A 57,671-nucleotide genomic window follows, 5' to 3' on the forward strand; every position below is an offset into this window, starting at 1 on the left:
CCTACTGCCCGCTCACCACGGCCGCCGACACCGTCCGCCTCGACCCGCTGGTCCGGGTCGACGTCGACCAGCTGGTCGACACGGCCGCCCGGGTACGCGCCGGCCAGGCGCCGGCCGACGCCGCACAGGCGCTCGCCGCCGGCCGGCACGACCTGCTCCCCGGCTGGTACGACGACTGGGTGCTGGCCGACCGGGAGCGACTACGCCAGCTCAGGCTGCACATGCTGGAACAGGTGGCGGGCCACCACCTGGCCGCCGGACGCCACGGTGAGGCGCTGGAGGCGGCGCTGGAGGCGCTGGCCGCCGAGCCGCTGCGCGAGACACCGCACCGGCTGGTGGTCCGCATCCATCTCGCCGAGGGCAACGCCTTCGAGGCGGTGCACGCCTTCTACGTCTACCGCGACCTGCTGCTGCGGGAACTACGGCTGGAACCGTCGCCGGCGATGAACGCGCTGCTCGCCGAGGTTCTCGAACCGATCCGGCGAGCGAGCCGACCGACGAACGGACCTCGCCGGCACCTGGTCGACCGGGCCACGTTCCAGTCCGGCTGACCGCGCGTCACCGCACCGGTCCCGGACATTGACGGACAGGTGACTGGGCTGCGGACAGGGTTGCCACGACAGCGGTCCGAGATCCGGCGTCGCCGGGCCGGGCCACCGGTGAGAGGGGTCCGATGAGCCGTCTAGTGATCGTCAACAGGATCATCCCGGGCGCGGAGAGTCGCGTGGCGCAGATCTTCGCCGAATCCGACGCGACTGAGCTGCCCGGCCTGACCGGGGTACGCCACCGGTCTCTGTACTGCCTGCACGACCTGTGCGTACACCTCATGGAGACCGACGACGTCGGTACGGACGCCCTCGCGGCGGCCCGCAACCACCCGCTCTACCTACAGGTCAACGAACGGCTCTCGGCGCACACCTCGCCGTACCTGCCGACCTGGAGCTCGCCGCGCGACGCGATCGCCAACTGCTTCTACAGCTGGGACGACGCGAGCGTTCCGGCACCGCGCGTGGCCGGTTGACGGGCGACGCCGTGGCCACCCGAGCACCGCACGTCCTGATCATCGGCGCGGGCACCGGCGGCCTCTGCCTGGCGCACGGGCTGCGCCGGGCCGGGATCAGCGTTGCCGTCTACGAACGACACCGCGGCAGAGGCGACGGGCTGCTCGGCTACCGGGTGGGCATCGGCCCCACCGGCAGCCGGGCACTGCGCGACTGCCTGCCGCCCGAGCTGTTCGAGATCTACCTGGCCACCTGCGCCCGCTCGCCCCGCTACTTCAACGTGCTCAACCAGAAGATGCGTCACACGGCGTCCTTCCCGCTGCGGCCGGACACCCACCCGGTCGACTCGGAACGGTCGGTGGCCCGGATGACACTGCGTCAGGTGCTGCTGACCGACATCGCGGACCTCGTGCACTTCGACCGCACCTTCACCCGGTACGAGCAGCACGACGACGGGTCGGTCACCGCTCACTTCGCCGACGGCGGCACCGCCACCGGTGACCTGCTCGTGGCGGCGGACGGCACGCACTCCGCGGTTCGCCGCCAGTATCTGCCGCACGCGGTCATCCGGGACGCCGGCACCGTCAACATCGCCACCCGGGTGCCACTCACCGACCACACCCGGGCGCTGCTGCCGGAGACCGTGCAGCGGGGCATCTCACTGATCTTCGGTACCGGTGGGGTGATGGGCGTGCTGCACGTGATGGAGTTCAAATGGGACCGTGACGGTCGAGTCAAGCCGGACACCGCACCCGCCGCCGCGGCGTTGCTCGCCGACTGGTCGGGTCTGCGCCACGACCCCACCCGCGACAACATCAACCTCGTCGTCTGGAGCACCGCCCGCCGGTTCCCACCGGACGTCATGCGCCGCCGCGGTGCGAACCTGATCCAGGTGGCCCTGGACCTGACCGCCAACTGGCACCCGCACCTGCGGGAACTGCTCAGCCTGGCCGACCCCGACAGCGCGCTGCCGATCAAGGTGTCCACCTCGGAGCCGGTACCCCCGTGGAAGAGCAGCACCGTCACCCTCCTCGGTGACGCGATCCACACCATGACGCCAGGCCGGGGCGTCGGCGCCAACACCGCGCTGCGGGACGCCAACCTGCTGCGGCGGCAGCTGATCCTCGCCGTCTCCGGCGAGAAGACCCTGGTGCAGGCGGTGGCCGACTACGAGGCGGCGATGGTGCCGTACGGCTTCGCCCGGGTGGCCGACTCGCTGGGCCGCAGCGGCACCAACGGCGACGACCGCATGTACCAGCCGGTGTTCGGCCGGCTCGCGCTGCTCGGCGCCCGGGGCTACTTCCGGGTCACCAGCCGGGTTCCCCGGCTGCGGCGAAAGTTCGTCGACGACTTCTACACCTACCGAGGTGAACAGGACTGATCCGACGCACCCACGACCCCGGCGCCGATTACTGCGCCGGGGTCGTGGCGTGTCTGTCCGGTCCATCCACACCGTCCGTCCCGCGTCGGACACCAGCCGTAGCTCCCGCGTGACCCGTACGGACTGTTACCTGGCCCGTCTGTTGCCCCGGCCGCGCGTGTGCGAAGCTGCGGCGAGTTTTTCTCGCGACGATTCAGATGTGAAATCCAGGGAGGTTTACCGTGGGCGACTCCTTCGGGAACTGGCTGATACTGCTCGTGGCTCTACTGGCGGGCCTGGCGGTGGGCTGGGTGCTGCTGCGCGGCCGGCGGGACGAACCCCCGGCGTCGACGACCGGGACGGCGAGCGAGGCGACCACCGAAGCGGCCCCGGCGGCCACCACTGGAACCGAGCAGCCGGCCACCGAGGCGCAGCCACCGACCACCGAGCCCACGCCGGCGAGCGTCGAAACCGCCGGGACAGACGCCACCGGGACCGAGACTGCCGACGCACCCGCCGACGCCGCGCCCGCGTCCGTCCTCGACGGACCGGTCGAGGACGCGACCACGACGCCGCGTCCGGCGGTCGCCACCCCGCCGGTACGACCCAGCGCCGCCACCGAGCCCACCACGGCGACCGAACCCGCCCTGGTCGTCGCGGAACCGGCCGGCGACCCGGAGCCGGTCGCCGCTGCGGAGCCGATCGCCACCCCGGAACCGGTCGCCACCCCGGAACCGGTGACCACCCCGGAGCCGGTGACCGCCCCGGAGCCGGTCGCCGCTGCGGTGGCCGCGGAGGGTGGCGCGGACGACTTCCGGCGCATCCAGGGCGTCGGGCCGAAGATGGCCGCCGCACTGCACGGCGCGGGCATCCGCACCTACCGGCAGCTGGCGGAGCTTGACGAGGCCGCGCTGCGGGACACCGTCAAGAGCGCCGGGCTGCGCGCCACCGCCAGCCTCGTCACCTGGCCCCAGCAGGCGAAGGTGTTGGCCGCCCAGGCCGACGACAACGCCTGACGATCTCGGCCGCTGTCGCGGGTGCTCGGTCGAGCACTCGCGGCAGCAGCCCACCGCCATTTTGGTGCGCACCGCAGTGGCCCTGGCCGATTTCCGGCGCAGCCTCCGCCGGCCGCCCGAGGCACCCTCGCCGTGGCCGGTGCGTGCGGCATCGCGGTGGGCTGCCTCGCGCACGCCGCGTTGCCGCGTGGCTGGCTGTCAGCCCTGTCGAGCTGACGGCGTAGACGGATCACGGCCGGCGGTCGCCGGGGTGCGCCACCCCGGGCGATGGCACAACCGGATCAGCTCGACAGGAGCCGCAGGAGGTCAAGTAGGCATCCGGGGTTCGCCGCTGTCCGGTCCCACGATGGGCGGCCGCATGCCGGCCTCCGTTAGCCGCTCGGCCCGGTTGGGTACAAGGCCTGACACCTTGCAACTCAACCCGTACCTGTGGAGGAAGCCATGCGTGGCACGTCGATATTCGGAGTCCTCGTCGTGATCTGGCTCGTCATCGGCGCCATCGCCGCCGGACAGCGCGGCTACTACAGCGACGAGGAGACCAACTGTGCCGAGATCGGCACCATCCTGGTGACCATCGCCGCCGGGCCGCTGAACTACGTGGGCGCCAACCCGAAGGTCGACTGCGAACTGCCCCAGCCCTCCCAGTGACGTTTCAGAGCCGTCCGGCCCCGCCTTCCTCCTGAGCGGAGGAGGCGGGGCCGGACGTACCCGTCGGTCGCCTCAGCGGAAGCAGTGCGCCACCGGCACCTTGCTTCCCTCGCAGTTGGTGGGGTTGTTCTCGATGACGACGCTCTCATCGTCGATCTTGACCTGGGCCCGCTCGGCCTGGATTCCACCGGCCTTCACGGTGGACTGGTTCCCGATCACCCGGCTCCGGTAGAGCGAGGTGGAGCCGGCCGTCACGAACAGTCCGGCCCCCTGGGAGCGCTTGCCGACCGCGTCGTTGCCCTCGACATCGCTGCCACGCACGAGCAGGTTCGATTTCTCGCTGTGGATGCCGCCACCGTTGCCCCGCGTGGTGTTACCGCTGATCACGCTGTCGTCCAGCGGCAACAGCCCCTGGAAGGTGGAGATGCCGCCGCCGGAGACGCTGGCGGCGTTGTCCCGGACGGTCAACTGCCGCGCGATGAGCACCGCGTCGGAGTTTGCCAGGCCACCGCCGACCTCGGCACTGTTGTGCGCCACGAGACTGTCGAAGACCTTGGTGCGGGCCGAGAAGCTGGCCACTCCCCCGCCCTGGGCGGCGTTGTTCTGCACGAAGGTCGAGGAGTGGACCTCCCCCGCGGCCCGGAAGTTGGCGAGGCCACCGCCGTAGCTGACCGCGCTGTTGTGCCGGAACTCGGTACGGTGCATGGTCATCACGCCCCCGTTGAGCAAGCCCCCGCCCTTGCCCTGGGCGCCGACGGCCCGGTTGCCGATCAGCTTGCTGTCGTTGATCAACAGGTTGCCGTCGTTGAAGATGGCGCCACCGCCGCCCTCCGTCGACCGCGAGGTGCTGCCGAGCACGGTGACGCCCTCGACGACCGCCGAGGCACCGTGCACGATGTGGATGCTGCCGCCTTCCGCCGCCGACCGGCCGTTGCGCAGGGTGACGTCCTTCAGGGTCAGCTCCCCACCGTCACGGACGGTGAAGAAGCGGAACTCGTCGGCGTGCACACCACGCACGATGGTCGCGCCGGAGCCCTCGATGGTGATGCCGTGGTAGATCACCGGGAGGCCGGCCTTGTCGTCGGCCGGGTTGCGCGGCGGCGCCTCGGCGTCGCCGGGGTTCTCGGCGGCGTCGGCGGCCTCCCGCGCGTCGCGGATCCCGCCGTCGTACTCGTCGGCCTGCTGGAAGGCGTGGGTCAGCGGGTAGGTGCAGTTCTCCGCCAGCCGCAGCGTGGCACCGCCCTCGGCATTGGCCCGAACCAGCGCGGCAATGAGCTGCGCGGAGTCACAGGGCACCGGCAGCACCTGGTGCTGCGGCGGGCGACCGTTGCGTCCGGCGGGCCGGTCGACGGCGCCGTCGCCGTCGTGCCGCCACTCGGGACGCTGCCGGTCCGGCTTCCGGTCGTCCGGCGCCTCGTCGACACCGGGCACGTCGTCCTGCAACATCGTGGCGGGCCAGGCCGGGCTCGGCGCCGCCGGATCACGGTCGGCAGCCGAGGCGGTGACGGCGCTCAGGCCCACCGCTCCGGCCACCAGGCTGCCCGCCACCAGACCACCGGTCAGCAACCAGCGGGATCGCCGTCCGGGTCGCGTCGACCCGGGGCTCCCTCGGTACGTGGACATCAGGTTCCTGCCTCTCGTGCATGCGAAACACGGCCGCACCGAAACGGGCGCGGAGTGGCTGACGTCGCCTCAGCCACCAGAGGCCACCGTACGGTGACGGAAGGAACAAATCAGGCATACATGAATAAGTAAGCCATTCGCCTTCATGTACCGAGAAAGAGGTCGGGCACTACCCGCCGACGTGGATACCGGGCCGGCGACTCGGGTCGGGCTCGGACTTCCGCAGGATCTCCCGGACCACCGGCGGAGTGTCCCCCCGGCCCAGGATCAGATAGCGCAACAGGTGCGCGATCGGGTTCCCCTCCGACCACTCGAAGTGCGCGTGCGGGCGTACCCCCGTCGCGTCCCGCAACGCCAGCAGGATCGCGGCGATCGCGTTGGGGGCCGCCGGACTGCTGGCCCGCAGCACCCGGTAGCCGCCCACATCGACACCACGCACCCGCAGCACATGGCGGAACCCGGACGGGTCGACCACATCGATCTCCAGGAAGAGCACGTCGGTCGCTCCCGGCACCGGATTCAAGCCACGCTGGGCCCGCTCCTTGATGGTGTACTCCTTGACCGCCCCGCTGTGCCGCTTGTTGGCGATCACGTGCAGCCGGCCGTCATGAGCCACCGAGTCGGCGATGAACCGCCGTGCCGCCTCGTCGAACTCGACCCGCTCCGCCCGCAGTTCGGTGGTACGGCTGACCCGGGACACCAGCGAGACGGCGATGATGCCGAGGATGAACAGCCCGGAGATGGCGATCCCGTCCGGTTTGGCGATCACGTTCTCCACCAGCGCGTACAGCAGGACCAGGGTGAGCACGGTGAAACCGACGGCGACGCCACGCTGCCGGCGGCCGGCTGCGGCGATCGCCACCGCCACCGCGGCGGAGACCATCATCGCCAGGATCCCGGTGGCGTACGCCCCCGCCTGCGCGTCGACGTCTGCGCGGAACACGACGGTCAGCACGATGCAGACCAGCGTGTAGACGATCACCACGGGTCGAACCGCCCGCGCCCACTCCGGCGCCATGCCGTAGGACGGCAGGTACCGGGGCACGATGTTGATCAGCCCGGCCATCGCCGACGCACCGGCGAACCAGAGGATGAGGACGCTGCTCACGTCGTAGCCGGTACCGAACGCCTCCCCGACGCGCTCGTGGGCGAGATAGGCAAGCGCCCGCCCATTGGCCGCACCCCCGGGAGCGAACTCCTCAGGTGGGATGAGCACCGTGGTGACGAAGGTGGTCGAGAGCAGGTAGACAGACATGATCAACGCGGCGAGGGTGAGCAACCGCCGGGTATTGCGGATCCGCGCGGCCAACCGGGCCTGCGCGTCCGGCCCTTCCCCGGCGACCAGCGGCATCATGCTCACCCCGGTCTCGAAGCCGGACAGGCCCAGCACCAGCAGCGGAAACGCCAGCGCCGCGGTCAGTGCCACCTGACCCGGCCCACCGCCCGCCGTCAGCGCCGCCGTCCAGTCGGTCAGCGGGCGCGGATCATCGGCGAGTTCGACCAGTGACACCCCGACGATCACCGCGTTCAGCGCCAGGAACACCGCGACGAGCGGGACGGCCACCGCCACCGCCTCGCGGAAGCCGAGCAGGAACACCCCACCGAGGATGAGCAGCAGCACCACGGTGACGGCGACCGCGACGGTGGTCCCGCCGAACGCCTCCGGCAGGTACGGGTTCTGCAACATGTGCACCGTCGCGTCAGCCGAGGAGAGGGTGATCGTGACGATCCAGGAGGTGGCGACGAAACCGAGCAGGACCAGCACGAATATCTTCCCGCGCCAGAACGGCAACAACCGCTCCAGCATCGCCACCGAACCCTGGCCGTGCGGGCTGTCCCCGGCCACCCGGCGGTACATCGGCAGCATCCCGAACAGGGTCAACGCCACGATCAGCAACGTCGCCACCGGGGACAGCGCCCCCGCCGCCAGTGCCGCGATGCCCGGCAGATAGGACAGGGTGGAGAAGTAGTCGACGCCGGTCAGGCACATCACCCGCCACCAGGAGTGCGAGCGGGCCTGCCCCTCGGCGGTCTCCGGGCCGACCGGCTGCACCCGGTGGACCAACAGCCACCGACGCAGCCGACTCTCCGGCCGCACCGGACCCGTCGGGACCGCCACCTGTTCGGGCACGGTGACCGCTCGACCCGCCCGCTCCCCCTTGCGGGTCGGATCCCGCGCCGCTCGCAGCGCGGGCTCGGGCGCCCCGGACGCCGGACGACGCCGTTCCCGACCTCGCCGCGCTCTGGTCCCGTCCCCCATGTCCCCGCCCTCGCCGCTGCCGCACAGACCCGTCGCTGGTGGCCGTGGCCACCCCGCCTCGTGCTCAGCCACCGCCCGGTGCCGTCAACGCCCGGGCCAGGGCAGCGGGGTCGACCACGGTGACCGTCATCCCGGGATGCCGCAGCCAGCCACCGGGCAGCAGGGCGGGCACCGGTCGCACGAAACGGATGCAGAGACCCGCAGCCGTGGTGCTGCCGAAGGTGACCCCGCGGTCGGCACCGGAGAGGTGCGGACCGATCACCCGCCACCAGCGGTACGGACCGCCGGGCTCCACGCCGGCGACGTTCTCTCGCCAGGTGCGCAGACGCCACGGCCCGAACCCGACCGCCAGGTCGTCGGCGTCGACGCGTACCCAGGCCGTCGAGGGCCGGACGCCGAGCAGGGCCAGCGCGGGGCGGAACGGCGGGTCGAACCGGAAGCCGAAGAGTTGCGCGGTCATCCCCGGCCTCCCCGGCCGGGACGATCTCCCGGCCGCGCGGGACGGTACGGGGTGGCGGGCCGCGGTCGAGGCCGGCTGGCGGGGCGGCGCCGGGGCACTACGGTCATGCCGGCGGCGTACCCAGCGAGGGCCGGCCGACACCCCCCGGGCCGGCCGGCCCACTGTTCCCCCCGTGCTCTCGTCCGGGCGATCTCGCCCGGACGGTGCGGATGTCCCCGCGCTCCGCCCCCGTGGCGGAGCGCGGGGACCCCCCGTCCCGGCTACTGCAGGAACGCCCCAAGGGGCGACAGCAGCAACCGACCGAGTGCGGCGGCCGTGTCGTCGAGCCGCCTGCGCTCGCCCTCGTGTCGGTGCGGGTCGTGCCGGCACCGCCAGATTCGCTGCGCGTTACGCCATGCGACATCGCGGGTGTAACCGATCAGTTCACCCTGGTACCAGTCGTCGATGTCACCGTTGAGCATGTCGATGAGCAGTTGCCACTGCTCGAGATAGCCCCGGCGCAGCCCGGGGATCTTGTCGGCGAAGATCTTGTTGATCTCCAGGTAGTCACGGTGCTGGTCGCTGCCGTCGACCGGCTCGGACTCGAGGTGGTCGAACGTGGTGACCAACGCGAACGGTAGGTCGAAGTTGATGTGCGCGTTGACGCCGGCCGCCGCGGAGGGCAGCGGGCGGGCATCCGGGCCCCGCATCCGCTCGAACAGGCACGCCCAGGCCCTCGGCAGGCTGGGGCTGGAATCGCTCCACATCCGCAACGCGTCGAAATAGCGGGCCGCGAACTCCACATCCAGCCGGGACAGGAAGACCGGATCGACGAACCGGTCGGCATAGAGCCCGTCCAGCACGCTGGTGGTGATGGTGAGATACAGCTTGTTGAAGTCGGCCAGTGGGCAACTGTCCAGCAGCGGAGGCAGGCGGACCAGCATGTCCTGCAGCTTGGTCAGATGATCGACTACGGCGGGCACGTCGGTCGGGTGATCGGCGAGCAGGTCGACGATGTCCCGGTGCACAGGCCCCCAGACCAGTTCGCTCATGCCGCCTCCACGCTGCTCGCCGACGCCGTCGTTCCGTGCCGACGCCGCAGCCAGCCTTTCAGGCGGGACGCCGGCGGACATCAGTAGAACTACGTATCCGGGACCTAACCGCGACTACGTAGGAAGATGGCGCTGGCCTGCACCCGGGTACGCACCTGCAGCTTGTCGAAGATGTGCGAGACGTGGACACCGATCGTCCGCTCGCTGATGAACAGCCGCTGGCCGATCTCCTTGTTGGTCAGCCCCTCGGCCACCGCGGCCAGCACCTCGCGCTCCCGGGTGGTCAGCGCGGAGATCTCCTCACCGCCCGGCCCCGCCGACGTCGCCGACCCCACCGGGGCGCGTTCCTCCAGTGCGACCCGCGCCCGGCCGGCGAGCGCGCGGATCTCGTCGGCCAACGGCACCGCGCCGAGCCCCTGCGCCATCTGGTGCGCCTGGCGGAGCAGCTTGCCGGCGGTCGCGGTCCTCCGGCGGCTGGCCAGCAACGCCTCGGCCTGACGCAGCCGGGAGTACGCCGCCGGGTACGGATGATTGCGGTGATCCCACTCCGCGGCCGCCCGCGCCCACAGCTCCGGGTCCGCCCGGTCGAGACGGCTCACCTCGGCCGCACAGAGGGCCAGGTACCCGTCGACCACATAGCGCACCGGCCGAGCCGCTCGCTCGCTCCGGCCGGCGACCCGGTCGGCGATCTCGCGCAGCCGGCGCACAGCGCTCTCGTCGACCGCGACGGTGCGGCTGGCATGCGCTTCGGCCTCGGCGCGCAGACCGTGCCAGACCAGCACGGCGAGAATGACCAGGTCGTCGGAGCGGGTCTCGGTCAGCCCCCGCTGCACGGCGTGCCGGGCGACGTCGTGCTGCCCCCGCCACATGGCCAGCCCGGCGCGCAGGGTGAGCAGCGGGATGACGTGCCGGGCCCCACCGCCGGCCAGGATCGTCGCCACCGCGTCGAGGTCCCGGTCGGCCGCCTCGATGTCGCCGTAGCCGACCGAGAGCCGACAGCGGGCCAGCAGCAGCTCGACCGCGTCGGCGCCGGACGGACGGTGCCGCAGTGCCGCCGCGACGACCTTCTCCGCCTCGGCCCACTGCCCCACCCGGAACAGGCCGTTGGTGGCGATGGCCAGTAGCCGGGTCTCGTAGGAGCGGCCCAGTCCCAGCTCGGCCACCCGCTCGGCGCCCCGGCGGGCCACCACCACACCCTCCTCGAGGATGTTCAGCGGCCCGGTGAGCAGCTCGGCCAGGTGCAGATAGGCCAGGGCCACGTCCTCCGGGCGGCCGGCACGTTCGGCGGTGGCCAGCGCACGACGCAACACGGCCAGGCCCGCGTCCGGATCCTGCCGGTACGCCTCGGAGAAGCCCAGCGCCGCGCTGGCCAGGACCACCTCCGTGGTGGCGCCGTCCACCTGCTCGGCCAGCGCCAGCGCTTCCCGCGCCCGCTGGCCGGCGTCGGCGTACCGGCCGAGCTGCAGCAGCAGCTCCGCCAGCCGGGCAGCGGCGGTGGCCCGCTGCCCGGGGGTGCAGTCGACGACGTCGAGCGCCTGCTGGTACTCCACCTCGGCCAACGCCGACCGGCCGGCGGCGGCCAGGTAACGGGCCCGCCGGATGTGCAACTCGCACGCCGGGATGTCGGTGTCGGCGCCAGCCAGCTCCTCCAGCAGCGCCAGCGCCCGGGCGTACTCACCACAGTGGTGGGCGGCCTCAGCCGCGTGCCCCAGCAGTGCGGTCCGGTCGGCCCCGGGCAGCCCCTCGGCCAGCTCCACCGCCACCGACCAGTGCCGGTGCGCCTCGACGTAGCCGTACAGCCGCTCCGCCTCCTCGGCGGCGGCCACCGCCGCCGGCAACGCCCGCTCCGGTTGTCCGGCCAGCCCCCAGTGGTGAGCCAGCCGGGCCTGGTGCAGCTCCGCGGGCGCCGAGGTCAGCGCCTCGGCGTAGCGGCGGTGCAGCACCGCCCGCTCGGCGGGGAGCAGCTCGTCCTCCAGCACCTCGGCGACGAGCCGGTGGCGCAGCCGGTAGCCGTCGTTCGTACCGACCAGCAGCCGGTGCGAGACCGCCGCCCGGACCGCCTCGAGCAGCTCCTGTTCGGGCAGTTCGACCACCCGGGCGAGCAGCCAGTGCTCGACCGGTTCCACCCCGGCAGCGACCGCGTGCACAGCCCGGTGGGCCGGCTGGGGCAGGGCGTCCACCCGGGCCAGGAAGACCTCGCGCAGGGTGTCGGAGAGCCCGTCACGCCCGTCACGCAGATCCCGGGAGAGCTCCTCGATGACGAAGGGGTTGCCGCCGCTGCGCCGCCACAACTGCTCGGCCGCCTCAGTGGCGAGCGGATGGCGCATCACCGCCGCGGCGAGCTCCTCGGTGCCCGCCCGGTCCAGCGGCGCGAGGTCGAGCACGCGCACCGAGCGCAGCCGGCGCAGCTCGGTGAGCACCCGGCGCAACGGATGCGCCCCCTGCAGGGACTCCGACCGCACCGCCGCCAGCACTGACAGCTGGAGGTCACCCAGGCCGGCCAGCAGGTAGAGCAGCAACTGGCGGGTCGTCCGGTCGACCCACTGCAGATCGTCGAGGACGAGCACGAGCGGGCGACCGCCGGCGATCACACTCAGCCCACGGGAGACCCGCTCCAGCAACGCCCCCGCGCCGTCCGGACCGGCCCCCTCCTCGGCGAACACGGCGAGCAGGGCGCGGACCGACGCCGCAGCCGTCGGGGCGAGACCGGCGTCGAGGCGACGCAGCGCCTGCCGCAGCGGGTGCAACGGTGAGGCATCGCCGATGTCCAGACAGGAGCCGTTGAGCACCAGGGCGCCGCCGTCGCTGAGCCGCTCACCGACCTCGCGCAGCAACCGGGTCTTGCCCACGCCGCTCTCGCCGGTCAGGAACACCGCCGCCGTGTGTCCGGGCGCCACGTCGTCGAGCAGCGCGGCGCGCACCGTCGCCACCAGGTCGGCCCGACCGACGAGCGGTGTGGTGTCCACATCGCTGGCCATGCCCGCAGCCTAGTCACAGGCAACGTTCCCCCTCTACCGCCACCGCACGCCTCTCCTACTCATCGCGTCGACATTGCGACCAAAGGTTGCGTTCGGCCGACATACGTCGTTCTGCCGATCCGCCGTCAGACCAGGGGTGAAACGCTCCGGACACAGTCAGCACGCACGGGGGGTGAGGCGGGTGGGATCTCCATGCCCATGTCTGTTGTCGCAGCTCCCGACCCCGTCAGGCGGCCGGTCTGGCCCGTGGCGGAGGAGAGGCGGACCGTCACCGTCCTCTTCGTCGACATCGTCGGGTCGACCCGGCTGGTCGACCGGCTAGACCCCGAGGACGTCCGCGCCCTGCAACGGGCCTACTTCGAAGCGGTCGCCCAGGTGCTGCGACGGTGGGACGGCGTGGTGGAGAAGTACGTCGGCGATGCCGTGATGGCCCTGTTCGGCGCGCGCTGCGGCGACGGGTGGGAGGCGTACAAGGCGGTGCGGGCCGGGTTGGAGATCCAGGACGCGCTGGATCGGCGTCCACTGCCCTGCGCACCGGACCTGCGGGTCCGCGTCGGGGTAGCCACCGGCGAGGCCCTGGTCGACCTACCGGTCAGCCAGCAAGGCGGGCACGGCATGGCCAGCGGCGCGGTCATCACGCTCGCCGCCCGGCTGCAGGAGTACGCCCCGCCCGGCGGCGTCGCGGTCTGCGGCACCACCCGGCGGGCCGTCGCCGGGCTGATCGCGCAGCGCCGGGCGCCAGCGGTGACGGTGACCGGCAAGACGTTGCCCGTCGAGGTCTGGCACGCCACCGGCACCCTGCGGCCCCGACCACCGCAGCACGACGGACCGCTGCTCGGGCGGCGGCGCGATCTGGCCGTCGCCCGGGAACGGCTCGCCGAGGCGATACGCGACCGCGGCGTACGGCGCCTGCTGATCGTCGGTCCGGCGGGCAGCGGACGCAGCCGGCTGCTGCGGGAACTGGCCCGGACCACGCCCACCGTGGACGCCGTGCCGGTGCGGTGGTGCCGGGCCGCCTGCCCGCCCTGCCCGGACGGGCCGCTGGAGCCCGCCGCGGACCTGGTTCGTGGGCTCGTCGGTGCCCGGGTCACCGACGACCCCGACCTGGTACGCCGCCGGTTGGCCGCCGATCTGGACGCTCTGGTGCCAGCCGATCTGCTGGCACCGGCGCTGGACACCGTGGATGACCTGTCCGGCGCGGCCGGCGCGGCGGCGGGTGCCCGCGCGATGACGCACTGGCAGGCGGTGCTGCTGAGCCTGGCGCGGCGGCAGCCGGTGGTGCTGGCCGTGGACGACCTCGACCGCGCGGCACCGGCGCTCCGCCGCCACCTGGACACCCTGGTCGACCTGGCCGACGTGAGCGGGCTGCCGCTGGTGCTGGTCGCGACCGGCACCCAGGACACCGGCGGTCCCACCCGGGCGGCCGTGCGGGTGCCGCTGAGTCCACTGGACCCGATGACCACCGGTCGGCTGCTGCGCCGGTTGCTGCGCCGGGCCGGCCGGCCCGCCGGACTGGCCGCGCGGCTGATCCCGCTGGTCGGTGGCGTACCCGGGCACGCGGTGGCGTACGTGCACTCGCTCGACGGGGGCGACCCGGCCCAGCTGCCCGTGCCGGAGAGCATCCGTCGGGTCGTCGAGGCCCGGCTGGACCGCCTGGACGGTAACCGCCGCGCGGCCCTGATGGCCGTCGCCGCGCTCCCGCCGGGCTGCACCGTGCAGGAACTGGCCATGGTCCTCGGTTGGCCGGCCGCACGGGCAGCGGCGGAGCTGGCCGCGCTGACCGGTTCGGGGCTGCTCGTGCCGCTCCCGCCCGGCGGGTACGACGTCCGGGATCCGCTGGTGCGACACGTCGCCGCTGCCCGGCTGCCCCGGGCCGCGCGGGCCGTCCTCACCCGCCGGGCCGGCGCCGGGACCTCGGCGACCGGGGCGCGGCCTGGCCGACTGATCCGGACCTGCGCGTCGGGCGCGACGCCGGATGCCGACGCGGATCGCCGGCCCCGCCGCAACCCGGGCTGCCGGCCACGGCACGCCGGGTCAGCGGTCAGTCAGGAACGCCAGGACCCGGTCCCAGGTCAGCTCGGCGGCGATCGGGTCGTGGTCGGCGACGGTCGGGTCGGTGAAGAGGTGCCCTGCCCCCGGGTAGCGGTAAACGGCGAGATCGGCACCGGCGGCGGTCATCTCCCGCTGCCACTGGTCGACCTCCTCGGGTGGGTCGTAGGCGTCGGGATCGGCCAGGTGCAGCTGGATCGGCAATCCACGGCGGACGGTGTCCGGGCAAGCGCCGGTGCCGTGCAACAGCAGCAGGCCGGCGGTGTCGGGGCGGTCGGCCAGCAGCGCGCCAGCCACCCCGGCGCCCATCGAGAACCCGGCGAGCACGGTCTCGGGCGGCAACCCGTCGAGCGCCGCGCGAGCGCGGTCGAGAACGTCCTGCTGGCCGATCCGGTTCAGCAGCGCGAACCCCTCCTCGACGGTGTCGACGCCGGGCAGGCCGTAAAGGTCGGGCACATGCACCCGGTGCCCGGCGGCGCGCAGCCGGTCGGCGGCGGCCAGCACGGCCGGTCGCAGCCCGTAGACGGAATGGAAGAGCACGACGTGTCGCATCGGGACATCGTGCCGGACGCCGCCGACAGCACCGGACCGGCGCGCGCGGATCCGAGCGGGTCGGTCGGGTCAGTCGTGGTCGCCGGCGGCCGCGCCGCCCCGATCCGCCGAACCCGGTTCGCCGCGTTCGGGCGCAGCAGCCGGGCGCAGGACGCGGCTCTGCCCACGAAACTCCGCGACCACCTCCCCGCCCTCGCGGCTCACCGTGACGTCGTAGATGCCGCTGCGGCCGTACCGGGTGCGCTCGGTGGCCCGGGCGACGAGTACGTCGCCCTGCCGGGCCGGGCGGACGAAAGTGATGTCGGCGCCGGCGGCGACAGTGGCCGGGCCGTGACTGTTGCAGGCCAACGCGAAGGCGGTGTCAGCCAGCAGGAACACGAAGCCGCCGTGCGCGATGCGGTGACCGTTGACCATGCTGTCGGTGATCCTCATCCGGGCCACCGCGGCACCACCGGCGGCGCTGACCAGCTCGATGCCCAGCCGGTTGGACGCGACGTCGACGTCGAACATCTCGTGCGCGGCGGTGCGCTGCGGGTCCACCTGACTCCCGGGGCAGTCTCGACAGGGCGTCGCACCCTCGGACGGACATCATGTCACCGCCGCAGCGAACGCCGGGGGTGGATCGGCGTCCCGATCCACCCCCGGCCCGATCATCGCTCTGCAATCTTCTCGCAATTGCAAGACTTTGGCAACAAGGCTGGACAGGGAGGCCGGTCGGTAACTAGCTTGTTCGGCATGACTCCTTACATAACCGATGCGGCCGCCTGGCAGGAGAGCTGGGACCGGCAGCAGGAGGCGTACCTGCCGGATCGGGAGCACCGGTTCACCGCGATGCTCGACGCGGTCGACGCAGTCCGCGAGAGCGCGCCGCTGCGCCTGCTCGACCTGGCCGGTGGCACCGGCACGATCTCACTGCGCGCGCTGCGCCGGTTCCCCGACGCCGAGCTGACCCTGGTCGACCTCGACCCTGCCCTGCTGGCCCTCGCCGTCGCCTCGCTCGGTGACCGGGCCACCATCGTCACCGCGGATCTCAAGCAGCCCGACTGGCACACCACCCTGCCGCACCGCGGCTACGACGCGGTGCTCACCGCCACCGCGTTGCACTGGCTGCCCGCCGACCGGCTGAGCACCCTCTACGCCGAACTCCGCGACCTGCTCCGGCCCGGCGGCCTGCTGGTCAACGCCGATTACATGCCCGAGGACACCCTGCCGGAGCTGACCAAGCGCCTGCTCGCCCGCGCCGAACAACGCCGAGCCGCGCGGTACGCCGCCGGCGCCACCCTGTCCTGGTCACAGTGGTGGGACCAAGCGGCACAGGATCCGACCCTGCGCCCGCTGGTCGAGCAACGACACGTCATCTACCCCTCGGGCCACAGTCCGGAGTGGAATCCCCCGGCCTCCTGGCACCTGAACGCCCTCACCGAAGCCGGCTTCCGCGAGGTGGGCACGTTGTGGCGCGGCGGCGCGGACGCCGCGGTGGTCGCCCTGCGCTGACCCCGGCCGTGGGGTTGAGGCGGGTGCGCTGGACGCTAGGGTGTTGCGGTGGTCGAGTTCCACCATCTCGCCGGGCGGGTCTGGGTCTGTCCAGGCGACTCCGACCCCGAACTGGTGCAGGCCGGTGTCGCGGTGATCGCCGACGAGCGGGGCAGCATCCTGGTCGACGCCGGGCAGAGCCCGTCGCACGCCCGCGAGCTCCAGGCCGCGTTGCGCACCGCCGGCCTACCGCCGCCCCGCTGGTTGGTCTACACCCACCACCACTGGGACCACGTCTGGGGCGCCTGCGCCTGGCCGGACGTGGAGATCGTGGGGCACGCCTCGGGCGCGGACCTGCTGCGCGCCGAGGCGGCCCGGCCGTGGAGTGTCCGCCACCTGCGCGAGGAGGTGCTGCGCAACCGGCGGCTCGGACCGAGCTTCCGGGCCCGGGCACTCGCCGTCGACTCCTGGGCGGAGCTGACGGTGCTGCCGCCCACCCGCGTCTTCACCGACGAGGTGGAGCTGCCCACCGGCGTGCGGGTACGCCACGTCGGCGGCCGGCACGCGCCGGACTCGGCCGTGGTGCTGGTGCCCGACTCGGGCGTGATGCTGCTCGGCGACAGCTGGTATCCCCCGCCCATACACCTGCGGACCGCCGACGACGGGCCGGACCTGGCGCTGGTCGGCCGGCTCCTGCACGACGAGATCGAGTGGTACGTCTCCAGTCACAGCCCACCGCTGACCCTCACCGAGGCACGCGCGGCGATCGCCGGCTGAGCCGGCGAAGGGCCGGATCAGCGGGCGCGACGCTCGGGGTGGGCCCGGTTCCAGGCCCGCATCCGTTCCGGGTAGCCGACCTTGGCGGCCTCGTACAGCGGGATGGCGTGCTTACGGGCCATGGCACCGGCGGCCCGCGGCGTGCCGGTACGGCGACGGATCCACTCGCCGTCGTGCGCGATGGCCATCACCGTGGTGTCGGTGGCGGTGGTCTCCGGTTCGAGATAGAACTCCACCCCCTGCCGGCTGGTGGCGAACTGCTCCAGCGCGGCGAGGTCCGCGGGGGTCGCCTCGCGGTCGAGTTTCGTCGGGGTGCCCTGCGCGGCTCGCTGCCGCCGGCTGAACCAGCCCATGCCCGGCTCCTCTCCTCGGCGTGTCTCCCAGTGCAGCACCATCACCTGGCAGGTCCCTGTGAGCCCGACGCGAGACGCCTGGACGGGTACGCTGCCCTGATGATCGACTTGGTGGTGCGGGAGAACGCCGCCTGGTGCGACCTGATCTGTCGGACCCACGGCCAACCCGGTTCGGTCGACGCCGACGCCTGGTCGGTGCCGCGCCGATCCCCGACGTGGTATCCCGACGCGGTGACCCTACGGCGCGGCGTCGGCGCCGAACTGCTCGGCCGGATCGACGCCGGACCGGGAGCCTCGGTCAAGGACAGCTTCGCCGACCTGGATCTCGCCGGGCACGGCCTCCGGGTACTGTTCGAGGCGCAGTGGCTGCACCGGCCGCCGGCCGAGCCGGACGGCGGCCCGGCACTGATCACGGTCGCCACCGTCGGGGAGCTGACCGTCTGGGCGCAGGCCCACGGCGGCGGGCCGGTGTTCCGCCCGGCCCTGCTGGCTGACCCCCGGGTGCGGATCCTCGGCCTGCCGGACGGCCACGGCGGATGGGCCGGCGGTGCGGTGCTGCACGACGCCGGCCGGGTGATGGGTGTCAGCAACGTCTTCGCCGACAGCGCGTCAGCGGAGCAGGTCTGGGCCGGGGTGTGCGCGGCCGGCGCGGGCCGGCACCTCGTCGGCTACGAGCACGGCGCCGACCTCGCGGTGGCCCGGCGTCAGGGATTCCGGCCCGTCGGTCCGCTACGCGTCTGGGTTCGCTGAGCCCGCCCGCGCCGGCACCCCCGTGCCGCCGGCGGCGGGCGGACGAGCCGCACGGACCAGGAACAGAGTCGGCAGCAGGAGCAGCGGTACGACCAGCAGCGCCCGCAGCGTGCCCACCTGGTCGCCGAGCAGGCCCAGCAGCGGTGGCCCGGCCAGGAACGCGGTGTAGCCGATCACCGCGACCACGCTGACCCGTACGTGGGCGTGTTCCTCCTCGTCGGCGGCGGCGCTCATGCCCACCGGGAAACCGAGCGAGGCACCGATGCCCCACAGCGCGACGCCGACCACCGCGACCGGGCCGGAGCCGGCGAGCACCGCCAGGCCGGCACCGACGACGGCGAGCAGGATGGTCGTGGTCAGCACCGGCCCCCGGCCCCACCGGTCCAGCGCCACCGTGCCGAGGGTGCGGCCCAGCGTCATGCCGACCACGAAGACACCGAAGACCGCCGCGCCGGCCGCCTCGCTGAAGCCGTAGCCGTCGATGAAGGCCACCGCGAGCCAGTCGTTGGCGCTGCCCTCGGCGAACGCCGCCGCCAGCACCAGCAGGCCGATGAGCAGGGTGCGGGGTTCCCGCCAGGCGGTCAGCAGCCGGCCCCGGCGCGCGGCGGCGCTGCCGGCGGCCTCCGGCGCGGCGGGCAGGAATGCGCGCGCCCCGAGCAGGGTGCCGCCGAGCACCACCGCCGCCAGCACGCCGAGATGTGCGCCCACCGGCAGCCCCAACCGGGCGGCGCCCGCGCCGAGGCCGGCGCCCGCCACCGAGCCGAGACTCCAGGCGGCATGGAACCGGGGCATCACGGTCCAGCCGAGCCGACGTTCGACGGCGGCGCCCTCGATGTTCATCGCGACGTCGCAACTGCCGGAGCCGTAACCGAGGGCGAACAGGCCCAACGCCACCCCCGGCAACGAACCGGCGACCCCGGCCGACAGCCCGGCGACGGTCAGCCCGAGCGCGACCAGCAGGGTGGACAGCGCCACCGCGCGGGTCGCACCGAGCCGCTGGGTGACCAGCCCCGCGGTGGGCATGGCGAGGATCGCACCGACGGACATGGCGAGCAGGAGCAGACCGAGGCGGCCGGGGCTGAGCTCCAGGCCGTCGCGGATCGCGGGCACCCGGGAGAACCAGGTGGCCACAGCCAGCCCGTTGAGCGCGAACACCACGGCGACGCCGTTGCGGGCGGCCAGCACCCCCGGCGCTGGACCCAGGCTGGTCGACGGGGTGGTGGGGGCGGTGACGGCGGGATCCACGTACGTTCCGGTCCTCTCTTCGGGCACTGACACGATCACACACCTGGGAGCGCTACCACCACAATCCATCTCGGGCCTTACCGTCCATCGCCGGGGGCGGCATGATGCGGATGGGCACCCGCCACTCCGGCGAGTGCCAGCTGACGGGGAGAGAATCATGACGACGGCACGCCGGCCGGCAACCCTGGACGACGTCGCCCGCGCCGCCGGGGTGTCCCGCTCCACGGCGTCACGGGTCATCGCGGGTACGGGCTTCGCCTCCGTGACCGCGCGGCAGCGGGTACGGACAGCGGCTGACCTGCTCGGCTACGTGCCGAATCCGGCGGCCCGGGCTCTGGTGCACGGCACCGGGGTACGGCTGCTGGTGGCGGTGGCGGGCCCCGGCCCGGCCGTCCTCGACGACCCCTACGTCGACCAGGCGGTGGCCGCGGTGGCACGGGCCTGCGCGCCGCACGATCTGGGGGTCGCGGTGCAGTGGCTGCCGCTGGACGCGCCGGAGCGGCTGACCCAGCTGACCGACGACCGGGGCGTGGCTGGCCTGGTCCTGCTCAACACGACCGCGGCACTGCTGGGCCTGGTGCCACGGCGACTGCACGGCCGGGCGGTGTCGATCGGCATCGGCTCGGCCACGGTGCCGTCGGTGGACATCGACAACGGCGGCGGCACCGCGGCCATCGTCCGTCACCTGTACGCCACCGGACGTCGACGGATCGCGATGGTGACCGGCCCGCGCTGGCTGGCCTGCGCCAACCGCTCGCGGCAGGCGTACCGGGGGCTGCTGGGCGACGCCGGCCTGCCGGCTCGGGAGGTGGTCGGAGACTTCAGCGCGGCCCGGGGGGACGCCGCCGCCCGGGAGGTGCTGCGACGCTGGCCGGACACCGACGCGATCGTCGGGGTCAGCGACGCGACCGCGCTGGGAGTGATCGGCCGGCTGCGCGCCGACGGCATCCGGGTGCCCGAGGACGTCGCGGTGACCGGATTCGACGACATCCCACTGGCCTCGACGGTGGCGCTGACCACCGCCAGCCATCCGGTACGTCAGATCATCACCGCGGCCGCGACCATGGTGCTGGAGCGACGTCCGGCACCGGCGACGACCGTCTTCCCGTCAGCGCTGGTCCTTCGCGAGAGCGCTTGACGCGTCGGCGAACACCTCAGCCGGTGAGGGCGCGTAGCAGGTCGCGGACGGCGGCGGCGAGGTCGGCGCGGCTCGCGGCGGTGCCGGGCGGCGGGGCGCCGAGCGAGCCGGCACCGACGAGTCGGTCGTCCGTGAGCGCTTCGGCCACTGGCACGACCCGATCCCGGCGCTGCTCGCCGCCACCGGACCCGACGCCGTGCTCCGCAACGACCTGCACCAGCTGGCCACCCCGCTGCCCAGCTATGTGCACGGCCGGGTGGCGCTGCTCGGCGACGCGGCGCACGCCATGACCCCCCACCTCGGACAGGGCGCCTGCCAGGCGATCGAGGACGCCGTCACCCTCGGCGCACTCGCCGGTCCCGGGGGCGACGTCCCGGCGGCGCTGCGCGCGTACGACCGGCTGCGGCGGCCCCGAAGCCAGGCCATGGCCCGGGCGGCGGCCCGCACCGCCCGCTACGGCCAGGAACTGCGCCACCCGGCGGCGATCGCGATACGCAACGCGGTACTGCGGATGACGCCGAGCCGGACCGCGTTGCGCGCGATGGCCCGCCACGCCGACTGGCACCCGCCGCAGCCGGTCTGATCAGGCACGCCCGTGACGTCCAGACGCCTACCCGCCACGGCCCACGCGCCCGGTCGGGCGATTCAGCCGGCCGCGGCCAGCGCGGTGAGACGGGAGTGCTCCGGCGAGCCGAGGAATCGGGTCAGCACCTCCACCGTGCCGGGTGTGTAGGGGCGCCCGTCGAGGATCTCGGCGGGCGGAAGGAAGAGCAGGGCGGCACCCTCGCCGAGGACCACGTCCCGCTGCCCGGCCCGCGTCGCGGCGCAGAAGTAGTGCTTGACCCGGCCCTGTTCGGGCACCTCCTGGCGGGCGAACGCCCGCAGCCCGTCCGTCGCCACCCGCAGCCCGGTCTCCTCGTACAGCTCGCGCACGGCGGTCTGCGCGGGGGTCTCCCCCGGTTCCCCGTGCCCGCCTGGGAGTCCCCACACGTCCGGGTGGTAACGGGCGTGGGAGTCGCGTAGCTGCATCAGCAGCCGTCCGCGCCGGTCGACCAACAGCACGCAGGAAACCGGCACCATGTCGGGCAGCCTATCCGCCGCCTCTGCCGCGCCCCCGATGGAAATCCTGGTCAACCTTTCAGAATATCGATTTCCGCGGTTGTCGACCTCGGCCGAATGTGACTGGCCACCGGTAAGATCGGCGACTTGCATGTGACTGATCGCTGACTGATGGCTCCGGCGGTAAGAGCACACACTGGGCCCATGAATACGGGGTTCGGGCGCATCAGGGCACTCCGCGGCGCGGTGTGTCTTGCGCTAGTGGCGGCCCTTTCCGGCTGCATGCAGTTCAATGCCGGCCTGACCGTCAACGCCGACGACACGGTCAGCGGCCAGCTCCTGCTGACCGCGGCGCGCAACGTGCTGACCGCGAACAACAGGCCGGTCGAGACCGGCTTCGCCGAGCTGAGGCAGAACATCCCGGCGCTACCGGCCGGCCCGGAGACCAAGTACGAGGATGCCACGCACTTCGGTTCACTGATCAACTACCGGAACGTGCCGCTCGACCAATTCGACAGCGAAAGCCTGAGTATCGTCCGCGATGGCGATCGCTACGTGTTCACCCTCCCGCTGGATCCAAAGAGGTACGGCGGGAAAGTGGCCGAGCAGGATCCGGAAAATCAAGCACGATTCATGTTGCTGATGTCGTTCGAGATCGCCGTGACCTTCCCGGGCCGCGTCCTCGACGCAAGCACCGGCGGTCAGGTGAACGACCGGACGGTCACCTGGCGAGTCAAGCCCAACGAGCAGAAGCCCGTCGAACTGCGGGCCGTCGCCGAGGCCCCACCCCGGCCGTCCGCAGCCGCCGGAGCGGACACCGGCGGTGGGTTTCCGTGGCTGCTGGTCGTCGGCGGCACGGTGGCCCTGCTGCTCGTCGCGGTGCTGGTCGTACTCCTGCTGCGCCGGCCGCGCACCAGCACGGCGGGCGACCCGGCCCCGGACAGCGCCTCAGCCCAAGGCGGCCGGCCGACGCCCGCAACGCCGGCCGGCGGCACCACGCCGGCCACCACGAATCCCGGCCCGCCGGGTGTCGGCTGACCAGCCGACTGGCGTCGCCCGCCCGGGGCGGACGACACCTCACCACACCACACCTCGCACCACGCGAAATCGAAGGGAGATCGGCCATGAACGATCTCTTCAGCTGGGCGGCCCTGGGCAGTCTCACCGGCGCGAGCGCCGCGACGCTGCTCACCACCAACGTCATCGGCGGACTGATCGGCCCGAGCGCCGACAAGGCCCGCAAGTGGATCGCGCTGGGCATCGCGCTCGCGCTGTCGTACCTCACCGCGGGCTTCGCCACGGACGCGGGCGCCGAAAAGTGGATCATCGCCTTCTTCAACGGGCTGGTCATCTTCTCCGCCGCGCTCGGCGTCAACCAGCTGCCGCCCGGCAACCGGCAGGCGACGCCGATCCAGTTGGCTCAGGGCAACGAGCCCCGATTCATCCGATCCTGGGCCTGAGAGGACCACCGTCATGGTCTTCGGGATCATCAGCGCCGCCGTCCACGTCGCCGCGGGCGCCGTGCTCGGCCAGCTCGCCGGCGGCACCGTCGGGCTACTCGTCGGCGCGGGGATCGGCCTGCTCGTCGGCGCCGTCTTCGGCTGGGCCATCACCTCGGCCCAGGTCTACGCGGCCGACTTCCGCGGCGTCTTCCTCTTCGTCGTGGACCACACCTGGAGCCTGCTGAACACCATCGTCGGCGCGGCCTACCTCGCGCTGCACCTGGTCTTCGGTCACTCGCTGGACCGGGCCACCTCCCGGCACAGCTGCCGGGTCAGCGTGCTCGAGGGGGTCTCGCCCCGCTACGCCACCACCCTCGGCACCGTCTGCGCCGGCTCCAGCGCAAGCATCCAGCGGCACGAGGACGTGCACATCTTCCAGGCCCGTCTGCTCGGTCCGCTCTACATTCCGCTGGTCGTGGCCAACTACGTGCTGTTCACCATCGCGCCGGTCTGGCTGCTGTACCACGACCACGCGGGCGCACCGATCAACCGGTTCACCCGATACTTCGAGATCGGCGTCTACCCGCACGTGTGGAACGAGGCCATCGCGTACCGGATCCAGGGGACGCCGCCGCGATGACCGGTCACGGTCCGATCGAGGCGGCCACCGCCGAGCTGGCGGCGTGGCTGGCCGGGGCGGCGGGTGACGCCGTCCCGGTCGGCCCGCCCCGGCCCGACGCCGATCCGGGCCGGCTGACCCTGTGGCCGCTCGAACTCCGGCCGGCCCGGCAGACCCGGGGCAGCGGCGGTCCGGAGCCGTACCGGCTCGTGGTGCGCTACCTGCTCGCCGCCGGCGGGCCGGACGCCCTCGCGGCGCTGGACCGGGTCCTCGTCGCGGCCACCGCCGCGAGCGGGCGCACGCTCGCGCTGGAGGCCGGTGATCCGGCGCTGTGGGCGGCCTTCGGGGCACCGCCCCGGCCGTCGCTGCTGATCGACGTACCCGTGCAGGTGACCCACCCGAGCCAGCCGGCCGCACCGGTGCTGCACCCGCTGCGACTGCGGCAGCTGGACATGCTGACCCTGGACGGTCGCGTGGTCGGCCCAGCCGAGCAGCCGCTCGCGGCGATGCGCGTCGAGGTCATCGGCCAGCCGTACGCGACACAGACCGACCCGGCGGGCCGCTTCCGGGTCGTCGGCGTGCCCCACGACCCGGAGCACCCCGGGCCTGTCCGGCTTCGACTCACCGGTCGGGGACAGGTGCTCACCGCCGAGGTCGACCCCGCCGACCCCGACATCGTCATCGTCTGCACGCCACCGACCCGCTGATCCGCTGACCGACCCGTACGGGAGGACCGATGCCCACCTACTTCTCACCCGGCATCTACGTCGAGGAGGTGCCAAGTGGTGCCCGGCCGATCGGACCGGTCGGCACCAGCACCGCCGCCTTCGTCGGCGTCGCGCCGGACCGCACCGCCCATCTCGGCGAGGCCCTCGCCGTGAACAACTGGACCGACTTCCTGCGGCTGTACGCCGACGGCGACCAGTTGGAGAGCACCCCGTTGGCCCGGGCCGTCTTCGGATTCCTCGACAACGGCGGCACCCGCTGCTGGGTGGTCAACGTCGGCGAGGGCGGTTCGATCTCCGGCACCGGACGCCAACGTGGCGGGTTGAGCCTGCTCGAAGCGGTCGACGAGATCTCCATCCTGGCCGCGCCCGGCTTCCACGACCCGGTCTCCCACGAGGCCCTGCTGAGCATGGCCGAGCGCACCCGCACGATGGTCGCCATCTGCGACCCGGCGCCGGACATCGACGACGTCTCCACCCTGACCCGGGTCGCCACGCCCGGCTCGGGCCGGCCGCCGAAGCCGAGCGACGCCGACGCCGACGCGGCTCCCGCCGCCGGCGGCGGATCGGGCTCGGGCTCCGGCAGCGGCCCGGTGTCGCACCGGCCCCGGCAGTCCGACTTCGGCGCCCTGTACTACCCCTGGCTGCGGGTCCGTGACCCGTTGAGCGGGGAACTGGTCCTCACCCCGCCGAGCGGGCACCTCGCCGGCATCTGGGCCCGCACGGACGCCCTGCGGGGAGTGCACAAGGCACCCGCCAACGAGCCGGTACGCGGCGCGGTCGACCTGGGCCACCTGGTCACCCGCGCCGAGCACGACGTGCTCAACCCCAAGGGCGTCAACGTCATCCGCTACTTCCCCGGCGAGGGAATACGGGTCTGGGGCGCGCGTACCCTCGCCGCCGAGGCCAGCGAGTGGCGTTACCTCAACGTCCGGCGGCTCTCCATCGCCATCGAGCAGGCCATCGCCAACGGCACCCGGTGGATGGTGTTCGAGCCGAACGACTACACGCTGTGGCGTTCGATCCGCCGTGACGTCGGCGCCTTCCTCACCCGGGTGTGGCGCGACGGCGCGCTGCTGGGGCGTACACCCGAGGAGGCGTTCTTCGTCAAGTGCGACGAGGAGACCAACCCGGCCGACGTACGCGACGCCGGGATGGTGGTCGCCCACATCGGCATCGCCGTGGTCAAACCCGCGGAGTTCGTGGTGTTCAAGCTGAGCCAGTGGGCCGGCGGCACCGAGACCGAGACGATTGGAGGCTGACATGCCGACCACGGCCACTCCGCAGCCGGGCGCCCCGGTCGACCCGTACCGGGCGTACAACTTCAAGCTGCTGGTCAACGGTGTGACGAACGGCCATTTCACCGAGGTCAGCGGACTGGAGGTGAACATCCCCGCGGTGCCGTACCGGGAGCAGGGCAACGACCGCATCCGGATGGTCCCCGGCCAGGTCGAGTACGGGCCGGTCACCCTGCACTTCGGCCTCACCGCGTCGCGGGAGCTGTGGGACTGGGTACACGCGGTCGCCCGGGGCACGGTCAACCGTCGCAACGTCTCGGTGGTGCTGCTCGACGCCGCCGGCACGGCCGAGGTGCTGCGCTGGAACCTGATCAACGCCTGGCCGACCAACTGGCGGGGCGCCCATCTGAACACGCTCGGACAGGAGATCGCCATCGCGGCACTGACGCTGCGCTACGAGAGCCTGGAACTGGAGGCCGGTGGTGCCGCGCCGACGCCCGCGTAGCTGGCTGGCCGGCCGGCTCCGGTCCGCGGCGCGCGCCGCGGACCGCTTCGCCGGTGCCCTCGACACCTCCCCCACCCCTACTCCCGACCCGCCACTCGCCGGTGTTGGCTCGGATCGACGGCCCGGCCAGCCACCGGAGCACTGGCTGCAGGTGGTCGCGGCGCACGCCCCCGGCCTGCTGCGCGACCTCACCGTGGACCTGCCGTCCGCCCCGGCGGCCCCGGACTGGCCGGACAGCGGTGGGCCAGACGGCGGTGAAGCCAACGGTGGCGGAACTGACGGCGGGGGGACGGGCGGCGGCGGGACGGGCGGCGGGGGCCCGGACCGGGGCCGTCCCGGCGGCCGGTCGGGCGCCGGCGACCATCCGGGTTCGCGTCACACGCCCAGGTCCCCGGCCGGGGCAGCAGATCCGGCCGAGGACCGGGCCGGCACACCCGCCGCCACGTCCTTTGCGCTGCTTCAACCGACGCAACACCCGCTGTCCGGACACCGGATGCCGGGCGACACGTGGAGTGAAGCAGCGCAACGGGATGGCGCGGGAGTACCTCGGCCCGGATCGGGGACGGCCGGCGCTGCCATGCCGGAACAGACCTCCCACCGGCCGACCCGGCTGGGCGGTCGGCCCCCGCAGTTGGCGACGCGAGGTCCGGCGGGTGAGGCCGAAACAGCTGATGCCGGTGACCGGTTGCCCCCGACCGGTTTCGGGACGGTCGCGCCGGTCGATGCCCGGTCCGGGCCGACGAACACGTCGGCGAGGTCGGCTCGGTCCCCGGCGCGAGCCCACCTGAGCCTGGCACCGCAGCCGCGCCCGGCGGATCCGGACACCACGAAACCACGCTCAGGCGCGGCCGGGCCGGGCCTGCCCGCCACCGGCGCGAGCCCGCACCCCGGCGCAGGCCCACACTCTGCGGCGGGCCCGCGCCCGGACGGATCGGCTCGGCTCGACGCCGGACAGCTGCGGCCCGCGAGGGAATCGGCGCACCGGCCGGCGACGACCGGGTCGCCGCAGGGCAACCCCGTTGCTCGGCACGTCGGCGACCATCACCTGAGGGCTGGGGACGCTGCCCCGGGCCGGGGCGGCGGGAGCGGAAGCCCCTTCCCGGCCCGCGGTCAACTACCGCCCGGCGACGGGCTCTGGCCAGGTAGCGGACCCACGGCCGGCGACGGGCGGTGGACGCGCAGCGGACCACCCGCCAGGCTCCCCGCCCGTGACGGGCGCCGGCCCGACGACAGCCCCCCGACCGACGACAGTCGCCGCGCCGGGACGGGGCGACCGTCCTGGCCGGAACTGGAGACGCAAACCTCGCACGGTGGACGGGGTCACCCCGATCCGTGGCCGCCCCTTCCCGACGACCGGGCACTGTGGTCGCCACCCGACCCGGGTCGGCCGGACGCCGAACGTCTGCGCCGGCTCGACAGCGAGCAGGCGGGTGGCTGATGGAACGCGTCGCCTTCCTCATCGACACCACCGGCGAGCGGATCGACTGCCTGCTCAACCCCGAGACCGTCCAGGTGACCCGGCTCGCCGGGATCCGGCCCCGAGGCAGCGCCGGCAGCCAGCTCACCGGCGCCGGGCTGGCCGACGACCCGCTGGTCTTCACCGGCGGTGGCCGCACCGAACTCATCCTCGACCTGCTCTTCGACACCGACTTCGCCGAGGGCCAGGTCCGCCCCGCCGACGTGCGGGCCCTGACCCGCCCACTGTGGATGCTGGCGGAGAACTCGGCGGTCGAGCACGGGTGGCTGCGGCCGCCACTGGTCCGGCTGGTCTGGGGCAAGACATGGAACGTACCCGGCGTGATCGTCGCCGTCGCGGAGCGCTTCGACGCCTTCACCGCCACCGGATCGCCGCGCCGCTCCTGGCTGCGGCTCAAGCTGGTCCGGGTGGCGGAGGACGTCAATCGGGCCCAGGAGGGCTTCGCCGAGGAGTTGTCCGCCGCACAGACCCCGGCCGTCGCGCCCGGCACGGCCGTGGTGGCCGCCGGCGACGGCACCGCCGCAGCCGACTCCTCGGGCGTACGCTTCGACCTGCTCGCCCACGACGCGTTGGGCTCCCCGCTGCGCTGGCGGCTGCTGGCCGAGCACAACCGGATCACCGACCCGCTCGCCGTGCCCGCCGGCACCGCCCTGGCCGTACCACCGCTTCCCGGCACCGCGCCGGCCATGCCCGCGCTCGCCGTGCCACCGCTCTCCGGCATCGTCGGCGGGAGCGGGTCGTGACCGCCGCCGCGCCCCGGGCGCTGACCGTGCTGCTCGACGCAGCGCCGCTACCCGACACGTTGCGCGGCCGGGTCAGCTCGCTGCGGGTGGCCGCCCGGCTGAACCGGCCCACCCAGTGCGAGGTGGCGCTGAGCGCCGACCCGGGCACCGCCGCGCTGACCGGGCCGGTCCGGGTCGGCGCGAGCCTCGACGTGCACCTCGACGGGCACCCGGAGGCGTTGTTCACCGGCGAGGTCACCGCCGTCGAGGTCGAGTACGCCGCCGACGGCGCCGCCACCGTACGGGTGCGCGGGTACGACGCGCTGCACCGACTGCGCAAGCGGCAGCGGCTGCGGGTCTTCGAGTCGGTCACCGCCGCCGATCTGGCCCGGGAACTCTGCGCCGACCTCGGGCTGCACGTCGACGCGCAGGTCGACGGGCCGCAACTGGACCGGCTGCCGCACCACCGACCCAGCGACCTGGACCTGCTGCTGGAGGTGACCGGCCGGGCCGGGCTGTACCTGAGCGTCGACGGTGCGGTACTGCGCCTGGTCACCCTGGACGGTCACGGCGAACCGATCCCGCTCGAACTGGGCCGCGACGTGCACGGCCTGCGGCTGTCGGTCAACGCCGACACCGCCGTCGAGGAGAGCGCGGCGCTGGGCTGGCACCCGCAGCGGGCCGAACCGATCGCCCAGAGCGCCGACACCCCCCGATGCGGGCGGGACACGGCGGTCCAGCCGAGCCCGGCCGACGTCGGCGCGGATGGCCCCCGTACCGCATTGGACCAACCGGGACGCAGCGACGACGAGATCGCCGCGCTGGCCCAGGCCCGGCTCGACGCCCGGGCCGCCGCGCTGGTCACCGCCGAGGGAACGGCCGAGGGGGATCCCGCGCTGCGGCCCGGCCGCCGGATCCGGCTGACCGGCGTCGCCGAGGCGGTGGCCGGCACGTACGTGTTGACCGAGGTGGTGCACACCGTCGACGCCAACGGCCACCTGAGCCGCTTCTCCACCGTGCCGCCACCGGTACCGCCCGCCGGGCTACCCACCCCGGCGGTGGTCACCCTCGGCACCGTCACCGACGTCACCGACCCCGACGGGTTGGGTCGGGTACGGGTGCACCTGCCGGCGTACGGCGGGGCGGACGCCGGTTGGCTGGCGGTGCTGTGCCCGGGAGCGGGCCGGGGCAAGGGACTGGTGGCGCTGCCCGATCCGCAGGACAGCGTGCTGGTGGCGCTGCCCGGTGGCGAACCCGCCTCCGGTGTGGTGCTCGGCTCGCTGTTCGGCACCGTCGAGCCGTACGACACCGGGGTGGACGACGGGCGGGCCCGACGCTGGTCACTCCGGACCGCGGGGGGCCAGCAGGTGGTGGTCGACGACGTGGCGCGCAGCCTGCGGTTGAGCACCGACGCCGGCAGTTGGCTGGAGCTGACTCCGCAACTGGCCACCCTGCACGCCGCCACCGACATGGTGCTCTCTGCCCCGGGCCGGGCGATGGTCATCCGGGCCCGCAGCGTCGACTTCCTGCACGCCGAGACGGTCGAGGATCCGGAGACCGCCGCAGAGCGGGCCCGCGTCCTGGCCCGCGCCCATCACGAAGGAGGCGGTTGATGCGCTGGATCCATCGCGACTCGGTGATCAGGTGCAGCCACGACGGCCGGGTCCGCAACCAGGCGTCCCAGCGGTGGGTCAGCGTGGCCGGCGTACCGGTGCTGGTGGCCGACGACCCGAAGGGTCGGGAGATCGTCGCCTGCCCGAACTACGGCACCACGGTCAAGCCGTGCACCGGGACCGAGCCGGTGCGCGCCGGCTACAGCGACTGGGTACGCGTCGGTGGTCAACGGGTGGTGCTGTCCCACCTGTCGGGGTTCACCAACGGCAGCCCACCCGGCCAGTTCACCTACCGGGTGCGCGATCCCCGGCAGCGCTTCGTGGGGGCCGACCGGTGAGGGCGATCCGGTTCCTCGGTGCCGGCTTCGACCCGGGCCAGGGCGGCGGGTTGGGGTTGACCGCGGCCGGCGGGCTGGCCATGACCGACGGCGACGAGACGGTACGCCAGGCGCTGTTCCTGCTGCTGTCCACCACCCCGGGTGAACGACTGATGCGGCCCGGGTACGGCTCACGCCTGCACCGGCTCGTCTTCGCACCGAACGACGACACCACCGCCGGGCTGGCCATCCACTACGTACGCGCGGCCATCGCCCGCTGGGAGCCGCGCATCGACGTGCTCGATGTCGACGCCGGTCCCGACCCGGACGACCCGTGGCGTCTGGTGATCCGGCTGGACTACCGGATCCGGGCCAGCCTCACCCCCGGTCAACTGGTCTTCTCCGTCGACCTGCTGCCCGCAGACGACGAGCCGCCCGCCGGGCCGACACCCGATCCCGACGCCGAGGAGGCGCGATGACGCTGCCCGTGCCGCACCTGGACGACCGGACGTTCCTCGACCTGGTGACCGAGGCCCGGGACCGGATCCGGCAGTCCTGCCCCGGCTGGACCGACCTGTCCGCGCACGATCCCGGTGTCGCGCTGCTGGAGGCGTTCGCCCACCTCACCGAGGTGATGATCTATCGGTTGAACCAGCTGCCGGAGAAGGCGTACGTCTCCTTCCTCAACCTGCTCGGGGTGACCCGGCACCCGCCGGCGGCGGCCTGGGCGGACGTCCGGTTCACCCGCACCAGCGCCGACGACACCCCGCTGCGGATCCCGGCCGGCACCCGGGTGGCCGCGGCCCGGGGTGCCGACCCACGGCCGGTCGTCTTCGTCACCTGCGAGCCGGCGCTGCTGGCCGCCGGGCAACGTGAGGTGACCGTCCGGATGCACCACTGCGAGCCGGTCGAGGCGGAGCTGCTGGGCGTGGGCACCGGGCAGCCGGGGCAGGTGCTGCGCGCCGAACGGGCGCCGCTGGCGCGTACCGCCGAAGCGCTGGACCTGCTGCTCGGCGTCGAGGTGCCGGCCGGGTCGGTGGAGCTGGGGGCGGCGGCCCGGGAACACGACGGGCGCACCTTCGAGATCTGGCGCGCGGTGGACAGCTTCGCCGGTCTCGGCCCGCAGGACAAGGCGTACCTGGTGGACCGGTGCTCGGGCACGGTGACCTTCGCCCCGGCGCTGGACCTGCGGGCGCCGTCCGACGGTACGCCCGACGGGTCGCCGGCCGTCGCGGACGGACCGGTCGCGGCGGTGCCGCCCGCCGGGCGGCAGGTGCGGCTGTGGTACCGCGCCGGCGGCGGCCCCACCGGCAACGTGGCGGCGGGCACCTTGACCAGCCTGCGTGACGCGCTGCCCGGGGTGAAGGTGGTCAACCCGCGGCCCGCGGCCGGCGGCCGGGAGCTGGAGGCCATGGAGTCGGTGCTGCTGCGGGGGCCGTACGCGTTCTTCGCCCAGCAGCGCGCGGTGACCGCCCGGGACTTCGAGGTGCTGGCCACCGCCTCCGGCGGGGTGAGCCGGGCCCGTGCCTTCACCCGGGCCGCCGTCTACAGCTTCGCCCGGCCCGGCGAGGTGGAGGTGGTGCTGGTGCCGTACGTGCCGGCCGACGCCCGGCCCGGCGGCCAACTGCCGGTGGCGGTGCTGCGCGAACACGAGGTGCAGGAGGCTCGGCTGCGGGTCGAGGCGGACCTGGAGCGCCGCCGCTCGCTGGGCACCACCTGCCGGGCCTCGTGGGCACGGTACAAGGCGGTGTCGATCCGGGCCCGGGTGGTGGTCCGCCGGGAGGAGGACGTCGAGGCGGTACGCCGGCGCATCCACGACCGGCTGCACCAGACACTCAGCCCACTGCCGACCGCGCTCAACCCGGCCGGCTGGGCGTTCGGCGAGCCCCTGCGGGCGTCCAACGTGTACCGGCTGCTGGAGCATGCCGAACCGGGGGTGCGCTACGTCGAGTCCGTGCGGTTCGTGGTGGACGAGGCGCCGGACAACCAGGTGCGTACGCTCGCCGCCGACGAGTACCAGCCCCGGACCTGGTACGCCGGCAGCGGTGCGGTGCTGTTCCGGTCGACCAACGCGGGGGCCGGTTGGGAGCCGGCGGGACGCTTCGATGGGGAGACCGTGCAGCGGGTCGCGCCCGCACCCGCTCCGGTCCGGCCGGGCATCGTGCCCCGCCCCGGCTCGGTGGCGGTGGCCACCGTACGCGCCGGTGGCGGTTCCCGGGTACATCTGAGCACCGATCTGGGTGAGTCCTGGTCGTTGCTGACGGACCTGGACTCGCGGATCAGCGACCTGGCGTGGATCGACCGGGACGGCGCGGGTGCGCTGCTGGTCGCCACCGACACCGGCCTGTACGAGGTCTCCCTGCTGCCCGGCGCGGTGCCGTTGCAGATCCTGGTCGACCCGGCCGACGCCGACCGGGGCTTCTACGCGGTACGGGCGTTCGTCTCCGAGCGCGGCGCCCCCGGCGTGGCGGTGGCGGCCCAGGCCGGTTTCGGGGTGTACCTGTCCGGCAACGCCGGCCGCCCCGGCAGCTTCAGCCACGTCGGCCTGGCCAACGTCGACAACCGGGTCCTCACCGTGCAGTACGACGGCCCGGCCACCCTGCTGTGGAGCGGCGCCGGTGAGCCCGATCCGAAGAAGCCCGGACAGGGCTGCTTCCGGGCCCGGCTCTTCGAATCCGATGTGAAGTGGCAGGCGGTGCAGGCGGGCTGGGTCGGCGGCACCTGCCGCAACCTCGCCTTCAGCGGCACCCTCGCGTTGGCCGCCACGCAGAGCGGCGGAGTGCTGCGGCTGGACACCCTGGCGGCGCAGCCGCAGTGGGCGTCGGTGTCGGTCAACTGCGGGCTGCCGCTGCGCGACCGCACCCGGTTCGTGCCGGTGGACGCGGTCGCCGCCACCGCCGGGGCGGAGCGGCTGGTGCTGGCCAGCGGCGAGCGCGGCGTGTACCGCAGCGCCGACGCGGTGGACTGGTCGGCCAGCGCCAACCAGGCCACCGCCGATGTGGTGACCGTTCCCGACACCTGGCTGCTCTGCTCCGGCGAGCACGACATCGAGGTGGTGCGGCAGGATGCGTCGACCGGGCATTGAGCGGCTGCTGCCGGCGGCCTACCAGCGGGCCTGCGTGCCGGGCAGCGTGCTGTGGGCGCTGCTGGACGTGATGGAGGCGCTGCACGCCCCGGACGAGGCGGTGCTGGCCGAGGTCGACGCGCTGTTCGCGCCCTACCAGGCGCCCGGCCCGATGGTGGCCTACCTGGCCCGGTGGGTGGCGATGGACCACGTGGTCGCCGTACCCCGGCGGGACGCGCCACTGCCGCTGCCGCTGAGCCGGCTACGCGATCTGGTGGCGCACGGCGCGCTGCTGGCGTCCTGGCGGGGCACCCCGTACGGGCTGCGCACCGCCCTGGAGTTGGCGACCGGGGTCACCGGTTTCGTCCTCGACGAGCCGGCCGAGCAGCCGTTCCACGTGGTGGTCCGGGTACCCGCGACCGCCGCCGACCAGTTGGCCCTGGTCAGCCGCATCGTCGAGGCGGAGAAGCCGGTCGCCGTCACCGCCGAGATCACCATCGAGGATTCCCCAGCGGAGCGCGCGGTCGGCCGGGCCAGCGTCCCGTCCCCGCCCGTCGGCCCCACCCCCGTCGTCCCCACCTCCGCCGATCCCGCTCCCGAGGAGCCGTCATGACCACCGAATGGACCGTCGTCGCCGCCGCCGAACAGTTCACCCTGGACGCCCGCAACACCGGTGAGCTGACCTTCACCGTCTCCAACCCGGGTGTCGCGCCGGACACGGTGGTGTTCGACGTGGCACCCGGCGAGGGCACCCAACGGTCGTGGTTCACCGTCACCGAGCCACAGCGGGTGGTGCCCGGGCAGGGCTCCGTGTCGTTCCTGGTCCGGCTGGGCGTACCGCCGGGCACACCGTCGCGACGCTACGACATGACCGGGTTCGCGTACTCGGCGAACACCGCCCCCGAGGAGAGCTCCCGCTCCAGCGGCCGGGTCACCTACGAGGTGCGGGCGGTGGCGCCGCCGAAGCGGACGCCCTGGCCGTGGATTGCCGCGGCGGCAGCGCTGGTGCTGGTGGTCTCGGCGGTGGTGGTGTTCCTGGTCGCCCGCGACGACGAGCCGCCGCCGCAGTTGCGGGTGGTGACCTTCGAGGCGGAGAGCCTGGTGCCCGGGGCGCGGGTCGAGTCGCCGGCCGGCTCCGCGGCGACCGTGGTGGCTCAGCCGAACTGCTGTGGGGTGACCTGGTCGCAGGACACCCAGCTGTTCTTCCAGGGCCGCGCGGTCAACGACCGGGTGACCGTGACGGTGGAGCTGCCCGCCGAGGCGACCTGGCAGTTCTCCGCCGTGCTGACCACTTCCTTCGACTACGCCAACACGGTGTTCCTGATCGACGGCCGGCAGGTCGGTGACCCGTTCATCGGCTTCACCCCGAAGGTGCAGATCACCGACTGGGTCGACGTGGGTCGGGTGCGGCTCGGCCCCGGAGCCCACCAGATCACCCTGGTCGCGATCGGCAAGACGCAGAGCACGGACCGCTACTTCGCCGGCATCGACATGATCCGGTTCAGCGAGGTCCCCCCGGAGGACAAGCGGTGAGCGGTCAACAGAAGGCCCTGCTCGCCGCCCTCGGCGTACTGCTGGCGGTGCTGTTCGCGGTGGCCCTCGGCGCGGGATCCGGTGACCGGGGTGACCCGTCGGCCCGCAACCCGCTGGTCGAACTGCTCGGCCGGGTCGGTGGTGGCCGCGACACGGTCGACCCGGCGACCGTGGACGCGGACTGCGCGCAGGCGCCCGGCCGGCTGGTCGTCACCGGCCGTTGTGCGCTGCGGGTGGCCGATCCGGGTGGACTGCGCACGCTGGTCCTGCGCAGCCCGGACGCGTTCACCGTGCAGGCCGGCGCCCCCGGTGACGCCGACTTCACCGTCACCGATGAGGTCACGCCGGCCGACGACGGCAGCGGAGCGGAGGCCCGCATCGCCGTCGACCGGGCCAGCACGGTGCTGGTGAGCTGCCCCGGCGACTGCCTCATCACCGTCGCGCGGGACTGAGGGGGCCGGGATGGGTGCGTTGCGCAAACCGTTCCTGGTGCTGGCGATGCTCGCGCTGGTGCTGGCGGTCGGCGTCGAGGTCGGTGCCGGGCTGCTGCTGGGCGGCGGCGACGCCGGCGCGGCGCTGGTCGGCGGCGCCGGTGACCTCGGCGTCGAGGTCGACGACGTGAGCGGGGCACGCGAACCGTCCGGCCGCGGCACCGGCTACCTGGCGCTGATCGACGTGGTGGCGCTCTGGACGACCGGACTGTTCTGCCTGGGCCTGGTGCTGCCCGAACGGCTCCACGGCCGGATCCAGGGCGTCGCCACCCTGGTCTTCTCCATCATCCTGATCATCGTGGCCCTCGTGGCGCTGGTCATCGCCTTCGTCGAACTGATGATCATGGTCTCGCTGTTCCTGGCGCCGCCGTTCGGCACGCTGGCGTACCTGGCGCTGTGGGGCTTCTTCCCGGTCGGCGACGCCGCCGTGCTGCTCGGCCTGGTGCTGCTGCTCAAGCTGGCCTGGGCCGGGCTGCTGATCCTGGCCCAGCCGAAGTTCCTGCAGAACAAGGGTCTGGTCCTGCTGATCCTGACCAGCCTGCTCTGCACGGTGGTGCTGGAGTTCCTGCACAACCTGGCACCGGTGATCGTGACGAGCATCCTCGACGAGGTAGGCGCGATCGTCTTCGCGGTCGTCGCCATCGTCTGGGCACTGGTGCTGCTGATCGGCTCCATCCCGGCGATCGTCAAGGCGATCCGGGCCACCGCCGCCCTCCGCGCCGAGCCCGACCCCCACCACTAGGCCGGCCACCGCGTCGATCTAGGGGTTTTTGTCGTCAGTCGATCTCCAGCGACGACGAGAACCCCTAGATCGACGCGAAGTGGCGTCAGCTGATCTCGGACGTGGTCCAACGGGGGGAGGCGGTGGTGACCGCAGCGGTGGCACCGACCAGGGTGGTCAGCGCCTGGGTGTCCCGGCGCGCGCTGGTGCCGACCCAGATCTCGACGTCACCGGGCTCCACCACCCGGGTGAGCGTGCGATCGGAGAACGCCAGCCGGGTGGTGGGCACCGTCAGCGTGACGGTGACCGACTGCCCCGGCTCCAGGTGCAGCCTCCGGTAGCCGAGCAGCTGCGCGACCGGTCGGGTCACCGACGCCACCAGGTCGCGGCCATAGAGCTGGACCACGTCCTCGCCGGCGACCGCGCCGGTGTTCGTGACACGCACCGTCACCGGCAGCGCCCCGTCGGTCGGCACCGTCGCGGGTACCGCAAGATCGGCGTACTCGAACGTGGTGAAGGACAGGCCGTGGCCGAACGGGGCCGCGGGCGTCGCCGACAGGTTCGTCACCTCGCTCCCCTCGCCCAGCGTGGGATGCAGGTAGGAGTACGGCTGCGCCCCCGCCGAAGAAGGCAGGCTGACCGGCAGCCGGCCGGACGGGTTGACGCGCCCGGAGAGCACGCCCGCGATGGCGCCGGCACCCTCCTCACCGGGGAAGAACGACTGGAGGACCGCCGCGCACCGCACCAGCGCCCAGTCGACCGCGTACGGTCGGCCGGTCAGCAGCACCAGGACGACGGGACGTCCGGTCGCGAGTACCGCCTCGACGAGTTCGCGCTGGACGCCGGGCAGTTCCAGGTCGTCCCGATCGCAGCCCTCGCCGACCGTGCCGCGGCCGAAGAGGCCGGCGTGGTCGCCGACGACCAGCACCGCGAGGTCCGCCGCGGACGCCGTGGCGACCGCCTCGTCGAAGCCGGACCGGTCGTCGTCGTCCACCTCGCAGCCCCGAGCCCAGGTGACCAGGTCGGTGCCGAAGTCGGCCCGGATCGCGTCGAGGACCGTCGGGACCTCGATGCCGGTCTCCACGCCCGGGTGCTGCACCAGCACGTGGTTGAGGAAGGAGTAGCACCCGAACAGCGCACTCTGCCGATCGGCGTTCGGGCCGATCACCGCCACCCGACGGCCCGCCGGCAGCGGCAGCGTGTCCTGGTTGGCGACCAGAACGATCGACTTCTCCGCGAGGCGGCGGGCGATCGCCCGGTGCTCGGGCGAGTCCAGGTCGACCGCCTCGGTCGGTTCGTCGGAGTAGGTGGCGTCGAGCAGCCCCAACTCCAGCTTCTGGCGCAGCACCCGCAGCACCGCCTGGTCGATCACCGCCTCGTCGAGCTTTCCGGCCCGCACCGACTCCGGCAGGGTCAGATAGGCGTCGCCCGTCGGAAGCTCGATGTCGACGCCGGCGGTGAGCGCCTGTACGGCCGCCTCCGCGTGGTCGCCCGCGACGTGGTGCAACAGGTTCAGGAAGGCCACCCCGAAGTAGTCGGCCACCACCGTCCCGTCAAAGCCCCACCGGTCGCGCAGCACGCCGGTCAGCATCGTCGGGTCGGCGGCGACGGGCACGCCGTCGATCTCGGCATAGGAGTGCATGACGGAACGCGCGGCACCGTCGAGGAGGGCCATCTCGAACGGCGGGAGCAGCACGTCGGCGAGTTCCCGGGGGCCGGCGTGCACCGGGGCGAAGTTGCGCCCGGCACGCGAGGCGGAGTAGCCGGCGAAGTGCTTGAGCGTGGCGTGTACCCCCTGCGACTGCAGGCCGCGAACGTAGGAGGTGCCGATCGTCCCGACCAGGTAGGGGTCCTCGGAGATGCACTCGTCGACCCGCCCCCAGCGCGGGTCACGAATGACGTCGAGCACGGGGGCGAGTCCCTGGTGGATGCCCAGGGCCCGCATCGACGCGCCGATCGACGCGGCCATCTCGGTGACGAGGTCGGGATCGAACGCGGCGCCCCACGCCAGCGGGGTGGGGAAGGTGGCCGCCTTCCACGCCGAGAGTCCGGTGAGGCACTCCTCGTGGACGATCGCCGGAATGCCGAGCCGGGTGCCCGTCACCAGGTCCGACTGGAACTTCCACAGCCATGCGGCGCGGGCGGCGGTGTCGACGGGGCGGGTGCCGTACGCCCGGGTCAGATGGCCGAGCCCGTGCCGGGAGAAGTCCTCGAGCCTGCCGATGTCGCTGAACTCGCCCTGCAGCGGTGCGACGGCCTCACCGTCCGCCTTCTCCCAGAACCCGACGAGCTGCGCGATCTTCTCGTCGATCGTCATCCGGCCGAGCAGCTCACGTACCCGCGCCTCGCCGTCCGGCCCGTGGCGCCCGTCCGGACGGTCGTGATCTGGATCTGTCTGGGCCGGCGCTGGCGCCGGCCCGCTCACGACCTCGCGGACCTCAGTCATGCTGAACTACCCCTCTGTTGCTCATGCCGCTACCGCTCAGCCCTTGACCGCACCTTGCAGGCCACCGACGATCTGCTTCTCGGCGAACGTGAAGAAAATTAGTGCCGGCAACATTGCCAGCGAGGTGAAGGCGAGGATGCCCGCCGTGTCGGAGGTGTACTGGCTGGAGAAGTTCTGCACGCCGAGCGGCAGGGTGTGCAGGCTGGCGTCGCCGAGCACGAGCAGCGGCAGGAGGAAAGCGTTCCAGCTGGTGACGAACGCCAGGATGCCGACGGTGACGAGCGCGGGCCGGGACAGCGGCAGCATGATGCGCCACAGGAAGCCCAGGCGGCCGGTGCCGTCGATCGCGGCGGCGTCCTCCAACTCGCGGGGGATGGCGGTGAGGAACGGTCGCAGGATCACGATCGTGAGCGGTAACGCGAAGGCGACCTGCGGGAGAATCACCGCGTAGTAGGAGTTGATCAGATTGAGGTCGCGCAGCATCAGGTAGAGCGGCAGGATCGCCGCCCCGGCCGGGAAGAGCAGACCGAGCGTGAAGAAGGTGTAGAGCACCTCACGACCGCGGAAGGTGTAGCGGGCGAGCACGAACGCGGCGCTGACCCCGAGCGCCACGACGCCGAGCGTCGTACCCAACGACACCACCGCACTGTTGAACACCTGCCGCCAGAAGTCGCTCTGCGTCAGCACCCGGGCGTAGTTGTCCCAGACCCACGGGTCGGGCAACCCGGCCGGGTTCGCGACGATCTGCGGCGTGGTGCGGAAACCACCGATGATCACATAGACCACCGGGGTGATCGACACGGCCGCGACCGCGAGCGCCAGCGCGTAGGTGAGCGGGTTGCCCCACGACACCGGGCGACGCTTGGCAGGTCGGGACTGGACTGCGTTCGCGGTCACGGTCAGTTCGCCTTTCTGGTGATGGCGCCCTCGATGTCACGACGCAGGAGGAAGCGCTGGAACAGCACCGCCGCCACGAACGAGATGGCGAACAGGATGACCGCCACCGCGTTGCCGTAGCCCCACAGCCGGGCGAAGAATCCGTTGTCCACCATGTACGTCGCCATGGTGGCCGATGCGCCGAGCGACCGCACCGCCGGCACCGAGGTCACCCAGATCACGTCGAAGACCTGCAGCGAACCGATCATGGACAGGAACATCCAGATCCGGATCGTCGGCCCCAGCAACGGCAGGGTCACGTGACGCTGGGTCTGCCACCAACTCGCGCCGTCGATCGCGGCGGCCTCGTTCAACTCCTGCGGCACGTTCGACAGGCCGGCGAGCAGCAGGATGATGGCGAAGCCGACGTACTTCCAGGTGAGGATGAACAGCAACGTCCAGATGACCAGGTCGAGGTCGGCGAGCCACGCCTGCACCAGACCGCCCATACCGAGCGACTGCAGGAACGCGTTGACCGTGCCGGCGTCGGAGAGCAGCAGCTTCCACATGATGCCGACGGTGACCTCGGCGAGCACGTAGGGCACGAACGCCAGCAGGCGGAACACGGTGCGCCCGCGGAAGTTGCGGTTGAGCAGCAGCGCCACGCCCAGGGCGATGGGGCCCTGGATCAGCAGCGACCCGAACACGATGATGCCGTTGTTGCGCAGTGCGTCAATGAAGATCGGGTCCTGGAAGGCCAGGACGTAGTTGTCGAAGCCGACAAAGTCGGTGGGCGGTCCGACGCCACGCCAGCGGAAGAGGCTGTAGTAGAAGGCGAAGCCCATCGGCACCAGCACGAACATCACGTAGACGATCACGGCTGGCGTCGTGAGGCCGATGATCTCGTACCACTTACGGCGGGTCTCGGCGGCCCGGGAAGACGGACGCCGGGCGGGCCGGGGGCCCGCCGGCGGCGCAGATGCGCCGCCGGCGAGGTCCAGGGTCGGGTTGGTGGAGGTCACTTGCGCGCGGCCGCCTTCATGGCCTCGACCACCTGCTCGGGCGTGCCGCTGCCGGCGAAGATGGCGACGATCGCGTCGTTCATCGCGTTGCCGACGGTGCTGCCGAAGGCCGTGTCCAGCCAGAGCTGCACGTACGTCGCGCTGGTGGTGGCCTCCAGGATGGACTTCAGGGCGGGATCCTTGACGCCTTCCTCAGCACCCTTGGCGACAGGCAGGCCGGTGCCGGTCTCGGCGTAACCCAGCTGCACCTCGGGACTCACGATGTACTTGAGGAACTCGACACACTCGGCCGGGGCGTTCTTGGCGCAGGCGAAACCGTCGCCACCGCCGAGGGCCGCCTTCGGGTCACCGGCGGAACCGGCGATCGCCGGCACCGGGAACCAGCCGATGAAGCGACCCAGCGCCTCCTGGTCCTCGGTGACGGTGTCCAGGCTGCCCCTGTTCCAGTCGCCCATCAGCTCCATCGCGGCCTTGCCGTTGGCCAGCAGGCCGTTGGCGCTGGTCGGGTCGTTCTGGCCCGGCGTGGCGATGAAGTTGTTCTGGAACGGCTTGGTGTCGATGAAGGCCTTCAGGTCCTGGCCGGCCTTCACGAAGCACTGGTCGTCGAAGACGGTCTCCAGCGACGCCTTCCGCAGCGTGTCGACCGAGCAGGCGCGCAGCGCGAAGTTGTACCACCAGTGCGCGGCGGGCCACTTGTCACCGGCGCCGACGGCGATCGGGACGACGTTGATCGCCTTGAGCTTGGTGACCGCGTCGTTGAGCTCGTCGAACGTGGTCGGCGGCGCCGCGATGCCCGCCTGCTGGAACAGCTCCTTGTTGTACCAGATGCCCTCGATGCCCATCCGGTACGGCAGGCCGTACTGCTTGCCGTCGACCTGCCAGATCTCGACCGCGCTGCCGATGTTGGCAGCCTCGTCCTTGACCTGCTCGGTGATGTCCTTGAGGTAGTCGGCCTCGACCTGCTCGCGGATCTCACCACCACCCCAGGCCTGGAAGATGTCCGGCGGGTCGTTGCTCAGCAGCGCGGCGGGGAGCCGGGTCCGCTGGAGCTGGTTGGTCTCGATGCCCTCGATCTCGATCGTGACCGTGGGGTGCAGCGCATTGAAGTCCTTGGCGACCTTCTCCCAGTAGGTCTTGCCCGGGCCGTCCTGGGAGGCGTTGTGCCACCAGGTCAGGGTGACCGGGTTCTTGTACAGGTCACTCTCGGGAGGCGCTTCGGATTCGCCACCGCCGGTGCAGCCGGCGGCGAGCAGTGCGGTGGTGATGGATAACGCTAGGACGGTGGTTGCGCGACGCTTTATAGCCATCGGTGTCTCCTCGACCAGTCAGTCGGGTGCTCGGCCTGACGGCGAGTTTTACAGCCCTGTAACTCAGTGTCAATCGGTGTCGATAACGTTTTCGACTCGCCTGTAACACGGGGCGGACGGCCCTCTATCATCGTCGGCGTGGTGTTCCCGCAGCGTGTGAAGATGTCGGACGTGGCCCGTACGGCCGGCGTCTCGGTGGCCACTGTATCCAAGGTTGTGAATGGTCGGTACGGCGTCGCGCAGGCGACCGTTGAGCGTGTCCAGCAGGTCATCCACCAGCTCGGATACGAGGCCAGCCTGGGGGCGCAGAGTCTGCGCAGCCACCGCACGAACGTCCTGGGCATCCTGGTAGCCGAGTTCGAGCCGTTCTCCACCGAGCTGCTCAAGGGCGCCTCGACGCAGGTCGCCGGAACCGGTTACCAACTGCTTGCCTACTCCGGTGGCGACGGTGCCGGCACCGCCGTGGGCTGGGAGCGACGGTCACTGGCCCGCCTGTCGGGAACGCTGATCGACGGGGCCGTGATCGTCACGCCCACGGTGGTGGAGACCAAGCAGGGCTTCCACGTCGTGGCCGTCGACCCGCACACCGGGCCGTCGGGCCTACCCACCGTCGACTCCGACAACTTCGCCGGCGCGGTGCTCGCGACCAACTACCTGCTCTCGCTGGGGCACCGCCGGATCGGGCACATCAGCGGACGCGCCGACCTCGAGTCGTCCCGGCTGCGGGAGGCCGGCTTCCGCCAGGCCATGGCCGACGCCGGGGTGCCGGTGGACGAGCGGCTCGTACGCGTCGGCGGCTTCCGGGTGGAGAGCGCCGCCGGCACGGCCACCGAACTGCTCATGCTCCCCGACCGGCCGACCGCGGTCTTCGCCGGAAACGACCTCTCCGCCATCTCCACCGTGGACGTCGCCCGAGGCATGGGCCTGTGCGTGCCAGACGACCTCTCGGTGATCGGCTTCGACAACATCCCGGAGTCGGCGCTGGTCAATCCGCCGCTGACGACGATCATGCAGCCGCTGCAACGGATGGGGGCCGAGGCGCTGCGCCTGCTGGTCGACCTGATCGCCGGCGTCGAACGCGACATCCACATCCGGCTCCCCACCGAGTTGGTCGTCCGCGCCTCCTGCCGTCCCCTCGCCCCGTCCGAGACCTCCGCAGCTTAGCCCTGGTGGCGGCCGGCGCTCACGAGCTACCGCGGCTCGCGGCGGCTCGGACGCGGGAAGGCCCGACACCGCATCTCACGAGCCGCAGCGGCCGATTCACCGCTGCGGCACGAGCAGCATGTCAGGAGCTGCCGGCGAGGGTGGCGGCGGTGTCGCGGTCGAGCGTCCCGTCGGCGACGACGACCCGGTAGCGGCCGTGCCGGCTGCTGCCGGCCGGGATGGTCGCGGTCCGCGCGAAGGCGAAGGCCACACACACCCCCGGGTACATGGTGGTCCGCACGAACCACCGGTCGCCAGCGCCCAGACCGGCGAAGACCAGGGTGTACGCCCCACCCTCCGGCGCCCGCCCGCGTAACGCCACCCACGGCTGGTCGCACCCGTTGACGGCCTCCTCGCCGTCCAGCGAGGGGGTGAACACCTCGGGCGGCTCGGCCGCGACCGCCCGCCAGAAGAACCCGCCGTACCCGGCACCGCCGGGACGGCCGTTGGTGGCCGGGCTACCCAGCGTGACATCCCGCCGGCTCGGCGCGGTGAGGGTGCTGTCGACATCGAGCCGCCAGGCGTTCGGATGATCGGGCATCACCGAGGCGGTGAGCCGGCGCCGCTCGGTGAGCAGCACCGTCCCGGTCGGATCGCACCAGTGCAGCAGGTGGTCGAGCCGGTCGTCGGCCCGGTGCCGCCAACCGGCGTGGATGATCCGGCCGTGGTCGGCGCGCCAGGTGTAGCCGACGTCGCGCACGTACGTCCGCCCGCCCCAGAGGTTGGTGCCGTCGACGTCCTGCACCGCCAGGGACGCCCCGAGGTGCCAGACGTGGTCGTCGGGGAGCGCGTCGGTGACCGGGGTGCCGGCCAGGGTACGCACCGGGTGCAGGTAGGGCCGCGGTCCGTGCCGGGCGTCGAGGTCGGGCGCGAGCACGTAGCGGGCGACCGGAATACCGCCGACCAGCAGGTCCGCCTCGGCATCGGCGGCGGCGGTCACGACAGCTCCGCCCGGACGACCGGCCGGCGGCGGGCGACGGCGTGCACGGCGGCCAGCAGGTACCCCGCGAGGATCGGCACCGCGACCGGGGTGACCAGCACGCCGAGCAGCGTCGCGACCACGGTGGTGCCGGCCAGCCCGGCCCACTGCCCGGGATGGTCGAGGCAGACCCGGGCGGCCCGGATGGCCGCCGACCGCCATCCGATGCCACCTGTCCGGCCCACCTCGACCACGATCGCGGCGGCGTACCCGAGCAGTCCCGCCGCGACGACGGTGGTGAGACTCAACGCTACCGCCCCGCCCGGCACCCGACCGGTGGCCAACGCGGCCAGGTCGGCGGCGAGCAGGCCCACGGCAGCGAGCCCGATCAGGGCCACCGGCAGGCCCGGCAGCAGGCCGCGACCGAAGCGGGACACGGTACGCCGCGCCGTCGGCCAGCTACCGGTGGTGAGCCAGTCGTGCACGGCCGCGCTGGCGGTGCCGACCGCGGCGCCGGCGGTCAGCACCGGCGCCGCGGCGAGCACGGTCAGGATGCCCAGCAACGCCAGGTCGGCAGCGTCTCGGACGGTGTCCCGCCAGTCCCGACCCGGCGCTCGCCGCTCCAGGCGGGCGTCAGCCCTTGATTCCACTGGTGTTGATCCCCTCGACGAGCATTCGTTGGAAGGCGACGAAGAACACGAAGACCGGCAGCAGGGACAGCACCGACATGGCGAACATCGGTCCGACCGCGCTCTGGCTGGTCGAGTCGATGAACAGGGTCAACGCCACCGGGACGGTGTAGTCGCTCAGGCTGGACAGGAAGACCAGTTGCCGGAAGAAGTCGTTCCAGGTCCAGATGAACGAGAAGATCGCGGTGGTGACCAGGGCGGGACGGCTCAGCGGCAGGATGACGTGCCGGAAGATGCCGAACGCGTTGGCGCCGTCGATCCGCGCCGCCTCGTCCAGTTCGCGCGGGATGCCCCGCATGAACTGCACCATGAGGAAGACGAAGAACGCCTCCGTGGCGAGGAACTGCGGGATAAGCAGCGGCAGGTAGGGCCAGTCGCCGCCGACCAGGCCGAGGCTGCGGAAGAGGATGTACTGCGGCACGATCAGCACGTGGCCCGGCAGCAGCAGCGTGCCGATCATGACGGCGAACCACATCCCGCGCAGCCGGAACCTCAACCGGGCGAAGGCGTACGCGGCCAGCAGGCAGCTCACCGCGTTGCCGACCACGGTGAGCAGGCTGACCATCGCGCTGTTGAAGAAGAACCGGCCGAAGCTGACGTCGAAGTTGCCCCACCCGTTGGTGTAGTTGCCCGGGGTGAACCGCTCCGGCAGCAGGCCGATGTTGTTGACGATCTCCTCCTGCGACTTGAAGGAGGTGCCGATCATCCAGATCAGCGGATAGAGCACGACCGCGACGATGGCCAGCAGCACGATCAGCCGCAGCCAGGAGCGGCTGCGCGGGCGTTGCGGACGGGTCGCCACGGGCGGGGCCACGGTGGTCGCCACCATCAGCGGTCCTCTCCGTCGGAGTAGTGCACCCAGAACCGGCCGGTGCTGAAGAAGATGGCCGTGATGATCGCGATGGCGATCAGGAACACCCACGCCATCGCGGAGGCGTAGCCCATCTCCAGGTCGGTGAAGCCGGTGATGTAGAGGTTGAGCGTGTACATCAGGGTCGAGTCGACCGGCCCGCCGGTGCCGTTGCTGAGCACGAAGGCGGCGGTGAACCCCTGGAAGCCGTTGATGGTCTCCAGCACCAGGTTGAAGAAGATCACCGGGGAGAGCATCGGCAGGGTCACGTTGACGAACTGCCGGAACTTGCCGGCCCCGTCGACCGAGGCGGCCTCGTACAGCTCGGTCGGCACCTGCTTGAGCCCGGCCAGGAAGATCACCATCGGTGCGCCGAACTGCCAGATGGCCAGCACCATCAGCGTCTCCAGCGCCCAGTCCGGGTCGTTGACCCAGGGCTTGCCCTCGATGCCGAACAGGGCGAGGAAGGAGTTGAACGCCCCGTCCCGGTTGAACATGTTCACCCAGACGATGGCCAGCGCCACGCTGCCGCCGAGCAGCGACGGCAGATAGAACAGGCCACGGAACAACCCGACGCCGCGCCAGGCCCGGTTGAGCAGCAGGGCCACCCCGAGCGCCGCGGCCAGTTTCAGCGGTACCGCGATCAGGGCGAAGCTGAGGGTCACCCGTACCGAGTGCCACCACGACGGATCGCTGGTGAACATGCGTTCGTAGTTGGCCAGCCCCACCCACTGCACCTCGGAGAACGGGGTGAGGATGTCGTAGTTGGTGAAGCTCAGGTAGAGCGACAACAGCATGGGTATCGCCGTGATGCCCATCAGACCGATGAGCCAGGGCGACAGAAAGACGTAGCCGGCCAGACCTTCCCCGTGCCGGATCCGTCCGGTCCCGCGCCGAGTGGCGTCGGGCCGGACGGATCCGGTGCCGCGGCGGGTCGGGTCGGGCGCCGTGGTCAATGCCACGAACTGCTCCTCTCCGGGTACTGCGGCGGGTCAGGAGGCGATTGCCGCCTTGCATGCCTCGACGAACTGGGCGGCGGCCTCGGCGGGAGTGGCCCGGCCGTACTGGGCGTTCTCGGCGGACTTGATCAGCTCGGCGCGTACCTTGCTGTGGCCCTTGATCGGCACCTGGGGCGACTCGCCGAACGACTCGGCCAGCTCGGTCTCGACCGCGATGGACTGCTTCATCGCCTCGTCGGTGGTGTCGTCGCTGACCACCCGGCGCAGGTCCAGGTTGGACGGCAGACCCCGGTCGGTGCCGAGCAGCTTGACCGCCTCCGGGTCGTTGACCAGGAAGTTGATCACATCGACCGCGATGTCCGCGTTCTTGGTGCCCCGGAAGACCGACCAGTACATCGAGGCGCGGGCCCACTGACCGCTGGGGTCACCCGGGTAGGCGATGACACCCAACTCGTCGGTGGTGTTCTTCTTCAGCTCCGGCATCTGGTTGACCCAGACCCAGCTGGTGGCGGCCTTGCCGGTGACCACGAGCTGCTTGGTGATGTCGGTGGCGTTGCCCTCGTGGATCACGTCCGGGGTGGGGGTCGCGCCCCGGTCGCGGGCGTCCTTCCACAGCTCGAACCACCTGGTCACGTCCTCGACGGTGAAGCCGAGGTCGTTGCCCTTGTACAGGTCCTTGCCCTGCTGGCGCAGCCACACCCAGAAAGCCTTGTCAACGGCGCTCGCGTCCATGGTGCCGGGCACGCCGGTCTTCTTGCTGACCTCCTCGGCCCAGGCGATGTGCTCCTCCCAGCTCATCCCGGTGGTCGGCTCGGGCAGCCCGTTCTTGGTCAGCAGCGTCTTGTTGTAGACCAGGCCCTGGGTGTTCTCCCCGGAGGCCAGGCCGGCGAGCTGGCCGTCGACGACGCCGTACTGCCAGAGGCTCTGGGGGAACTTGGAGGTGTCGACCTTGCCGGACTCCTGGTGGGGGGTCAGGTCCAGGGTCGTGTTGCGAGCGGCGTACTCGGTCAGGTAGTTGTCGTCGATCTGGAAGATGTCCGGCGGGTTGCCACCGGCGGTCAGCGTGGCCAGCTTGTCGAAGTAGCCCTGGTTGGCCTGCCAGGTCTTCTCGAAGACGACGTCGGGGTTCTTCTGCGTGTAGAGATCCAGCGCCTGCTCGGTGAGCTGGGCCCGGGCCTCACCGCCCCACCAGAAGACGGAAATCTTGGTCTTGCCGTCGGAGGCGGCGTCATCGCCGCAGGCCGCGGCCGCGCCGACCAGCGGCAGGGCCACGACCGCGGCGAGCAGGCCGCGCAGCAACCGGCGGCGGACCAGGGGGGTACGGTAGGTGCGCCCGTCGGGCGCGTTGACGGTGGGGTGCGTTGCGGGGTGCATGTGCGCTCAACTCCTTGGCGTTAGGAGGCGACGACGTCACCGGCGGCCACGATCGGGTCGCCCGGGTCCGCACGGCGATGCGGGCCCGGGCCTGCGGCAGCGGCACCGGGACGTTCCCGGCCGGCATAGGGGCCCGGCGCGGTGGAGTCGCGGATGACCAACTCGGTCTGGAGCATTACCTGTGCGGTGGTGCGACGGACGCCGACAGCCACGGCGGCACCGCCCCCGCGCCCGGAGCGCGGGAAGTCGGTGTCCTGTTGCAGCAACATGTCGACGGCCGTCCGGCCGGCGGCCGCGGTCGGCGTGGCCACCGTCGTCAGCTTGGGGCGGGTGAGCCGGCTCAGGGAGATGTCGTCGACGCCGACGACACTGATCTCCTGCGGTACCCGGACCCCGAGTGCGTCGAGCCCCTCGAGCAGGCCGATCGCCATCAGGTCGTTGTAGGCGAGCACGGCGGTGACGCCGGCCCGGCGGACCTGCTCCGCCTGGGCGAGACCGCCGGCCTCGGTGGGCGGGTTGGGGCCGAGCACGGTCAGGTCTGCGCCCGCCGCCCGCGCGGCGACGCCGGCTGCCCGGCGCAGTTCCCGGCTGGTCCAGGAGCCGCGCGGGCCGGCGAGCAGCGCGATCTCGCGATGCCCCAACCCGGCGAGGTGCTCGATGGCGCAGCGGGCGCCCTGCCCGACGTCCATCAGGACGCACGGCAGGCCGGCCAGTTGGCGGTTGACCACCACCAGTGGCACCTCCCGGCTGAGCTGCTCGATCAGGCTGTTGCTCATCCGGGGGCTGCACAGCAGCACCCCGTCGACCTGCTTGGCCAGGGCGTGGACCAGCTCCTCCTCGGCGGCGGCGTCCTCGTTCGTGTCGGCGACGAAGACGTGGTAGTCGCGGTGGCGAGCCTGGCTCTCCGCCGCCTTGATCAGGGGCGGGAAGAACGGGTTGGCGATGTCGGCGATGATCAGACCGATGTTGTGGGTGCGACCCGTGATGAGTGCGCGGGCGGCGCGGTTCGGCCGGTAGCCCAGATCCTCGGCACACGCCAGCACCCGTACCCGGGTCTCCGGGTTGACCAGATGGGGCGCGGAGAAGGTGCGGGAGACGGTGGAGATGTGCACTCCGGAGGCCCGCGCGACATCCCGGATGGTGACTGGCATTCAGGCCTCCCTCAGCAATGTGTCGGCGGTCACGGGTGCCGCCAATTAATGCAAACGGTTGCTCCAGTGTCAACGGCGGATGGTTACAGCTGTGTTGCGGAGGCGCTCCCACCATGCACTCTAACTACCACTTGCTGGGGCAAAAGCCGCCGATTTGCGGCGCTCCGTTGACTCTGCCGGATCGACCGTGGTTACTTCAGTGCAAAGGTTTGCATAAAGATCGAGGAGGGTCGGTCTGTGTCACCGCAACCCGGCAAGCGAGTCCGGCACGCCGTGGTCGGCACCGGCGCCCGCGCCGAGATGTTCGTCCGGGCGCTGGTCCACGACCACGCGGACACCGCCGAGCTGGTCGCGTTCGCCGACCTCAACCAGGCCCGGATGGACGCCCACAACCGGTGGCTCGGCGAGTTGGGCCACCCGCCCGTGCCGACGTACCACGCCGGTGACTTCACCGCGATGCTGACCAAGGAGCGGGTCGACGTCGTGCTGGTGACCTCGGTCGACGTCACCCACGACCAGTACGTGGTGGCCGCCCTGGAAGCGGGCTGCGACGTGGTCACCGAGAAGCCGATGACCACCGACGCGCCGCGCTGCCAGCGCATCCTCGACGCGGTACGGCGTACCGGCCGGCGGGTGACCGTCGCCTTCAACTACCGCTACAACCCCCTGCACGAACAGCTTCGGCGGCTGCTCGCCGAGGGCGCGGTCGGCGAGATCGGCTCGGTGCACTTCGAGTGGCTGCTCGACGTGCGGCACGGCGCCGACTACTTCCGCCGCTGGCACCGTGACAAGGCCAGCTCCGGCGGCCTGATGGTGCACAAGGCCAGTCACCACTTCGACCTGGTCAACTGGTGGCTGGACGCCACACCGGTGCAGGTGTACGCCGCCGGCCGGCTGTTCTTCTACGGCGAACACGGCCGCCGGCACGGCTACGCCCGCGACTACGACCGCGCCCACGGTTGCCCCGCCGCCGCCGACGACCCGTTCGCGTTGCGGCTGGCCGAGCACCCCCGGTTGCGTGAGCTGTACCTCGACGCCGAGAACGAGGACGGCTACCACCGCGACCGCAACGTCTTCGCCCCCGGCGTGAGCATCGAGGACGACATGGCGGTGCTGGCCACCTACTCCACCGGCGCGACCATGACCTACCACCTCACCGCGTACGCGCCCTGGGAGGGTTACCGGGTGATGGTCAACGGCAGCCGTGGCCGGCTGGAGCTGGAAGTCACCGAGAGCGAGTTCGTCAGCCCGGCCGCGGCGGGTGCACTCAAGGGCGCCGCGCTGCACGGCACGGAGGCCGCCGCCGAGGGTGGCGGGGCCACGCTGACCCTGCGCCCCTTCTGGTCCCCGCCGCAGCTCATCGAGGTCGACGGCTACAGCCGGCACGGCCACGGCGGCGCCGACGCGCGGATGACCCAGGTGCTGTTCGGCGGCGTACCCGATCCGCTGCACCGCGCCGCGAGCGCCCGTGACGGCGCACTGGCCCTGCTCACCGGCCTGGCCGCCAACCGGTCCTTCGACACCGGCGCCCCCGTGCGGGTCGCCGACCTGCTCACCCTCGACTGATCTCGACCACAGGAGCCGCACCCCGTGCCCACCTCGACCCGACCCGACCTGCTCCTCCCCGCCGAGCCCGGCCAACGCGCGCTGGCCCGGGAGCTGTACGCGCTGGTGGCGCGGTTGCCCATCATCTCCCCGCACGGGCACGTCGACCCGGCGCTGCTGGCCGAGGACCAACCGTTCCCCGACCCGTCCCAGCTGCTCATCGTGCCCGACCACTACGTCACCCGGATGCTGTTCAGCCAGGGCGTACTCCCGGCCGAGCTGGGGGTGCCCACCCGCGACGGCACTGCGGTGGAGACCGACGGGCGACGGATCTGGCGGCGCTTCGCCGAGCACTGGCACCTGTTCCGGGGCACCCCCTCCCGGCTGTGGCTGGAGCAGACCCTCACCGGGGTATTCGACGTCGAGACGCGGCTGACGCCGCGGACCGCCGACGAGGTGTACGACGCCCTGTCGGCCAAGCTCGCCGAGCCCGACTTCCGGCCCCGGTCGCTGTTCGAACGGTTCAACATCGAGGTGCTCGCCACCACCGAGTCGCCGCTGGACGATCTGGGACGCCACGCGAAGCTCGCCGCCGACGGCTGGGGCGGCCCGGGCGGGCGGGTGGTCACCACCTTCCGCCCGGACAACGTGGTGGACCTCGACTTCGACGACTGGTCGGCCAACGTCGACCGGCTCGGCGAGATCGCCGGGGAGGACACCGGCACGTACGCCGGCTACCTGGCCGCGCTGCGCTCGCGCCGGGCCGCGTTCATCGCCGCCGGCGCCACCTCCTCCGACCACGGCCACCCCACGGCCCGCACCCTCGACCTCGGCGCCGACGCCGTCACCCTCTTCGACCGGGCTCGCCGGGGCGCGGCGCAGCCGGGCGACGCGGAGGCGTTCCGGGCGCACATGCTGCTGGAGTTCGCCCGGATGTCGCTCGACGACGGCCTGGTCATGCAGCTGCACCCCGGCGCGGTACGCAACCACAACCGGTGGCTGCACGCCCGGCACGGCCGTGACGTCGGCGGCGACATCCCGCAGGTCACCGAGTACGTGCACGCGCTGGCTCCGCTGCTGGACGCCTACGGCAACGATCCCCGGCTGCGGGTGGTGCTCTACACCCTCGACGAGGACACCTTCACCCGGGAGCTGGCGCCGCTGGCCGGCGGGTACGCCGCCCTGCTGCTCGGCGCGCCCTGGTGGTTCCTGGACTCCCCCGAGGTGCTGCGCCGGTTCCGCGAGACGGTCACCGAGACCGCCGGCTTCTACAACACCGCCGGGTTCGTCGACGACACCCGCGCGTTCTGCTCCATCCCGGTCCGCCACGACGTGGCGCGCCGCATCGACGCCGGCTTCCTGGCCCGGCTGGTCGCCGAGCACCGGCTGGGAATGGACGAAGCCGCCGAGACCATCGTGGACCTGGCGTACCGGCTGCCGAAGCAGGTCTTCAAGTTCGGGGAGAGCTCATGACCACCATCACCGACGTGACCGTGCACGACGTGCGGTTCCCCACCGCCGCCAGCGGCGACGGCTCCGACGCGATCAACCGCGGCGACTACTCGGCCACCTACGTCGAGCTGAGCACCGACGACGGGCCGACCGGCGCCGGGTTCACCTTCACCAACGGCCGCGGCAACGAGATCACCTGTGCCGCGGTACGCGCCCTGCGGCACCACGTGGTCGGCCGTACGGTGCAGGAGATCGCCGCCGAGCCGGTGGCCTTCTGGCGCTCGCTCGTCGCAGACGTGCAGCTGCGCTGGCTGGGCCCGGAGAAGGGGGTCATCCACATGGCGACCGGCGCGCTGGTCAACGCGGTGTGGGACCTGCGGGCCAAGCTCGCCGGCAAGCCGATGTGGCGCTACCTCGCCGAGCTGCCCACCGACGAGCTGGTGGCCAACGTGGACTTCCGGCACATCACCGACGCGCTCACCGCCGACGAGGCGGCAGCGATCCTGGACAAGGGGCGCGACGGGCTGGCCGATCGGCTGGCGCTGCTGGAGCGCGACGGCTTCCCCTCGTACACCACCTCGGTGGGTTGGCTCGGCTACCCCGACGACAAGGTGCGGGCGTTGACCCGGGCCGCGTACGCCCAGGGGTGGCGGGCGATGAAGATGAAGGTCGGTGGCCCGCCCGCCGACGACCTGCGTCGCGCCCGGATCATCCGGGCGGAGATCGGCCCGGGCGCGCTGCTGATGATGGACGCCAACCAGGTGTGGGACGTCGACGAGGCGATCACCAACATGACCGCCCTCGCCGAGGTCGACCCGTACTGGATCGAGGAGCCGACGCACGCCGACGACATCCTCGGCCACGCCCGCATCGCCCGCGCGGTGTCCGAGCTGACCGGCGGACGGTGCCGGGTCGCCACCGGCGAGGTGGCCGCCAACAAGGTCATCTTCAAGCAACTGCTGCAGGCCGAGGCGATCGGCGTCATGCAGATCGACGCCTGCCGGGTCGCCGGGGTCAACGAGGTCCTCGCGGAGATCCTGATGGCCGCGAAGTTCGGCGTGCCGATCTGCCCGCACGCCGGCGGCGTCGGCCTCTGCGAGTACGTGCAGCACCTGGCGATCTTCGACTACCTGCGGGTCGGCACCAGCCTAGAGGGGCGGATGGTGGAGTACGTCGACCACCTGCACGAGCACTTCGTCGACCCGGTGCGTACCCGCGACGGACGCTATCTACTACCGACGGCACCGGGCTACAGCGCCACCATGCACCCGGAGTCGATCGCGACCTTCCGCTTCCCGGACGGCCCGGCGTGGCGGTGACCGTGGGCGCGTCCCGGCTCGACCTGGGCGCGGTGCGTCGGCTACCCGCCGGTGCCCGCCCCCTGGTCCGCCCGGGCACCGTGCCCGCCGGCGTGGTGCACCTGGGGCTCGGCGCCTTCCACCGCGCCCATCAGGCGGTCTACACCGAGCAGGCGATCGCTCTGGCCGGCGGCGACTGGGGCATCGTCGGGGTCGCCCCGCGCAACGCCGAGCTGGTGCGGACCCTCACCGCGCAGGACAACCTGTTCAGCGTCAGCACGCTCTCCGCTGCCGACCGGCGCACCCAGGTGATCGGGGCACTGGCCGGGGTGCGGCTGGCCGCCGCAGACCCGCAGGCGGTGGTGGCGCTGCTGGCCGACCCGGCGATCCGGGTCGTCACCCTGACCGTCACCGAGAAGGCGTACCAGCTCGACCCGGCCGCCGGCACGCTGCGTCCCGACCCCGATCTGGTCGCCGACCTGACCACCGGCCGGGCCCCGGCCACCGTGCCAGGGCTGCTGGTCCGTGGACTGCTGGCCCGGTCCGCCGCCGATGCCGGGCCGATCGCCCTGGTCAGCTGCGACAACCTGCCCGCCAACGGCCGCCGGCTGCGCGGTCTGGTCACCCAGTCCCTGGCGTACGCGGGCGCGCCGCAGCCGGCGGTCGACTGGGTCGCCACGCAGGTCGGCTTCCCCGGCACCATGGTGGACCGGATCGTTCCGGCCAGCACCACGGAGACCCTGGCGGCGGCCCACCGGGCACTCGGCGTCCAGGACCTCGCGGCGGTGGCGGCCGAGCCGTACAGCCAGTGGGTCATCGAGGACGACTTTCCCGCCGGGCGGCCGGCCTGGGAGCGGGCCGGGGCGGTGCTCTGCGCCGACGCGGGCCCGTGGGAGCGGTTGAAGCTGCGGGCCCTCAACGGCGTGCACTCGGCCACCGCGTACCTCGGTGCCCTGGCCGGCTGCGAGACCATCGCCGACGCGCTCACGCTGCCGCATCTGGCCACCGTGCTGCGCCGGCTGATCGCCGAGGACGTGGCGGTCAGCTTCGTGCCACCCGACGGTGTCGATGTGGTCGGCTACGGCGAGCAGGTGCTGGAGCGCTTCGGCAACCCGGCGATCCGGCACCGCACCCTGCAGGTGGCGATGGACGGGTCGCAGAAGCTGCCGCAACGGATCCTGCACACCATCGCCGACCTGCGGGCGGCCGGCCGGCCGGCCCGCTGGGCCGCGCTGGTCGTCGCCGCCTGGATCCGGTTCGCCCAGGGCACCGGCGACGACGGCCGGTCGCTGCCGCTGGACGACCCGCTGGCCGAACGGATCAGGGCGGCGCTCGCCGCCGCGCCGCAGACCCCCGCCGGTGCGGTCGACGCGGTGCTCGCCCTCGACGAGGTCGTCCCGCCCGAGGTGGCCGCCGACGCCGAGGTTCGCGCCGACGTGGTCGCCTGGCTCACCGACCTGCACCGCCACGGTGTGCCCGCCACCCTCGCCGGTGCGGCATGACGGTAAGGAAGGGCACCCTGTTAACGCCTGCGGTAGAGGAAGGGACCCCGCTTAACGTTCCGCGCGTCGCGCTGGTCGGGGCGAACGGGCACGGGCGGTGGCACCGTCGGGTGATCGGCCCGCTGCACGACGCGGGCCGGGTACGCCTGGTCGCGCTGGTGGACACCCGCCCGATCGAGCCCGAGCCGGCGGCGCCGGTGCCGCCCGACACGCGGGTGTTCACCGACCACCGGGCGATGCTCGGCGAGGTCGCGCCGGACGTGGTGGTCATCTGCACCCCGCCGCACACACACCTGTCGATCGCCCGGGACGCGGTCACCGCCGGTGCCGACGTGCTGTTGGAGAAGCCGCCGGTGTTGTCCACCGCCGAGCACGAGGAGTTGGCCGGGGCGCTGGCCACCACCGGTCGGGTGGCGCAGGTCGGATTCCAGGCACTCGGCTCGGCGGCGCTGACCGCGCTGACCGACGCGGTGGCCGCAGGCCGGGTGGGCGCGGTACGCGGCATCGCCACGGTGGCGGCGTGGCAGCGTCCGGACGCCTACTACTCCCGGGCGCCCTGGGCCGGGCGGCGTCTGCTGGACGGCCGACCGGTGCTCGACGGGGCGCTGGCCAACCCTCTCGCGCACGCGGTGATGCAGTGCCTGGCGGTCGCCGAGGCCGTTGCCGGCGGGCCGGTGGAGCCGGCGACGATCGAGGTGGAGCGGTACCGGGTGCGGCCGATCGAGGTCGACGACACCGCTGTGCTGCGGGTGCGGCCATGCCAGGGCCCGCCGATCGTGGCGGCGGTGACGCTCGCCGGCGAGGACTTCGTCGCCGGGGAGGTGCTGGTCGCGGGCGACGCCGGGCAGGCCGTGCTGGAGTACCCGACCGACCGGCTGCTGCTGCCCGGAGAGGCGGCCGCGAGCGAGGTGCCCGGCCGGTGCGGGCTGCTGGAGAATCTGCTCGCCCACCGGGCGGATCCCCGGGTACCGCTGATCGTGCCGCTGGCCCGGACCGCACCGTTCACCGCCGTGCTGACCGCCCTGCGGTCGGCACCCGAGCCGACGCTGCTCGGCGACGAACTGCTCGACGCCGTCGGTGCCGGCCCGCAGCGGGTGCTGCGGATATCGGGCGTCAACGAGGTACTGCGTCGGGCCGTGCGGCAGGGCGCGCTGCCGTCGGAGCTCGGGGTGCCGTGGGCGGTTGCCCCCTGGCGGATCGACCTGACCAAGCCAGAATAGGAGGCGTCACCGCAACGGACTGCAAATCCCCGATCCGTCCAGGATCGCGGCCAACGCGATGACCAGCGGTTTCCCGACCGGCACAGGTCGGGACGATGCCACCCGAAAGCATTTACTGCAACAAATCTGCACATCATTAATATTGACCCCCATAAAAACACAACCGTAACCTTCGTCATTAATAAGAAACAACGACGAAGGAACGGGACGAGCCGATGCGCAAAATCGCCGCCGGCGCGGCATTGATCACTCTCACCCTGACCGTCGCCCCCGCCCCGGCGGCGGCAGATCCACCGACCGGCCACGGCGGGGCGGTCGCCCTGTCGGCGACCCGCCCCGCGCCCGGTGGCGCAGCCCTGTCACCGGTGGCCCGCCAGCTCGGCCGACAGACGCTGCCGGCCGGCGACGGCTGGGCCGCCGCCGGGCCCGGCACCACCGGCGGCGCCACCGCCGCCGCCGACCAGATCCACGTGGTCAGCAGCCGCACCGAGCTGGTCACCGCCCTCGGCGGCGACAACGCGAGCAACGCCGGCAACACCACCCCGAAGATCGTGTACGTCAAGGGCACCATCGACGGCTTCGAGGACGCCGACGGCCGGCTGCTCGACTGCACCGACCTGGCCGACCCCGAGTACTCGCTGGCGGCGTACCTGGCCGCGTACGACCCGGCGGTGTGGGGTCGGGTCGCGCCGAGCGGGCCGGTGGAGCAGGCCCGGGTCCGGTCGGTGACCAACCAGACCCGGCAGACCCAGATCAACGTCGGCCCGAACACCACCATCATCGGGCTGCGCGGAGCCCGACTGACCGGCCTCACCCTGATGATCGACCGGGCGCCGAACGTCATCGTCCGCAACATCACCTTCGACGACGCCCGGGACTGCTTCCCCGCCTGGTCCCCCACCGACGGCGAGGCCGGCAACTGGAACTCCCAGTACGACCAGGTGTCGGTACGTCGCAGCGAAAACGTCTGGATCGACCACAACACGTTCACCGACGGCGACAACCCCGACAGCGCCCAGCCGATCCACTTCGGACGCCCGTACCAGGTGCACGACGGCTCGCTGGACATCACACACACCGCCAGCCTGGTCACCGCCTCCTGGAACCGGTTCGTCGGGCGGGACAAGCTGATGCTGATCGGCTCCTCCAACACCGTCGGCCCCGACGTCGGCCGACTCAACGTCACCCTGCACCACAACCTGTTCGACCGGGTGCTCCAGCGGCTGCCCCGGGTCCGCTTCGGCCAGGTGGACCTCTACAACAACGCCTACCGGCTGGACGGCGAGGGCTTCGAGTACGCCATCGGCGTCGGTGTGCAGTCCGCCGTGTACGCGGAGAACAACCACTTCACCCTCGGCACCGGCGTCACCGCCGCCGACCTGCTCTACGACTGGAGCGGCACCGCGATCACCACCCGGGGCAACTGGGTCAAGCCGGCCGGCGGGCTGCCCCGCCCGGTCGACCTGGTGGCCGCGTACAACGCCGCACACGAGCCCGAGCTGAGTCCGGACGCCGGCTGGACGCCGACGCTGCGGCACGGCCCGGTGCTGCCGGCCCCGCTGGTGCCGCTGGTCGTCGGCCCACTCGCCGGCGCCGACCGCCTGCCGCTCTAGCCCGG

General features: G+C 72.4%; 52 protein-coding genes and 2 pseudogenes (1 of these 54 running past the window's edge). 33 read left to right on the top strand and 21 right to left on the bottom strand.

What is annotated here, in order from left to right:
* The 5 genes from BMY89_RS13655 to BMY89_RS13675 form a co-directional block, all read left to right on the top strand.
* Positions 1–551, top strand: partial view of an AfsR/SARP family transcriptional regulator gene (locus BMY89_RS13655; protein WP_092380133.1) — the 3' portion only. The gene continues 259 nt to the left of window position 1, outside the view; the window shows 551 of its 810 coding nt (coding positions 260–810); its start codon lies off the left edge, out of view; it ends in the stop codon at positions 549–551.
* Between the two features lie 122 nt (positions 552–673).
* A complete protein-coding gene (locus tag BMY89_RS13660; protein ID WP_092380135.1) occupies positions 674–1,021 on the top strand; it encodes a TcmI family type II polyketide cyclase in 348 nt (115 codons plus the stop codon).
* An 11-nt stretch (positions 1,022–1,032) separates the two neighbouring features.
* Entirely contained in the window at positions 1,033–2,382 is a 1,350-nt protein-coding gene (locus BMY89_RS13665; RefSeq protein ID WP_092380397.1) for an FAD-dependent oxidoreductase, read from the top strand.
* 221 nt (positions 2,383–2,603) lie between these two features.
* The gene (locus BMY89_RS13670; protein WP_092380137.1) at positions 2,604–3,377 is read left to right on the top strand and encodes a helix-hairpin-helix domain-containing protein; all 774 of its coding nucleotides are present in this window, start codon (positions 2,604–2,606) and stop codon (positions 3,375–3,377) included.
* 441 nt (positions 3,378–3,818) lie between these two features.
* Positions 3,819–4,025: a hypothetical protein gene (locus tag BMY89_RS13675; RefSeq protein WP_092380399.1), complete on the top strand. Its 207-nt coding sequence runs from the start codon at positions 3,819–3,821 to the stop codon at positions 4,023–4,025.
* A gap of 72 nt (positions 4,026–4,097) precedes the next feature.
* On the opposite strand, the gene BMY89_RS13680 is transcribed toward BMY89_RS13675, so the two are convergent.
* The 5 genes from BMY89_RS13680 to BMY89_RS13700 all read right to left on the bottom strand — a co-directional run bounded on the left by BMY89_RS13680 (position 4,098) and on the right by BMY89_RS13700 (position 12,377).
* A complete protein-coding gene (locus tag BMY89_RS13680; RefSeq protein WP_092380139.1) occupies positions 4,098–5,648 on the bottom strand; it encodes a hypothetical protein in 1,551 nt (516 codons plus the stop codon).
* Positions 5,649–5,817: 169 nt separating this feature from the next.
* A complete protein-coding gene (locus tag BMY89_RS13685) occupies positions 5,818–7,908 on the bottom strand; it encodes an APC family permease (RefSeq protein ID WP_092380140.1) in 2,091 nt (696 codons plus the stop codon).
* Positions 7,909–7,972: 64 nt separating this feature from the next.
* Complete coding sequence (locus BMY89_RS13690; protein ID WP_092380142.1) at positions 7,973–8,368, bottom strand: hypothetical protein; 396 nt, start codon at positions 8,366–8,368, stop codon at positions 7,973–7,975.
* A 260-nt stretch (positions 8,369–8,628) separates the two neighbouring features.
* Positions 8,629–9,399: a DUF5995 family protein gene (locus BMY89_RS13695; protein WP_092380144.1), complete on the bottom strand. Its 771-nt coding sequence runs from the start codon at positions 9,397–9,399 to the stop codon at positions 8,629–8,631.
* A 104-nt stretch (positions 9,400–9,503) separates the two neighbouring features.
* A complete protein-coding gene (locus tag BMY89_RS13700; protein ID WP_092380145.1) occupies positions 9,504–12,377 on the bottom strand; it encodes a helix-turn-helix transcriptional regulator in 2,874 nt (957 codons plus the stop codon).
* Between the two features lie 198 nt (positions 12,378–12,575).
* Here BMY89_RS13700 and BMY89_RS30875 point away from each other — a divergent pair.
* Positions 12,576–13,706, top strand: a pseudogene (locus BMY89_RS30875) (AAA family ATPase); the annotation flags it as partial.
* A 705-nt stretch (positions 13,707–14,411) separates the two neighbouring features.
* Here the strand turns inward: BMY89_RS30875 and BMY89_RS30880 are convergent.
* Together BMY89_RS30880 and paaI are read right to left on the bottom strand one after the other, a co-directional pair.
* On the bottom strand, positions 14,412–14,978 hold the full coding sequence (locus BMY89_RS30880) for a dienelactone hydrolase family protein (RefSeq protein WP_092380401.1): 567 nt from the start codon (positions 14,976–14,978) through the stop codon (positions 14,412–14,414).
* A 138-nt stretch (positions 14,979–15,116) separates the two neighbouring features.
* A pseudogene (paaI, locus tag BMY89_RS30885) lies at positions 15,117–15,488 on the bottom strand (hydroxyphenylacetyl-CoA thioesterase PaaI); the annotation flags it as partial.
* A gap of 321 nt (positions 15,489–15,809) precedes the next feature.
* Between paaI and BMY89_RS13720 the strand changes: the two are divergent.
* A complete protein-coding gene (locus BMY89_RS13720) occupies positions 15,810–16,472 on the top strand; it encodes a class I SAM-dependent methyltransferase (protein WP_232521324.1) in 663 nt (220 codons plus the stop codon).
* Between the two features lie 48 nt (positions 16,473–16,520).
* Positions 16,521–17,228, top strand: coding sequence for an MBL fold metallo-hydrolase (locus BMY89_RS13725; protein ID WP_092380147.1), 708 nt, complete (start codon positions 16,521–16,523; stop codon positions 17,226–17,228).
* Between the two features lie 17 nt (positions 17,229–17,245).
* On the opposite strand, the gene BMY89_RS13730 is transcribed toward BMY89_RS13725, so the two are convergent.
* Positions 17,246–17,581 carry a hypothetical protein gene (locus tag BMY89_RS13730; RefSeq protein ID WP_092380407.1) on the bottom strand — a complete coding sequence of 112 codons (336 nt, stop codon included), beginning with the start codon at positions 17,579–17,581 and terminating at the stop codon, positions 17,246–17,248.
* A 99-nt stretch (positions 17,582–17,680) separates the two neighbouring features.
* On the opposite strand from BMY89_RS13730, the gene BMY89_RS13735 reads away from it, so the two are divergent.
* Positions 17,681–18,331, top strand: a complete 651-nt coding sequence (locus BMY89_RS13735; RefSeq protein ID WP_092380149.1) for a hypothetical protein — start codon at positions 17,681–17,683, stop codon at positions 18,329–18,331.
* Here BMY89_RS13735 and BMY89_RS13740 read toward each other — a convergent pair.
* The gene (locus tag BMY89_RS13740) at positions 18,311–19,576 is read right to left on the bottom strand and encodes an MFS transporter (protein WP_372433278.1); all 1,266 of its coding nucleotides are present in this window, start codon (positions 19,574–19,576) and stop codon (positions 18,311–18,313) included. The two genes, BMY89_RS13735 and BMY89_RS13740, sit on opposite strands and share 21 nt — an antisense overlap.
* 157 nt (positions 19,577–19,733) lie before the next feature.
* On the opposite strand from BMY89_RS13740, the gene BMY89_RS13745 reads away from it, so the two are divergent.
* On the top strand, positions 19,734–20,714 hold the full coding sequence (locus BMY89_RS13745) for a LacI family DNA-binding transcriptional regulator (RefSeq protein WP_092380153.1): 981 nt from the start codon (positions 19,734–19,736) through the stop codon (positions 20,712–20,714).
* Positions 20,715–20,730: 16 nt separating this feature from the next.
* Here the strand turns inward: BMY89_RS13745 and BMY89_RS30890 are convergent, their stop codons facing one another.
* Entirely contained in the window at positions 20,731–20,931 is a 201-nt protein-coding gene (locus tag BMY89_RS30890; protein WP_232521298.1) for a hypothetical protein, read from the bottom strand.
* Between BMY89_RS30890 and BMY89_RS13755 the strand changes: the two genes are divergently transcribed.
* Positions 20,911–21,297: an FAD-dependent monooxygenase gene (locus BMY89_RS13755; RefSeq protein WP_269766865.1), complete on the top strand. Its 387-nt coding sequence runs from the start codon at positions 20,911–20,913 to the stop codon at positions 21,295–21,297. The two genes, BMY89_RS30890 and BMY89_RS13755, sit on opposite strands and share 21 nt — an antisense overlap.
* 62 nt (positions 21,298–21,359) lie before the next feature.
* Here the strand turns inward: BMY89_RS13755 and BMY89_RS13760 are convergent, their stop codons facing one another.
* Positions 21,360–21,794, bottom strand: a complete 435-nt coding sequence (locus BMY89_RS13760; protein ID WP_092380156.1) for an NUDIX hydrolase — start codon at positions 21,792–21,794, stop codon at positions 21,360–21,362.
* 150 nt (positions 21,795–21,944) lie between these two features.
* Between BMY89_RS13760 and BMY89_RS13765 the strand changes: the two genes are divergently transcribed.
* The 15 genes from BMY89_RS13765 (at position 21,945) to BMY89_RS13835 (ending at position 36,261) form a co-directional block, all read left to right on the top strand.
* Entirely contained in the window at positions 21,945–22,811 is an 867-nt protein-coding gene (locus BMY89_RS13765) for an LppM family (lipo)protein (RefSeq protein WP_232521299.1), read from the top strand.
* An 86-nt stretch (positions 22,812–22,897) separates the two neighbouring features.
* Complete coding sequence (locus BMY89_RS13770; RefSeq protein ID WP_092380160.1) at positions 22,898–23,233, top strand: hypothetical protein; 336 nt, start codon at positions 22,898–22,900, stop codon at positions 23,231–23,233.
* A gap of 13 nt (positions 23,234–23,246) precedes the next feature.
* Positions 23,247–23,855: a glycine zipper family protein gene (locus BMY89_RS13775; RefSeq protein WP_092380162.1), complete on the top strand. Its 609-nt coding sequence runs from the start codon at positions 23,247–23,249 to the stop codon at positions 23,853–23,855.
* Positions 23,852–24,541: a carboxypeptidase-like regulatory domain-containing protein gene (locus BMY89_RS13780; RefSeq protein ID WP_092380164.1), complete on the top strand. Its 690-nt coding sequence runs from the start codon at positions 23,852–23,854 to the stop codon at positions 24,539–24,541. The genes BMY89_RS13775 and BMY89_RS13780 overlap by 4 nt, the downstream gene beginning before the upstream one ends.
* Positions 24,542–24,570: 29 nt before the next feature.
* Positions 24,571–25,821: a phage tail sheath family protein gene (locus tag BMY89_RS13785; RefSeq protein WP_092380166.1), complete on the top strand. Its 1,251-nt coding sequence runs from the start codon at positions 24,571–24,573 to the stop codon at positions 25,819–25,821.
* 1 nt (position 25,822) lies between these two features.
* Entirely contained in the window at positions 25,823–26,302 is a 480-nt protein-coding gene (locus tag BMY89_RS13790) for a phage tail protein (protein ID WP_092380168.1), read from the top strand.
* Positions 26,303–27,739: 1,437 nt separating this feature from the next.
* On the top strand, positions 27,740–28,522 hold the full coding sequence (locus BMY89_RS13795) for a CIS tube protein (protein WP_092380170.1): 783 nt from the start codon (positions 27,740–27,742) through the stop codon (positions 28,520–28,522).
* A complete protein-coding gene (locus BMY89_RS13800) occupies positions 28,519–30,114 on the top strand; it encodes a contractile injection system protein, VgrG/Pvc8 family (RefSeq protein WP_092380172.1) in 1,596 nt (531 codons plus the stop codon). The genes BMY89_RS13795 and BMY89_RS13800 overlap by 4 nt, the downstream gene beginning before the upstream one ends.
* On the top strand, positions 30,114–30,452 hold the full coding sequence (locus BMY89_RS13805; protein WP_092380174.1) for a hypothetical protein: 339 nt from the start codon (positions 30,114–30,116) through the stop codon (positions 30,450–30,452). The genes BMY89_RS13800 and BMY89_RS13805 overlap by 1 nt, the downstream gene beginning before the upstream one ends.
* Positions 30,449–30,910, top strand: a complete 462-nt coding sequence (locus tag BMY89_RS13810; protein WP_092380176.1) for a GPW/gp25 family protein — start codon at positions 30,449–30,451, stop codon at positions 30,908–30,910. Before BMY89_RS13805 ends, BMY89_RS13810 begins: the two co-directional genes overlap by 4 nt.
* The gene (locus BMY89_RS13815) at positions 30,907–33,516 is read left to right on the top strand and encodes a putative baseplate assembly protein (protein WP_092380178.1); all 2,610 of its coding nucleotides are present in this window, start codon (positions 30,907–30,909) and stop codon (positions 33,514–33,516) included. Before BMY89_RS13810 ends, BMY89_RS13815 begins: the two co-directional genes overlap by 4 nt.
* Positions 33,497–34,108 (top strand): phage tail protein, encoded by a 612-nt coding sequence (locus BMY89_RS31335; RefSeq protein ID WP_092380180.1) that lies wholly within the window; start codon positions 33,497–33,499, stop codon positions 34,106–34,108. The genes BMY89_RS13815 and BMY89_RS31335 overlap by 20 nt, the downstream gene beginning before the upstream one ends.
* Complete coding sequence (locus BMY89_RS13825; protein ID WP_092380182.1) at positions 34,105–35,028, top strand: hypothetical protein; 924 nt, start codon at positions 34,105–34,107, stop codon at positions 35,026–35,028. The genes BMY89_RS31335 and BMY89_RS13825 overlap by 4 nt, the downstream gene beginning before the upstream one ends.
* Positions 35,025–35,480, top strand: a complete 456-nt coding sequence (locus BMY89_RS13830) for a hypothetical protein (protein WP_092380184.1) — start codon at positions 35,025–35,027, stop codon at positions 35,478–35,480. The genes BMY89_RS13825 and BMY89_RS13830 overlap by 4 nt, the downstream gene beginning before the upstream one ends.
* A gap of 10 nt (positions 35,481–35,490) precedes the next feature.
* Positions 35,491–36,261 carry a hypothetical protein gene (locus BMY89_RS13835; RefSeq protein ID WP_092380186.1) on the top strand — a complete coding sequence of 257 codons (771 nt, stop codon included), beginning with the start codon at positions 35,491–35,493 and terminating at the stop codon, positions 36,259–36,261.
* Between the two features lie 85 nt (positions 36,262–36,346).
* Here the strand turns inward: BMY89_RS13835 and BMY89_RS13840 are convergent, their stop codons facing one another.
* The 4 genes from BMY89_RS13840 to BMY89_RS13855 are packed head-to-tail and all read right to left on the bottom strand — an operon-like array spanning position 36,347 to position 41,891.
* Positions 36,347–38,686, bottom strand: coding sequence for a beta-xylosidase/alpha-l-arabinosidase (locus BMY89_RS13840; protein ID WP_092380188.1), 2,340 nt, complete (start codon positions 38,684–38,686; stop codon positions 36,347–36,349).
* 36 nt (positions 38,687–38,722) lie between these two features.
* Positions 38,723–39,583: a carbohydrate ABC transporter permease gene (locus BMY89_RS13845; protein WP_372433274.1), complete on the bottom strand. Its 861-nt coding sequence runs from the start codon at positions 39,581–39,583 to the stop codon at positions 38,723–38,725.
* A 2-nt stretch (positions 39,584–39,585) separates the two neighbouring features.
* On the bottom strand, positions 39,586–40,584 hold the full coding sequence (locus BMY89_RS13850) for a carbohydrate ABC transporter permease (RefSeq protein ID WP_092380192.1): 999 nt from the start codon (positions 40,582–40,584) through the stop codon (positions 39,586–39,588).
* Positions 40,581–41,891, bottom strand: coding sequence for an ABC transporter substrate-binding protein (locus tag BMY89_RS13855; protein ID WP_092380194.1), 1,311 nt, complete (start codon positions 41,889–41,891; stop codon positions 40,581–40,583). The genes BMY89_RS13850 and BMY89_RS13855 overlap by 4 nt, the downstream gene beginning before the upstream one ends.
* A 138-nt stretch (positions 41,892–42,029) precedes the next feature.
* Here BMY89_RS13855 and BMY89_RS13860 point away from each other — a divergent pair, with 138 nt between their 5' ends.
* Positions 42,030–43,055 (top strand): LacI family DNA-binding transcriptional regulator, encoded by a 1,026-nt coding sequence (locus BMY89_RS13860; protein ID WP_092380196.1) that lies wholly within the window; start codon positions 42,030–42,032, stop codon positions 43,053–43,055.
* A 121-nt stretch (positions 43,056–43,176) separates the two neighbouring features.
* On the opposite strand, the gene BMY89_RS13865 is transcribed toward BMY89_RS13860, so the two are convergent.
* The 6 genes from BMY89_RS13865 to BMY89_RS13890 are packed head-to-tail and all read right to left on the bottom strand — an operon-like array spanning position 43,177 to position 49,036.
* Positions 43,177–44,034, bottom strand: a complete 858-nt coding sequence (locus BMY89_RS13865) for a DUF6807 domain-containing protein (protein ID WP_092380198.1) — start codon at positions 44,032–44,034, stop codon at positions 43,177–43,179.
* On the bottom strand, positions 44,031–44,663 hold the full coding sequence (locus BMY89_RS13870) for a hypothetical protein (protein WP_092380199.1): 633 nt from the start codon (positions 44,661–44,663) through the stop codon (positions 44,031–44,033). The genes BMY89_RS13865 and BMY89_RS13870 overlap by 4 nt, the downstream gene beginning before the upstream one ends.
* On the bottom strand, positions 44,647–45,531 hold the full coding sequence (locus BMY89_RS13875) for a carbohydrate ABC transporter permease (protein WP_092380200.1): 885 nt from the start codon (positions 45,529–45,531) through the stop codon (positions 44,647–44,649). The genes BMY89_RS13870 and BMY89_RS13875 overlap by 17 nt, the downstream gene beginning before the upstream one ends.
* Complete coding sequence (locus tag BMY89_RS13880; protein ID WP_092380202.1) at positions 45,531–46,514, bottom strand: carbohydrate ABC transporter permease; 984 nt, start codon at positions 46,512–46,514, stop codon at positions 45,531–45,533. Before BMY89_RS13880 ends, BMY89_RS13875 begins: the two co-directional genes overlap by 1 nt.
* 30 nt (positions 46,515–46,544) lie before the next feature.
* Positions 46,545–47,885 carry an ABC transporter substrate-binding protein gene (locus BMY89_RS13885; RefSeq protein WP_092380203.1) on the bottom strand — a complete coding sequence of 447 codons (1,341 nt, stop codon included), beginning with the start codon at positions 47,883–47,885 and terminating at the stop codon, positions 46,545–46,547.
* 20 nt (positions 47,886–47,905) lie between these two features.
* Positions 47,906–49,036: a LacI family DNA-binding transcriptional regulator gene (locus BMY89_RS13890; protein ID WP_092380204.1), complete on the bottom strand. Its 1,131-nt coding sequence runs from the start codon at positions 49,034–49,036 to the stop codon at positions 47,906–47,908.
* Positions 49,037–49,273: 237 nt separating this feature from the next.
* On the opposite strand from BMY89_RS13890, the gene BMY89_RS13895 reads away from it, so the two are divergent.
* The 6 genes from BMY89_RS13895 (at position 49,274) to BMY89_RS13920 (ending at position 57,666) form a co-directional block, all read left to right on the top strand.
* Positions 49,274–50,602 carry a Gfo/Idh/MocA family protein gene (locus BMY89_RS13895; protein WP_092380206.1) on the top strand — a complete coding sequence of 443 codons (1,329 nt, stop codon included), beginning with the start codon at positions 49,274–49,276 and terminating at the stop codon, positions 50,600–50,602.
* Positions 50,603–50,626: 24 nt separating this feature from the next.
* Positions 50,627–52,054, top strand: a complete 1,428-nt coding sequence (gene uxaC / locus BMY89_RS13900) for a glucuronate isomerase (RefSeq protein WP_092380207.1) — start codon at positions 50,627–50,629, stop codon at positions 52,052–52,054.
* Positions 52,051–53,352 (top strand): enolase C-terminal domain-like protein, encoded by a 1,302-nt coding sequence (locus tag BMY89_RS13905; protein ID WP_092380209.1) that lies wholly within the window; start codon positions 52,051–52,053, stop codon positions 53,350–53,352. The genes uxaC and BMY89_RS13905 overlap by 4 nt, the downstream gene beginning before the upstream one ends.
* Positions 53,343–54,833: a mannitol dehydrogenase family protein gene (locus BMY89_RS13910; protein WP_175510365.1), complete on the top strand. Its 1,491-nt coding sequence runs from the start codon at positions 53,343–53,345 to the stop codon at positions 54,831–54,833. Before BMY89_RS13905 ends, BMY89_RS13910 begins: the two co-directional genes overlap by 10 nt.
* The gene (locus BMY89_RS13915; protein WP_092380210.1) at positions 54,830–56,053 is read left to right on the top strand and encodes a Gfo/Idh/MocA family protein; all 1,224 of its coding nucleotides are present in this window, start codon (positions 54,830–54,832) and stop codon (positions 56,051–56,053) included. The genes BMY89_RS13910 and BMY89_RS13915 overlap by 4 nt, the downstream gene beginning before the upstream one ends.
* 215 nt (positions 56,054–56,268) lie before the next feature.
* Positions 56,269–57,666, top strand: coding sequence for a pectate lyase family protein (locus BMY89_RS13920; protein ID WP_092380211.1), 1,398 nt, complete (start codon positions 56,269–56,271; stop codon positions 57,664–57,666).
* Positions 57,667–57,671 lie beyond the last annotated feature (5 nt).

Origin of the sequence: Micromonospora phaseoli (genome assembly GCF_900109115.1) — a bacterium.
Taxonomy (GTDB): domain Bacteria; phylum Actinomycetota; class Actinomycetes; order Mycobacteriales; family Micromonosporaceae; genus Micromonospora; species Micromonospora phaseoli.

Bases quoted from the DNA above. Each gene is read 5' to 3' on its own strand.
- BMY89_RS13660 (WP_092380135.1), top strand. From the start codon at position 674: ATGAGCCGTCTAGTGATCGTCAACAGGATCATCCCGGGCGCGGAGAGT.
- BMY89_RS13675 (WP_092380399.1), top strand. From the start codon at position 3,819: ATGCGTGGCACGTCGATATTCGGAGTCCTCGTCGTGATCTGGCTCGTC.
- BMY89_RS13680 (WP_092380139.1), bottom strand. From the start codon at position 5,648: ATGTCCACGTACCGAGGGAGCCCCGGGTCGACGCGACCCGGACGGCGA.
- BMY89_RS13685 (WP_092380140.1), bottom strand. From the start codon at position 7,908: ATGGGGGACGGGACCAGAGCGCGGCGAGGTCGGGAACGGCGTCGTCCG.
- BMY89_RS13690 (WP_092380142.1), bottom strand. From the start codon at position 8,368: ATGACCGCGCAACTCTTCGGCTTCCGGTTCGACCCGCCGTTCCGCCCC.
- BMY89_RS13695 (WP_092380144.1), bottom strand. From the start codon at position 9,399: ATGAGCGAACTGGTCTGGGGGCCTGTGCACCGGGACATCGTCGACCTG.
- BMY89_RS13700 (WP_092380145.1), bottom strand. From the start codon at position 12,377: ATGGCCAGCGATGTGGACACCACACCGCTCGTCGGTCGGGCCGACCTG.
- BMY89_RS30880 (WP_092380401.1), bottom strand. From the start codon at position 14,978: ATGCGACACGTCGTGCTCTTCCATTCCGTCTACGGGCTGCGACCGGCC.
- BMY89_RS13720 (WP_232521324.1), top strand. From the start codon at position 15,810: ATGCTCGACGCGGTCGACGCAGTCCGCGAGAGCGCGCCGCTGCGCCTG.
- BMY89_RS13730 (WP_092380407.1), bottom strand. From the start codon at position 17,581: ATGGGCTGGTTCAGCCGGCGGCAGCGAGCCGCGCAGGGCACCCCGACG.
- BMY89_RS13735 (WP_092380149.1), top strand. From the start codon at position 17,681: ATGATCGACTTGGTGGTGCGGGAGAACGCCGCCTGGTGCGACCTGATC.
- BMY89_RS13745 (WP_092380153.1), top strand. From the start codon at position 19,734: ATGACGACGGCACGCCGGCCGGCAACCCTGGACGACGTCGCCCGCGCC.
- BMY89_RS13760 (WP_092380156.1), bottom strand. From the start codon at position 21,794: ATGGTGCCGGTTTCCTGCGTGCTGTTGGTCGACCGGCGCGGACGGCTG.
- BMY89_RS13765 (WP_232521299.1), top strand. From the start codon at position 21,945: ATGGCTCCGGCGGTAAGAGCACACACTGGGCCCATGAATACGGGGTTC.
- BMY89_RS13770 (WP_092380160.1), top strand. From the start codon at position 22,898: ATGAACGATCTCTTCAGCTGGGCGGCCCTGGGCAGTCTCACCGGCGCG.
- BMY89_RS13775 (WP_092380162.1), top strand. From the start codon at position 23,247: ATGGTCTTCGGGATCATCAGCGCCGCCGTCCACGTCGCCGCGGGCGCC.
- BMY89_RS13780 (WP_092380164.1), top strand. From the start codon at position 23,852: ATGACCGGTCACGGTCCGATCGAGGCGGCCACCGCCGAGCTGGCGGCG.
- BMY89_RS13785 (WP_092380166.1), top strand. From the start codon at position 24,571: ATGCCCACCTACTTCTCACCCGGCATCTACGTCGAGGAGGTGCCAAGT.
- BMY89_RS13790 (WP_092380168.1), top strand. From the start codon at position 25,823: ATGCCGACCACGGCCACTCCGCAGCCGGGCGCCCCGGTCGACCCGTAC.
- BMY89_RS13795 (WP_092380170.1), top strand. From the start codon at position 27,740: ATGGAACGCGTCGCCTTCCTCATCGACACCACCGGCGAGCGGATCGAC.
- BMY89_RS13805 (WP_092380174.1), top strand. From the start codon at position 30,114: ATGCGCTGGATCCATCGCGACTCGGTGATCAGGTGCAGCCACGACGGC.
- BMY89_RS13815 (WP_092380178.1), top strand. From the start codon at position 30,907: ATGACGCTGCCCGTGCCGCACCTGGACGACCGGACGTTCCTCGACCTG.
- BMY89_RS31335 (WP_092380180.1), top strand. From the start codon at position 33,497: ATGCGTCGACCGGGCATTGAGCGGCTGCTGCCGGCGGCCTACCAGCGG.
- BMY89_RS13825 (WP_092380182.1), top strand. From the start codon at position 34,105: ATGACCACCGAATGGACCGTCGTCGCCGCCGCCGAACAGTTCACCCTG.
- BMY89_RS13835 (WP_092380186.1), top strand. From the start codon at position 35,491: ATGGGTGCGTTGCGCAAACCGTTCCTGGTGCTGGCGATGCTCGCGCTG.
- BMY89_RS13840 (WP_092380188.1), bottom strand. From the start codon at position 38,686: ATGACTGAGGTCCGCGAGGTCGTGAGCGGGCCGGCGCCAGCGCCGGCC.
- BMY89_RS13855 (WP_092380194.1), bottom strand. From the start codon at position 41,891: ATGGCTATAAAGCGTCGCGCAACCACCGTCCTAGCGTTATCCATCACC.
- BMY89_RS13875 (WP_092380200.1), bottom strand. From the start codon at position 45,531: ATGGTGGCGACCACCGTGGCCCCGCCCGTGGCGACCCGTCCGCAACGC.
- BMY89_RS13885 (WP_092380203.1), bottom strand. From the start codon at position 47,885: ATGCACCCCGCAACGCACCCCACCGTCAACGCGCCCGACGGGCGCACC.
- BMY89_RS13890 (WP_092380204.1), bottom strand. From the start codon at position 49,036: ATGCCAGTCACCATCCGGGATGTCGCGCGGGCCTCCGGAGTGCACATC.
- BMY89_RS13905 (WP_092380209.1), top strand. From the start codon at position 52,051: ATGACCACCATCACCGACGTGACCGTGCACGACGTGCGGTTCCCCACC.
- BMY89_RS13915 (WP_092380210.1), top strand. From the start codon at position 54,830: ATGACGGTAAGGAAGGGCACCCTGTTAACGCCTGCGGTAGAGGAAGGG.
- BMY89_RS13920 (WP_092380211.1), top strand. From the start codon at position 56,269: ATGCGCAAAATCGCCGCCGGCGCGGCATTGATCACTCTCACCCTGACC.